Annotated in this window: 35 protein-coding genes and 8 pseudogenes; 26 read left to right on the top strand and 17 right to left on the bottom strand. The window is 57.6% G+C overall.

Annotation, left to right across the window (positions count from 1 at the left end):
• Positions 1 to 187: 187 nt before the first annotated feature.
• The gene (locus FHT97_RS29385; RefSeq protein ID WP_183865044.1) at positions 188 to 2,848 is read right to left on the bottom strand and encodes an autotransporter outer membrane beta-barrel domain-containing protein; all 2,661 of its coding nucleotides are present in this window, start codon (positions 2,846 to 2,848) and stop codon (positions 188 to 190) included.
• A gap of 505 nt (positions 2,849 to 3,353) precedes the next feature.
• Between FHT97_RS29385 and FHT97_RS29390 the strand changes: the two genes are divergently transcribed.
• From FHT97_RS29390 to FHT97_RS29400, 3 genes are all read left to right on the top strand, one after another.
• Positions 3,354 to 4,181 (top strand): hypothetical protein, encoded by an 828-nt coding sequence (locus FHT97_RS29390; RefSeq protein ID WP_246712844.1) that lies wholly within the window; start codon positions 3,354 to 3,356, stop codon positions 4,179 to 4,181.
• Between the two features lie 30 nt (positions 4,182 to 4,211).
• Positions 4,212 to 5,285 carry a linear amide C-N hydrolase gene (locus FHT97_RS29395; RefSeq protein ID WP_183865045.1) on the top strand — a complete coding sequence of 358 codons (1,074 nt, stop codon included), beginning with the start codon at positions 4,212 to 4,214 and terminating at the stop codon, positions 5,283 to 5,285.
• A gap of 569 nt (positions 5,286 to 5,854) precedes the next feature.
• The gene (locus tag FHT97_RS29400) at positions 5,855 to 6,301 is read left to right on the top strand and encodes an NUDIX hydrolase (RefSeq protein WP_183865046.1); all 447 of its coding nucleotides are present in this window, start codon (positions 5,855 to 5,857) and stop codon (positions 6,299 to 6,301) included.
• Positions 6,302 to 6,350: 49 nt separating this feature from the next.
• On the opposite strand, the gene FHT97_RS29405 is transcribed toward FHT97_RS29400, so the two are convergent.
• Complete coding sequence (locus tag FHT97_RS29405; protein WP_348649660.1) at positions 6,351 to 7,586, bottom strand: cation:proton antiporter; 1,236 nt, start codon at positions 7,584 to 7,586, stop codon at positions 6,351 to 6,353.
• Between the two features lie 251 nt (positions 7,587 to 7,837).
• A complete protein-coding gene (locus FHT97_RS29410) occupies positions 7,838 to 9,691 on the bottom strand; it encodes an AI-2E family transporter (protein WP_348649662.1) in 1,854 nt (617 codons plus the stop codon).
• A gap of 312 nt (positions 9,692 to 10,003) precedes the next feature.
• Here FHT97_RS29410 and FHT97_RS29415 point away from each other — a divergent pair, with 312 nt between their 5' ends.
• The 3 genes from FHT97_RS29415 (at position 10,004) to FHT97_RS31290 (ending at position 12,243) form a co-directional block, all read left to right on the top strand.
• Positions 10,004 to 10,498, top strand: a complete 495-nt coding sequence (locus tag FHT97_RS29415; RefSeq protein ID WP_259131787.1) for an MgtC/SapB family protein — start codon at positions 10,004 to 10,006, stop codon at positions 10,496 to 10,498.
• Between the two features lie 771 nt (positions 10,499 to 11,269).
• Complete coding sequence (locus FHT97_RS29420) at positions 11,270 to 11,644, top strand: hypothetical protein (protein ID WP_183865050.1); 375 nt, start codon at positions 11,270 to 11,272, stop codon at positions 11,642 to 11,644.
• Positions 11,645 to 11,652: 8 nt separating this feature from the next.
• Entirely contained in the window at positions 11,653 to 12,243 is a 591-nt protein-coding gene (locus tag FHT97_RS31290) for an ATP-binding protein (RefSeq protein WP_246712845.1), read from the top strand.
• On the opposite strand, the gene FHT97_RS29430 is transcribed toward FHT97_RS31290, so the two are convergent.
• Entirely contained in the window at positions 12,235 to 12,402 is a 168-nt protein-coding gene (locus tag FHT97_RS29430; RefSeq protein ID WP_183865052.1) for a hypothetical protein, read from the bottom strand. The genes FHT97_RS31290 and FHT97_RS29430 overlap by 9 nt on opposite strands.
• A 652-nt stretch (positions 12,403 to 13,054) precedes the next feature.
• Between FHT97_RS29430 and FHT97_RS29435 the strand changes: the two genes are divergently transcribed.
• The 3 genes from FHT97_RS29435 to FHT97_RS29445 all read left to right on the top strand — a co-directional run bounded on the left by FHT97_RS29435 (position 13,055) and on the right by FHT97_RS29445 (position 15,251).
• Positions 13,055 to 13,891, top strand: coding sequence for an alpha/beta hydrolase (locus FHT97_RS29435; protein ID WP_183759115.1), 837 nt, complete (start codon positions 13,055 to 13,057; stop codon positions 13,889 to 13,891).
• A gap of 97 nt (positions 13,892 to 13,988) precedes the next feature.
• Entirely contained in the window at positions 13,989 to 14,447 is a 459-nt protein-coding gene (locus FHT97_RS29440) for a Rid family hydrolase (protein ID WP_183759114.1), read from the top strand.
• Between the two features lie 75 nt (positions 14,448 to 14,522).
• Complete coding sequence (locus FHT97_RS29445; RefSeq protein ID WP_183865053.1) at positions 14,523 to 15,251, top strand: gamma-glutamylcyclotransferase; 729 nt, start codon at positions 14,523 to 14,525, stop codon at positions 15,249 to 15,251.
• Positions 15,252 to 15,291: 40 nt separating this feature from the next.
• Here FHT97_RS29445 and FHT97_RS29450 read toward each other — a convergent pair whose 3' ends face one another.
• Entirely contained in the window at positions 15,292 to 16,191 is a 900-nt protein-coding gene (locus FHT97_RS29450) for a LysR family transcriptional regulator (protein WP_183865054.1), read from the bottom strand.
• Positions 16,192 to 16,308: 117 nt separating this feature from the next.
• Between FHT97_RS29450 and FHT97_RS29455 the strand changes: the two genes are divergently transcribed.
• Positions 16,309 to 17,241, top strand: coding sequence for a VOC family protein (locus FHT97_RS29455; protein ID WP_183865055.1), 933 nt, complete (start codon positions 16,309 to 16,311; stop codon positions 17,239 to 17,241).
• Between the two features lie 59 nt (positions 17,242 to 17,300).
• Here the strand turns inward: FHT97_RS29455 and FHT97_RS29460 are convergent, their stop codons facing one another.
• Positions 17,301 to 17,861: a hypothetical protein gene (locus tag FHT97_RS29460; RefSeq protein ID WP_183865056.1), complete on the bottom strand. Its 561-nt coding sequence runs from the start codon at positions 17,859 to 17,861 to the stop codon at positions 17,301 to 17,303.
• 203 nt (positions 17,862 to 18,064) lie between these two features.
• Between FHT97_RS29460 and FHT97_RS29465 the strand changes: the two genes are divergently transcribed.
• The 6 genes from FHT97_RS29465 to FHT97_RS29490 all read left to right on the top strand — a co-directional run bounded on the left by FHT97_RS29465 (position 18,065) and on the right by FHT97_RS29490 (position 24,575).
• Positions 18,065 to 18,952, top strand: a complete 888-nt coding sequence (locus FHT97_RS29465; protein WP_246712846.1) for a helix-turn-helix domain-containing protein — start codon at positions 18,065 to 18,067, stop codon at positions 18,950 to 18,952.
• A gap of 386 nt (positions 18,953 to 19,338) precedes the next feature.
• Positions 19,339 to 20,028 carry a hydrolase gene (locus FHT97_RS29470; protein ID WP_183759109.1) on the top strand — a complete coding sequence of 230 codons (690 nt, stop codon included), beginning with the start codon at positions 19,339 to 19,341 and terminating at the stop codon, positions 20,026 to 20,028.
• A 66-nt stretch (positions 20,029 to 20,094) separates the two neighbouring features.
• Positions 20,095 to 20,382, top strand: coding sequence for a XapX domain-containing protein (locus tag FHT97_RS29475; protein WP_183865057.1), 288 nt, complete (start codon positions 20,095 to 20,097; stop codon positions 20,380 to 20,382).
• Positions 20,382 to 22,364, top strand: coding sequence for an amidohydrolase (locus FHT97_RS29480; RefSeq protein ID WP_183865058.1), 1,983 nt, complete (start codon positions 20,382 to 20,384; stop codon positions 22,362 to 22,364). Before FHT97_RS29475 ends, FHT97_RS29480 begins: the two co-directional genes overlap by 1 nt.
• Before the next feature lie 172 nt (positions 22,365 to 22,536).
• Complete coding sequence (locus tag FHT97_RS29485) at positions 22,537 to 22,980, top strand: DoxX family protein (protein ID WP_183865059.1); 444 nt, start codon at positions 22,537 to 22,539, stop codon at positions 22,978 to 22,980.
• Positions 22,977 to 24,575, top strand: a complete 1,599-nt coding sequence (locus tag FHT97_RS29490) for an MFS transporter (protein WP_183865060.1) — start codon at positions 22,977 to 22,979, stop codon at positions 24,573 to 24,575. Before FHT97_RS29485 ends, FHT97_RS29490 begins: the two co-directional genes overlap by 4 nt.
• Positions 24,576 to 24,914: 339 nt before the next feature.
• Here the strand turns inward: FHT97_RS29490 and FHT97_RS29495 are convergent.
• Positions 24,915 to 25,226 (bottom strand): annotated as a pseudogene (locus FHT97_RS29495) (helix-turn-helix domain-containing protein); the annotation flags it as partial.
• Between the two features lie 387 nt (positions 25,227 to 25,613).
• Here FHT97_RS29495 and FHT97_RS29500 point away from each other — a divergent pair.
• The 3 genes and pseudogenes from FHT97_RS29500 to FHT97_RS29510 all read left to right on the top strand — a co-directional run bounded on the left by FHT97_RS29500 (position 25,614) and on the right by FHT97_RS29510 (position 28,384).
• Positions 25,614 to 26,373: pseudogene (locus FHT97_RS29500) on the top strand (alpha/beta hydrolase).
• A gap of 104 nt (positions 26,374 to 26,477) precedes the next feature.
• A complete protein-coding gene (locus tag FHT97_RS29505; protein WP_183865061.1) occupies positions 26,478 to 26,867 on the top strand; it encodes a DUF305 domain-containing protein in 390 nt (129 codons plus the stop codon).
• Positions 26,868 to 26,941: 74 nt separating this feature from the next.
• Entirely contained in the window at positions 26,942 to 28,384 is a 1,443-nt protein-coding gene (locus tag FHT97_RS29510; protein ID WP_183865062.1) for a YncE family protein, read from the top strand.
• A gap of 255 nt (positions 28,385 to 28,639) precedes the next feature.
• Here the strand turns inward: FHT97_RS29510 and FHT97_RS30710 are convergent, their stop codons facing one another.
• The 5 genes from FHT97_RS30710 to folE all read right to left on the bottom strand — a co-directional run bounded on the left by FHT97_RS30710 (position 28,640) and on the right by folE (position 33,080).
• Positions 28,640 to 29,488: an FAD-binding domain-containing protein gene (locus tag FHT97_RS30710; RefSeq protein WP_210296817.1), complete on the bottom strand. Its 849-nt coding sequence runs from the start codon at positions 29,486 to 29,488 to the stop codon at positions 28,640 to 28,642.
• 403 nt (positions 29,489 to 29,891) lie between these two features.
• Positions 29,892 to 30,074, bottom strand: coding sequence for a DUF2256 domain-containing protein (locus tag FHT97_RS29520; RefSeq protein ID WP_210296826.1), 183 nt, complete (start codon positions 30,072 to 30,074; stop codon positions 29,892 to 29,894).
• Positions 30,075 to 30,119: 45 nt separating this feature from the next.
• On the bottom strand, positions 30,120 to 31,667 hold the full coding sequence (locus FHT97_RS29525; protein ID WP_183865064.1) for a cryptochrome/photolyase family protein: 1,548 nt from the start codon (positions 31,665 to 31,667) through the stop codon (positions 30,120 to 30,122).
• A gap of 33 nt (positions 31,668 to 31,700) precedes the next feature.
• Positions 31,701 to 32,471: a C factor gene (locus FHT97_RS29530; protein WP_348649661.1), complete on the bottom strand. Its 771-nt coding sequence runs from the start codon at positions 32,469 to 32,471 to the stop codon at positions 31,701 to 31,703.
• Positions 32,472 to 33,080, bottom strand: coding sequence for a GTP cyclohydrolase I FolE (gene folE, locus FHT97_RS29535; RefSeq protein WP_183759101.1), 609 nt, complete (start codon positions 33,078 to 33,080; stop codon positions 32,472 to 32,474). It abuts the gene before it with no gap.
• Positions 33,081 to 33,220: 140 nt separating this feature from the next.
• On the opposite strand from folE, the pseudogene FHT97_RS29540 reads away from it, so the two are divergent.
• Positions 33,221 to 33,829 (top strand): annotated as a pseudogene (locus tag FHT97_RS29540) (Urease operon accessory protein).
• 825 nt (positions 33,830 to 34,654) lie between these two features.
• Here the strand turns inward: FHT97_RS29540 and FHT97_RS29550 are convergent.
• Positions 34,655 to 34,828: pseudogene (locus tag FHT97_RS29550) on the bottom strand (hypothetical protein); the annotation flags it as partial.
• A gap of 162 nt (positions 34,829 to 34,990) precedes the next feature.
• On the opposite strand from FHT97_RS29550, the gene FHT97_RS29555 reads away from it, so the two are divergent.
• The 5 genes and pseudogenes from FHT97_RS29555 (at position 34,991) to FHT97_RS29575 (ending at position 37,951) form a co-directional block, all read left to right on the top strand.
• Complete coding sequence (locus FHT97_RS29555) at positions 34,991 to 35,356, top strand: DUF2147 domain-containing protein (protein ID WP_183865071.1); 366 nt, start codon at positions 34,991 to 34,993, stop codon at positions 35,354 to 35,356.
• A 28-nt stretch (positions 35,357 to 35,384) separates the two neighbouring features.
• Positions 35,385 to 35,803, top strand: a pseudogene (locus FHT97_RS29560) (DUF2177 family protein).
• Positions 35,804 to 36,016: 213 nt separating this feature from the next.
• Positions 36,017 to 36,592 (top strand): sigma-70 family RNA polymerase sigma factor, encoded by a 576-nt coding sequence (locus FHT97_RS29565; RefSeq protein ID WP_246712847.1) that lies wholly within the window; start codon positions 36,017 to 36,019, stop codon positions 36,590 to 36,592.
• Positions 36,589 to 37,242, top strand: a complete 654-nt coding sequence (locus FHT97_RS29570; protein WP_183865066.1) for a ChrR family anti-sigma-E factor — start codon at positions 36,589 to 36,591, stop codon at positions 37,240 to 37,242. The genes FHT97_RS29565 and FHT97_RS29570 overlap by 4 nt, the downstream gene beginning before the upstream one ends.
• A gap of 151 nt (positions 37,243 to 37,393) precedes the next feature.
• Complete coding sequence (locus FHT97_RS29575; RefSeq protein ID WP_183865067.1) at positions 37,394 to 37,951, top strand: fasciclin domain-containing protein; 558 nt, start codon at positions 37,394 to 37,396, stop codon at positions 37,949 to 37,951.
• Positions 37,952 to 37,994: 43 nt separating this feature from the next.
• On the opposite strand, the gene FHT97_RS29580 is transcribed toward FHT97_RS29575, so the two are convergent.
• Complete coding sequence (locus tag FHT97_RS29580; protein WP_183865068.1) at positions 37,995 to 38,195, bottom strand: hypothetical protein; 201 nt, start codon at positions 38,193 to 38,195, stop codon at positions 37,995 to 37,997.
• A gap of 181 nt (positions 38,196 to 38,376) precedes the next feature.
• On the bottom strand, positions 38,377 to 38,949 hold the full coding sequence (locus FHT97_RS29585; protein WP_183759125.1) for a response regulator: 573 nt from the start codon (positions 38,947 to 38,949) through the stop codon (positions 38,377 to 38,379).
• Between the two features lie 267 nt (positions 38,950 to 39,216).
• On the opposite strand from FHT97_RS29585, the pseudogene FHT97_RS29590 reads away from it, so the two are divergent.
• A pseudogene (locus FHT97_RS29590) lies at positions 39,217 to 39,549 on the top strand (VOC family protein); the annotation flags it as partial.
• 165 nt (positions 39,550 to 39,714) lie between these two features.
• Here the strand turns inward: FHT97_RS29590 and FHT97_RS29595 are convergent.
• Both FHT97_RS29595 and FHT97_RS29600 read right to left on the bottom strand, forming a co-directional pair.
• Positions 39,715 to 40,473, bottom strand: a pseudogene (locus FHT97_RS29595) (ISNCY family transposase); the annotation flags it as partial.
• Between the two features lie 359 nt (positions 40,474 to 40,832).
• Positions 40,833 to 42,204: pseudogene (locus tag FHT97_RS29600) on the bottom strand (ISNCY family transposase).
• Positions 42,205 to 42,377 lie beyond the last annotated feature (173 nt).

Raw genomic sequence — 42,377 nt, forward strand, 5'->3', positions numbered from 1 at the left:
TCGTAGCGGCGGCGTGTCATCATAGCTCCTAATTCGGAAGCCTTGAATCACGCCGAACGCAATACGCCAAGAGAATTTATGAGTTTACGGCCTAGCCTAGACTAGCTTGCCACTTTGCAAATTTCGTCGACTATAGTTCTAATATCGGGAATTATATTCTTGATATTGCTGATTGCTTTCCTTCCACTTACCACCGCACACGAAAACCCACCGTTCCCTTATAGGCGTAGCTGTCACTGAGGTTGGCTAGGCTGGTATTGATCGAGGCCTCGCCGTAGAGCGAGTATCTGTCGCTGTCCCAGTTGTAGCTAGCCCCCAGACCGATACCACCCCAGAAGCGGTCATTCCGGCTCGCAAAGCTCATATCGGAAACCTCGACTTTGGTGCCGTCCAGAAACTCGTAGTAAAGATTGGCGATGCCGTAGACATAGGATCGGTCGATCATACCTTTGTCATTCTGCCATGCGTTCTGGCGGTCGATGCTTACGCCAATTCGCCCTTGCAGACTATTGCCTTGGTCAAGACCCACTCGCGCTTCAAAGGTGTCGTGGAAACTGTCGAAATCGACATTCGAATAGACGAGTTGCGCCTGCGGGGTCACTGATAATTGCTGGTCCAGCACTAGATGCTGACCGCCTTCAAGGGAAAGCGCGTAGCCGAAACCGTTGTTGCCGTTGGTCAGCCCCAGGTTGGCGAGTGTGGAGTTCAGATCGCTGTCATACCAAGTTCCCTGTGCCTGGCCATCGACATACACGCCATTTTCGCCGTACCAAGTCAGCGTGCCGCCAATACCATAGCCGTCCGTCGATATTTCGCCATCGCCGTAGATGGAGTCCGTCTTGGCCTTGCCATGAAGGTAGTGCGCCGTCAGTGCGCCGATCAGCCTGCCATTGTCATTCTCGATGAAAAGCCCGTCGAGCCCGGCCTGAAAGCGAAAGCTGTTGATGTCATAATCCGCGCCGGAGGTGGAAAAGCGCGGGGAAAACCTGCTATGCGCGCCTTCGACGCGGCCCCAAATCCCGCTGTCCTCGATGAAAATGTTGCGTTCCTGCGGCGCGCCCTCCCGCGGAGGAACGACATTGCCTGCGTGACTCCAGTAACGATTGCCGACGCGCTGCTCGAGGGTCGGAAGACCGTTCAATCCAAGAAGCAATTGCGGATAGGCCTCGTAAACGGGAACGCCGGCTTGGTAGAGCGGTATCTCCTGCTCTATGTCCGGATCGGACGGGTTTAATACCGAGCGGAGATACCAGTCGCCATCGTTGGGCGTCGAAGCACCGCCTTTATAGAGTCTATAGGCATAAGCTCCCCCGACGACGGCGGGTTGCCCCTCAAATTCGTAGTCGCCAAGAAGAGCAAACGTGCCATCCGAAAAGCCGTCCACACTGATTATCTTGATGCCGTCACTGGTGAGAGCGCCTCCACCGTTGACGTTGACGACGTCCACCAGCGTACGGCCGGCCGTATTGCCAGTGACCAACAGCATGTCGGTCGGCGAGCTGTCGTCGCCCAGCGTTGTGTTGAGACGAAGCTCGCCGTCCAAGCCCGTATAGTTGCCGAGAATGGTCAGGCGGTCGCCAACTGAACTGCTTGCAGCAGCCAGATCGATCATACCGGAATTGTCCACATCGACTGCTGCCCCGGACACACTCGGTGCAATCGAATAACTTCCTCCACTCGCGGTCAGCGTACTGGTATGGTCGATCGTCAGTGTGCCGGTTTGAGTGGCCAAATCGCCTAGCGTCAGGTCTCCGCCCATGGTTAGTTGCGTGCTCGCCCGCAGATCAATACTTTCCCAGTTGACGAAGCGTTCGGGCTCCGAGGTCTGCACGTTGGTGAGCGTCAGCGTATCGGTGCCGAGTCCACCATCGGTTAGCGTCGTGGGCTGCAATATGGCCGGTTGCAAATTCTCCAGATTGGCGACGTCGTTGCCGTCATTCAAACGGATTGCACCGGCAATCGTGCCGCCGCCGCTCCAGTTCAGCGTATCAACGCCGGCGCCGGTTACGACATCGCCGGTAATCGCGCCGCCCGTCACTTCGATGAGGTTGGTCCCACCAGGAAGATTGATCGCCGTGCCGTTGCCGCCCAAGATGACGCCCGCATTGCGAACGGTGAAATTGCTGCCGGAACCTTGAATGCCGGTGGCCAGGGTGCTGGTGATAACTCCGGTCTCGGTATTCGTCACCTGCGTGCCGCCGAGCATGAAGATGCCATTGCCGCCGTCGCCGGACGCGGAAATCAGACCAGAATTAACGACGGTCTCGTTGACGCCAGCCAAAATGCCGTAGGCGTTCAATCCGCTGACTGAAACCGTGCCGGTGTTGGTGACAACCCCGAAGCCACCTAGGGAGCGGATACCGTGCGCCGTCTGTCCGGAGGTCTCCACCGTACCGTTGTTGGTGATCGTTCCGAAGAACTGCTTCGATAGCCCGAAACCATTCAGCGAAGTCGTGATAACTGCACCGTCGTTGACAATGGTTGCAGAGTCATTGAGTAGAATGCCGCTGCCAGGCGCGGTAATCACCGATCCCGTGCCATTCGTTACGTTGATATTACTCTGGCCGGTGGTCGCGACAACGCCGAAAGGGAATGGATTGGGCGCATTCGCGTCACAGCTAACCGTCTCACCAGCGGTCGGCTGACCATCCGCTGCGGTGGAACCGGTAATTGATATTCCGCGAGTAACGTTGAAACACGCCGCTTCGGCAAGGTCCGGAAAAATTGCTCCCACTATGGCGGCAAGTCCCAACAACGCGACTGGCAGCGAAACTAAACTTGGTCCCCTTCGCTCACCGATGCCATTCACGCAGCTATTAGGGGTATGCCACTGTTTCTGACCAGCCATTCCTGCGACTCCGACGAGACATGCAATCGAGGTACCTGTGCGGCGGAGTTGCGAACTCTTCGTGACGACTGCCGCAGTGATTAGTTTCAAGGAACTCGGTTATGTTTCCGTTCGAATAGGACTGCCAAATTGCCGCAGCAGTACGACCGCCTAGCAGCGCGTTAGGTGATTCTAAATCAGCGTTCTCTATTTCCAAGATTGTTTCGGACAGCTCAACTGTCAAGCGAGTTCACAGTCGAAATTACTAACGGCGAACGAACATTCCAGGACTGCGTCCGGCGCAGCACAGTTCCACCTTCGATGAGATCGCCAGCAGGCCCGATCCCCGTGGGCGGAACCAGTGCCGGACGAATGTCGCGGGCGGTCTGGACGGCGGAACCCCGGGAGGAAGAAGACTCCCGGACGATGTTCGGGACCCCTCTTGTCTGCGTCTGCTCCTCGTGCGTCCCTTGAATTTGCGCTTTCAGATAGTAAGGTGCGAGGCGTCCCGTAGCGGAGGCTAGGAATGCTTCGATTCTCGCCTTGCGTGCCGATGCGCTTGTTCGGCCTCGTGTTTTGCCTGTCGTCGATTGCCTTTTCCTCGAGCAGGGCTGCCGACTTCGATGCTGAGCGTATGGAGCCGGAGAGGGAATGGGCGGTCATCGTCAGCCCATATGCCTGGGCCGCCTCGCTGAATGGCAGTGGATCGCTCGCCGGCTTCGACACGGATGTGGACGTGCCATTCTCCGAGATTTTCGATCACCTCGATTTCGTCCTGATGGGAAATGTCGAGGTTACGAACGGAAAATGGGGCGTCTATTTCGATGGGCAGCACGTTCAGACAAGTCAGGATGAAGAGGCTTTCGCGCACGAGATCGGGCTTGATATCAAGACCACGACACTCTCTGCAGGCGCATTCTTCAAGGCCTACGAGATTGATCTGGGTGGGCAGACAGTCTTTGGAAAACCTCGAACGATCGCCTTCGAGCCAACCGCCGGGGTTCGTTGGACTGAGCTGAAGGCAGATGTTTCCGCTTTCGGCACCAGTACCACGAAGAGCGCCGACTGGACCGATCCATTTATCGGCCTTCGGATGAATGCGGATCTCACCGAGCGCTGGAATCTGTTTGCCGAGGCTGACATCGGCGGTTTCGATGTCGGATCGAAGGTCAGTGTCAATGCGCAGGCCTATCTCGGCTACCGGATGGAGATGTTCGGCAAGCCGACGATCCTGAGGGCTGGCTATCGTTTGCTGTATCAGGACTACGAAAACGACGATTTCACCGGCGTGAACAAATTTCGCTGGGATGTCAGCCAACACGGTCCTGTCGTCGGTTTCTCGATGCGCTTCTAGTTCAGTTCAACACAACGGATGGAGTAGCGGATGATCTTCGGCACCAACCCTCTGGCTCGTTCACTTGTTGCGCTCGCCGTCGGATCGATGTTGGTCCTTGGGCAGACAGCGGCTGAGGCATGCACGCGCCTGGTCTATCTCGGCCCGGATGGAAACATCATCACTGCCCGGTCGATGGACTGGAAGAGCGATGTCGCCACGAACCTTTGGGTGCTGCCGCGTGGCATTGACCGTAATGGCGAGGCTGGTCCGAACTCCATCAAGTGGACAGCGAAATACGGCAGCGTGGTTGCCACCGGATACGACGTATCCACGACCGATGGCGTCAACGAGGCGGGCCTCAATGTCAATCTGCTGTGGCTCGTGGAGTCCGAGTATCCGAAGTTCGACAAGGACAGCAAGCCGGGCCTGACGATCGCGGCGTGGGGGCAATATGTGCTCGACAACTTTGCGTCCGTGGACGAGGCGGTGGCAGCGCTTGAAAAGGAGCCCTTCACCGTTGTCACCGACAACGTCCCGGGCGAGAACCGCCTGACGACGCTGCACCTTTCGATGTCCGACAAGACTGGCGACAGTGCGATCGTGGAGTACATCAACGGTAGGCAAGTCATCCACCATGACCGAAAATATCAGGTGATGACGAACTCGCCGGTCTTTGACGAGCAACTCGCCCTGAATTCCTATTGGAAGCAGATCGGCGGGACGGTCATGCTGCCGGGCACAAACCGCGCCTCCGACCGGTTCGCGCGTGCGTCCTTCTACGTGAATGCCATTCCTAAGGACGAAGATCCGAACAGGGCCTTGGCGAGCGTCTTCAGCGTCATTCGAAACGCTTCCGTGCCTTACGGCTTGAACACGCCGGAAGAGCCGAACATCTCCTCGACACGCTGGCGGACGGTCGTAGATCACAAGCGTATGCTCTACTTCTTCGAGTCAGCGCTGACGCCCAATACGTTTTGGGTCGATCTCAAGGCAATCGACTTCTCCAAGGACAGCGGTAAGGTGATGAAGCTCGATCTGGGCGAGAACCAGGATCACACCTACGCCGGAGACGCGACGAAGGACTTCAAGGAGTCCGCGCCGTTCAAGTTCCTCGGACTTTAGATGTGGCAAGACTGGGCACGCCGGTCGTTATCGGCGTCAGAAGCATGAGAGGGAACGCATGAACCGAACGATTGGTTCGGACCCAGTGTCAACCCGGAGGACCAAAGACTTTGGAATTTACATTAGCGACCTAATCCCGCCCGCCGGCGGAGCGATGTCGCTCTCACCCCGTATGGCGTCATTCCTCATTTGCGGAAAGCCAAAAAGTTGCCTGCACGCGTGAACCAAAACGCTGCCGTGACAGGCAGGGAGGAGATCGGATTGGCGCTCACATAAAGGTCGAGCGTTGTTAACGTCCGGGTTTAGCTTGTTGAAAGTTAAAGGGAACGTTATTCCTAGAGATCGTCCGGCCAGCTCTGCAACGGGATCGTTCGCTATTGGGCATGGCGAGCGACAAACTAGATCCGGCGTGAGGAAGCCAGGGCATTGCCATTTAAAATCAATGGTTAGGTCGCGTGGGCACAAGCATCAGATTAACGTGTGGGCAAATAAGGGCCACACCGATCGAATTTTGGCTGGAACGCGGTGCGGTCCGTTGGGTTAGGGGCGATCCAGAATCGAGCCAGAAAATGAATATAAAGAGCGATAAATCGAAAGGTTATGTACGGGCCGAGCCGGTCAGACAATTCGGAGCGCTTTGCCTACGTACTATGTCAGATGGGCCCGAGGTCCTTCTCATTACCACAAGAGAGACTAAGCGTTGGATGATACCAAAGGGTTGGCCCATCCGCGGGCTGAGGCCTCATAAGGTCGCAGAGCGTGAGGCCTGGGAGGAGGCCGGTGTCATTGGAAAGGTAAGCAGAAAGCTCTTCGGACGGTTTCGATATTCCAAAATTCTTTGTAACGGTCTTGAGGTTGAGCCGGTCGTGGATGTTTACCTTCTGAAGGTCCGCCGCCGGAAGAAGCAATTTCCGGAGATGACCGAGCGAAACGTAGCGTGGATGAAGCCTAAGGAGGCGGCGCGGCGCGTTAAGAATCCAGAGTTGAAGAAGATACTCCTAGGGGTGGGGTCTTGATTCTGACGTCTTTCGCAGCTGTTTCGCAAATCCAAGCGCAGCGACTGGGTCATAAGCCATTTTCAACAGATGCAGCCATGGGTTTCAGGGGGTCTACGCCGCGACGCCGATCGATCCATCGCATAACTGGCGTGACGGTGATTCCGTGTACCACGATCGACATCAGGATAATAAGGAAGACAGTTGCCCACACCGTCTCGATGCCCTCGAATCTTGCAATACCCGACGCATAGGCCAGATAATATATGGATCCCAGTCCGCGGATACCGAACACGGAAATGATAATCTTCTCGGCTTGGGGATGTCGGCATCCAAGCAGGCTTATCCACCCAGCCAAAGGTCGAGCAATTGCGAGAACCAGCACGGCGACGAGGACAACCCACCGGTCGACCAGAAGGAACAACGTGCCTTCTGCCAGTGCCGCGCCAAAGAATACGAGGAGGAGCATCATCAGTAGGCGTTCGATCTGCTCTCCGAAATCGTGCAATTCCGAATGATAGTCGCTGTGCCGTTCAACAGCGCGAAGCGTGAGCGCGGTGACAAATACCGCAACGAAGCCGTAGCCATGAATGAGTTCGGTTGCGCCATAAGATATGAAAGTGAAACCTAGCGCGGCAAGCCCGTCTCCTGTCTTTGCGATCCGTCGCGACACCGGCAGCCTGAACGTGAAATAGCCTAGGATGCGACCGATCGCCCAGCCGACCGCGAGGCCCGCGACAAGTCTCCACAAGACATCAATCGCCAGCCATCGTCCGATCCACTCGAAATTGGATCCGGGGTTGGTCGCGAGTGCGATCGCCGCCATTACGAATGGAAAGCTAAGTCCATCGTTCAGGCCGGCCTCTGACGTCAAAGCGAAGCGAATCTCATCTTTCTGGCCGGTCTGTGGCGGTCCGACCTGCACGTCCGAAGCAAGAACCGGATCTGTCGGTGCGAGGGCAGCTCCCAGGAGGAGGGCCGAAGCTGGCTTCAACCCGAGAATATACCACCCGAGAACGGCAATAGCCGCAATTGAAAGAGGCATACCAATCCCGAGGAGCCGCCACGTTATGATCCAGCGCTTCCAGCCGATTGGCCGGTCGAGTTTCAGGCCGGCGCCCATCAGGGCGACGATGACCACCACCTCTGTCATATGCTCAGTGAGGCGAAGGTTTGCCAGCGGATTTGTCCGGGGAAGCATCGTAAGGTGCAACCACGCCAACGAAATGCCGATGATGATACAGCAAATGGGAAGGGAGAGTGGCATCCGCCGAAGGACGAGTGGCAGCCACGTCGTTAGGAGCACGACGCCTCCAAAAATAAAAATGGTCACGGCATAACTGTTCAACGACGCTGTGATCTTTTCCTGAGTGTCAACGAACTGCCCATCTAACGCGCAGCTATGTGGCCGCGTTCCGCGTCCATCGACCGGCACGACGCGCACCCGCCTATATGAACCTCGTCATCGTAATGCATGCCGCTGGCGAGCGGCAGGGGGCGTTCCCGGCGGTGCCTGTCCGGTTTACGGAGTACAAAAGTCGGACACTATTTCTAACCCTAGGCTTCAATGGATCTGCGTTGGGTCGGCCTCGCCAATCGCCTCACCGTTGCTTTCAATTCGACAGCGGCCGAACTTGACAAGGCTTCACGAATTGCCTCGCTTATCGAACTTGAAACAAAGTCGGCGTTGAGTTCTTCGGCTGCCACCTTTGGATACTGATCGCCATCGGCAGCCGGCAGTAGCACACCGACGCGGAGGCCGGGTTTGACGCGTTTTAACCGGCGAACCACTTGACGGGCATGGGATTTAGAGCGGCCGTTCAGAAAGGCCACGACGGCCGTGTCGGCGGATTCGATCGCCGAAAGGGCGGGCACTCCTCCGGGAGACGCGCCATCTGGCTCGGTGACGACGCCAGCTCCCTGGACAGCAAGGACCTGAGCGAGCATCGAAGCCGCGACCCGATCAAGTGCGCTGCGCCCGCCGACACATGCTACAGTTCTGCCTCGCCCGTCGGGAAGCTCCTTTATCTCGTCCGTCGGCGTGTGCTCGGACTCCTCATCACTTTCTTCGTCGTCGGCGATCTCTGCGAGATTTTCCACGAGAGTAAGGGCGGTGGAGGCGACGAGTGCAATCTGCCGCTCTGTCATTACACCACGCTGTCGGTCGGCTTCGCCAAGTATTAGGGCCGGCAACGCAACCGCCTCATAGTAGTCCACTAAATACTCCTCCATGAGAAACTCCTCAGCATTGTCGGTTGCCTCGTTCGGGTCACCGGCTAGAAGGCGTTGATAGAGCTTCTCGTGGGCTCTTAAGACCGGTTGGTTCCCAAGGAGAACGTCCAGAAAATCAAATTGCGGCACGTAGCGTCCGAGAACCATCAAGCAGACGGTGAGGGGAGTGGACAGCATCAGTCCTACTGGGCCCCAGAGCCACGACCAGAAGATGGCCGATACGATGATCGCTAGCGAAGACAAGCCGGTGTGACTACCATAGAGCCACGGCTCAACAATGTTATTGCTCGTCAATTCGGTTACGATGAAAAGTCCTGCCACCCACGCGACCAGCGACCATCCTGGTGCAATGGCCAGTGCCAGGAACAGCGGAAGGATCATGCCGATCAATGGGCCGATGTAAGGCACGAACCGGAGGACGAGTGTTAGTAAACCCCATAGGATCGCATTGGGGATACCCAGCAGCCACAGGCCGATCGTGATCGGAATGGCGTAAAGGGTATTCACAACCAATTGCATGAGGAGATATTTACCGACGCGCTTACCCGCCTCCTGAAGCGCTGCAGTGGTCTTGTGTAGATCACCCAAACCGACGAGCCTAATGAACCTGTCCCGAAGATCCTCTCGCTCCAGCAGCATGAAGATTACCAGGACGACGACGAGTCCGGCGGTGGCGAATGGGCCTATGAGCGGTATGATCAGGTTGCCCAACGTCTCGATAGGATTTGAGCGCGCTATAATCTCCACCGGCAGCGGCTGTCGCTGGTCGATTGCCGGGACGGGGGCTTCCTTCTGACTTTCCGCTGCATTAAACTTCAACTCCTCGCCGACGCGTTCAACCGCCCTCTGGACCTTTTGAAGCACACTATTGTCGGATCCTGTGTGGGCGAGGGCGTCTACCTTCGCCACAATGTTGCGTTGGTAGGTGGGAATGTTTTGCGCGAGGTTGGCAACCTGCGTGGCAACGACGAAACTGAAAACGGCGATGGACACGAAGGCGAAGGCGACAGCTAGCAGCACTGCAGCTATTTTGGGAATGCGCCGCGATCGAAAGAAACTCACGATCGGAGCGAGCATGAAGGTGAGCAAAAGTGCAAGTGCGAGGGGAACGAAGATCTCCTGGCCGACACGCAGGATGACAGCTACGCCAATGAGAATGAGAACGGTGCGGGCAGAGATGGTGGATGTTATCCCATTCTCCTCCGAGGGCGGCCTTGCTCCGTCGGCCTTTTCAACGCTTCCGACGATCACTTAAGCCTCCGTGGTTCGATGCGATCATGTCATCATCGATTGAAGATAACGCTGCTTCGAAGTTTATCGAGCGGCACTTGCTCGAAGAGAGGATGGGAACGGCTTGGCCCGGACAGCCGACAAGGGCTACCCATACTGGCCTCTTCGTCTCATGAGGTTCTTTCGTCCTTCGGCAGACCTACGTCTTGTCGGATATCCACCGTCGCCCATCTTTCACGGTTCACAACCATGGAGGAAGTGGTGCCTGACTGGTTTGACAATATCGGCGTTCAAGGCGACTTGCTGCGAAACCTTACCGCGTTGTTGGCTGCCTATATCCTTGCGCTACCGATTGCATGGGATCGGGAACGGAACGAGCGTAGTGCCGGCCTGCGTACCTTCCCGCTTGTCGCCATCGCAGCCTGTGGATTCATTCAGGCGGCCGAAACCGTGACCAAAGAAAATGCGGAAGCGACAGCCCGTATCATTGAAGGGATCATCAATGGGGTCGGATTTATCGGTGGTGGCGCGATACTGGTCGGAAAAGCTAGTATTCGCGGCACGGCAACGGCCGCAAGCCTATGGGCAACCGGTGCGATCGGTGCAGCAGTGGGATTGGGCGCCTACGAGACTGCCATCGTTCTCTCAATCGCGACTTTTGCGACCCTGCGGGTAATGGCGAACTTCAAGGTTGAGGCCCAAGTGAACGAAGTTAGCCCCAAGAGCCTGTCCGAGGATTTTCAGGCAAAGGAATAGTTTCCAAAGCGATGCTCCGCAGCTCGGCGGTGGTACGATAGGTGTCATGACGGCAAGCTCCATGAGTCTCAATTCGTAGGATCGAACCCAGTTCTGCGTTTCGTTTTCGAGGGATGCCATGAAGAGCGTCTCGAATGACGCTGGGATGCTGCTGTCCCGCGCGAGGTCACGCTTTCAACGATCTACACACCGATGGCGGCTATCAAATGCGATGGCCGCGCAATTCAGATCCCAACAGGCGAGGGACTTCGCATGCCTGCTCGATCTCGATCCCGATGTCGTTCGATGGAGAGCTGCGCCGCCGCCGCCGCGTGACGGGGACGACGAATACCAGCTCGACTCCTAGTGCTGACCGTCGCGGGCGGATCCTTCCTGATCGACGTCGGCCAGGAGGAGCCATCGCCGCCGGTCTGGCTATCCAGCGCGATCGAATCCATGGGGCCCCGTGGCGATGATCGAATTCGCCGACAGCTTTCGACTCCGGAATGCGCAGGATCTTCTCCGATACGGCCTCTACCGAGCGCCGCTCGGTGACACGATTCGCCTCGTGGCCGGCCTCGAGGAGATGGGATCGTTGACAGTCGCCGAGTGCATGTCGGGTGAGGGAAGGGCGACCTATGCCGACGGTGGCCTCGCTTGTCCTCCGAGGATTCTTGGAGATCGATCTGGATGAAGCCCTGATCAGCCCGGAAACGCGGGTGCGCCGGATACGGGATGACGTGACGCGCCATCGGGCGCCAGCCGACATCTTCTTCAATCCGGAATCACACAATGAAAAATATTTCTCGCGACGGGCACGATTTCTCGCTGCCCGAATTCCTCGCATACGCGTCCATCAGCGGCGCCATCCGACCGTTGAAGCGTGCCACTCGCTACGCCATCGGACTAATCGTTCCCGACTGGGATCGCAGGGTCACCTACATGCGGGCAGCGCTCGTGGTGATCGACCGGGAACTTGATTTCCGCTTCCGGGATCAGGTCAAGGCGTTCGATCACGAAAAGGCGGAATCCTCAACCGACTCCGTGTTGGACATGCTGCAGAACACGAAGACGATCATCCTCTTCAAGTCGGCAGAAGCGTCCCATCGGATCTCCGGCACGCTCTCGATGCAATCGTCCACGTTCCGTCTCCCGACAGTCGCCTGATGCGCGGCGTGGTTCGGTGGGCATACGGTATCGGTGTCACCGATCTGCAAGCGAAGGCGCTCGCGAGATCCAACTGGAAACGCCTGAAGCTTGCGATGACACGAGGCCGGCCGATCTCGCGCGCCTTCGCAATCATTGAAAAGATGGCGCGGGAGGAACCCTCGGCATCAAAGCAGACCAAGGATCCCGAAGCGCTCTCGCAGGTGCGCCTCGAAGACATGGAGGGGCTACGGCGAAGCGAAGGAGTGGGGGCTCGATCTTGCGCGAGAGCTCGCCGACTGGCGCGCGGGGACGATCTCCTGGGAAGACGTCGACAAGGGAATGCTGCTGTCGGGTCCGCCAGGGACGGGCAAGACAATGTTCGCCCGCGCGCTCGCCGCCTCATGCCATGTCAAGCTGATCGCCACTTCGTACGCCAAGCGGCAGGCGAAGGGATATCTCAACGACTTCCTGAAGGCCATGCAGAAGAGCTTCAAGGCAAGGATGCTGCGCCAGCGATCCTGTTCATCGACGAGGTCGACGCTTTCGGATCTAGGGATGGCGCTCAGGGTAGCAATGCGTCCTACGACATCAAGGCGATCAATGGCCTCCTAGAGTAACTCGACAGCATCGACGGCAGGGAGGGTGTTATCGTCGTCGCTGCCTGCAATCATCCCAAGATGGTCGATGCTGCGATCCTGCGGGCAGGATGGCTTGACCGTCACGTCGAGATCTCGCTTCCAGAACAGAGCGCGCGTGAGGCCATCTTCAGGATGCATCTGCACGACAGCCTTGGCGCCGAGGACTATTGAGACTTTGCGGCGGCGACTTCTGGCCTGTCCGGTGCCGAGAGGGGCGATGGGCTACCATCGTCGCTACCGGGACCCGTGCTGAGCTGCAGTGCGGACGGGTTGGCGAGTTCGCTCACAGTTCCTCGGGGGGCGGAGATGCCATAAGACCGTCCGAAGCAAGCAAAGTGCGCGATATCTTTATTCCGAACCTCCATATCGACACCGTCAAGGTCCAAAGCCGGAACTTCCACTAAAGCTGCTGGCGAAGGGGAGGGCGTTTTCCTTGAGCACTCAGGAACTGGGCTGATCGGACCGTCGCGTGACGAAATGTTGAGGAGCCATCGGGACCGTCGACCACCGTCACCATTTCAGATTCCGCAATAAAATCGAAACAACTGGCGCAATTGTGAGCGCCCTACGCTTGCGGCACTATCCGCCCGTCAGACGAACTCAGCGTCGCCTGATGCCTCAACGAAGAAGCCGCAGGTAGCCGAGAATGACGCAGACCTTTTCTTCCATGACGCGCAGGAGCGCACTCCTTTCCGCCGGTGCCGCCGTCGCAGCCATGGCGATTTCACCGTCTCTCAATCTTGCAGCCGAGGCTGCATCAGCATCCAGCTCAACCGAAGGAACCAAGACAATGGCATATTTAACCACCAAGGACGGCGCCGAAATATTCTACAAGGACTGGGGTCCGAAGGACGCGCAGCCGATCGTCTTCCACCACGGCTGGCCGCTGTCGTCGGACGACTGGGATGCCCAGATGCTGTTCTTCCTGTCGAAGGGTTATCGCGTCGTTGCGCACGATCGCCGTGGTCACGGACGTTCCGCTCAGGTTTCCGAGGGCCATGATATGGATCACTACGCCGCGGATGCCTTCGCCGTGGTCGAAGCGCTCGACCTTAAGAATGCCGTCCACATCGGTCACTCCACCGGCGGCGGTGAAGTCGCTCGCTACGTCGCCAAGCACGGCCAGCCAGCCGGCCGCGTCGCCAAGGCGGTTCTCGTTTCCGCCGTACCTCCACTGATGCTCAAGACTGAAGCGAATCCTGAAGGTCTGCCGATGGAAGTCTTCGACGGTTTCCGCTCGGCGCTTGCCGCCAACCGCGCGCAGTTCTTCCGTGATGTTCCGGCTGGTCCCTTCTACGGTTTCAATCGGGATGGCGCGACAGTCCAGGAAGGCGTGATCCAGAATTGGTGGCGCCAGGGCATGATGGGCGGCGCGAAGGCGCATTACGACGGCATCAAGGCGTTCTCTGAAACTGACCAGACGGAAGATCTGAAGGCAATCACGGTTCCAGCCCTCGTCCTGCATGGCGAAGACGACCAGATCGTGCCGATCGCAGACTCCGCACTGAAGTCTTCCAAGCTCCTGAAGAATGGCACGCTCAAGACCTATCCCGGCTTCTCGCACGGCATGCTGACCGTCAACGCCGATGTCCTGAATGCCGATCTCCTGGCCTTCGTGAAGGCCTGATCGGTCCGGCGGCGGGTGCGGCGTCCCACGCATCCGTCGCCTCCATGAACCGCGAGTGCCCACTCGGCGCGCCATCATTCGATCAAAGGAATCTACGATGACGAACAGCAACCCGTCCAAGAAAGTAGAGAACCATGGCGTCGCCTGGGAGCGCGCCTTCGGATACGTTCAAGCCGTGCAGGTCAAGGACACGATCTATGTCTCGGGCCAGTTGAGCCACGATGGCAACGGCAATCTTGTCGCTCCGGCGGAACTCGATGAGGATAAGCGGCCTGCGGACTTCTCGCAGATGGAGAGCCAGATCCGCCAGACCTACATCAACGCAAAGACTCTGCTCGCCAGATATGGTGCGACCCTCGACGATGTCATTGAAGAGACACTGTACGTGCTTGATGTTCCTAGCGCGTTTGCGGCTGGATCCAAGGTCCGCAAGGAAATGTACGGTACGGATGTACCTCAGTGCGCCAGCAACCTAATCGGGGTTTCGGCGCTGGCTTTCCCCGAACAGATCGTCGAAATCACTTTCCGGGCAATCATCAACCGTTCCGCTGATTGATCGGGCGGCAGCTACTCCATGAAGCGCCGGAGACGATGGGCCTCCGGCGGCAAACCCGTTGAAACGGTTCACACGATGCCAAAAACACCGGCCGCCAAGGCGCCCGCACCTGCTACCATGGAACTCACCCCCGACCTCGTCGCCACGACCATCAGAATTGTCGAAGACGAGGGACCGGAACCCAATTGGAACCCGATCTCGCCCGAGCAGCTCGACGACCTCGTCAGCAGGGTTGAGGAAGAGGCTGATGACGAGGAGATATGGGTGTTCGCGTACGGATCCTTGATGTGGAATCCGGGTTTCGAGGTGGCCGCCAGCGAAGAGGCGGTCGCTTACGGCTGGCACCGTGCGTTCTCGTTGAGGATTGAGCGGCTCAGGGCCACCTCCGACGCGCCCGGTCTCATGCTCGCGCTTCGGCCAGGAGGAAGCTGTTCGGGTCTTGTCCTCAAGCTTCCGTGCACTACCAAGAGGGAGAATCTGCGTACTCTTCTGGCGCGAGAGATTCGGTATGCCGAAGTGTGCGATATGGTGCGTTGGGTTGCGGTCAAGACACCGACGGGTGTGCGGCGCGCGCTCACGTTCTGGGCGAGCGGCAGGCAATCTCCGCTCACGGAGAAGATCCCGCTCGAAGAGGCGGCAGGGTTGATCGCCCAGGCATGTGGACCTGCCGGATCTTGCGCGGAGTACCTGCATCGGACGGTTTCAGATCTGGCGGATCGCAAAATCTATGATCGAAACCTGTGGCAGCTACAGCAAATAGTCGCAGCTAGGCTTAGAGCATTCCAACAGCATGATCGAAGCTGAAAGGCGTGTGCCAGATCATGGTGACGGGCATGTGCGTGCGTCAGTCCAACATGACCATCTTTGCCGCGACCTGATCCTCGAAGAACTTGGAGAATGACGCAATCCTTGGCGGGAGGGCTTGGTAGGGCGGGTAGAACAGCGTCAGCCACAGGTTCGGCGGCGCCCATCCCTTGAAGACGTGGACAAGGCGACCGCTACTGATGTGATCGGCGATGTTGAATCCTGGAAGCAGCGCGACACCCGCGCCGTCGGCGGCCATGTCCGCCAGAACCTCTCCGCTGTTGGCGCTGAAGGCTCGACCTGCCGAAATCGTGATGCTTGACCCGCCGTCGGACAGCACCCAGTTCTCACGCCGGCTTTCGCCGCTGTACGCGAGGCAGTCATCGGGCTTCAGTTCGTTTGGGTGCTGCATGTCGGCGAATCTGCTTCCGGGAGCGGCGACCAGGATGCGCGTCACCACCCGGATCTTCCTCCAGATCGTGAACTTGTCCGAAGGCTGCGACGAGATGCGGATCGCCAGATCGTAGTCGTCGTCGACGATGTTCACCAATCCATCGGACAGCGAGATCTCGAAGCTCATCTTCGGATAGCGCTCCTTGAATCCTGAAAGGATCGGCGGGAGCACGGTCTTGCCGAACCACGTTGGCGCACTGATCCGAAGCCGTCCCTCATCGGCCTTGTGCGCGTTCATCATCTCGCACCGCGCGTCTTCGAGCGTCTTCACCGCGGGCTGGATCTGCGCGGCAAAGATCGCGCCATCGGTCGTCAAAGAAACCTGCCTCGTGGTGCGCACAAAGAGCTGTACGCCGAGTTCTGCCTCGAGCGCGGCGATGGCACGCGTTACGGCTGCGGGTGTCATGTCCAGTTCGCGGGCTACCTGCGCGAAGTTCCGCTTCTCGGCGGCAAGGAGGAAAGTTCGAAGGGCTTTGTAGTCGTTCATATCATTGTTTCAAATTTAGCAATTCAATCACAATGAATATTGCAATTCCGCGCTGTGATCAACGGGTGTACATTCATATCAACACTTGAACACCAGCGCTGATTGAAAGGCACAGACATGATCCAGGACATCAGGGGACTTCACCACGTGACTTCGATGGCATCGGACGCGCGGCAGAACAATCGCTTCTTCACCGACACGCTGGGCCTGCGGCGCGTCAAGCAGACTGTCAACTTCGACGATCCGAGCGTCTACCACCTGTACTACGGTGACGAGAATGGTTCCGCAGGCACGGTGATGACCTACTTCCCATTCCCGAACATGATGCTTGGTCGTGCGGGCGTGGGTGAGGTCGGTGAGACGCAGTTCTCGGTTCCAAAGGGCTCGCTGAAGTTCTGGCAGGATCGCTTCGCGGCTCAAGGTGTCGACGGTCTGGAAACGGATACTGTCTTCGGTGCCAACCGTCTTCGCTTCATGGGCCCGGATGGCGACGGTCTTGCGCTAATCGAGACCGCCGACGACAACCGCTCGCCATGGCGGGCGGGTGGAATTCCCGACGATGCGGCCATCCGCGGTTTCGCCGGCGCTCGCTTCAGCCTGCACGATACGGCTGCGACGGAAGAGCTGCTCGGCTTCATGGGGTACCAGCGCGCCGAAAAGGACGGCGACGTGACTCGCTTCATCATTCCAAACGGAAACGGAGCGGACACGATTGATCTTGCATCCCTGCCGAAAACGCCCTTTGCGCGTCAGGGGGCGGGATCAGTTCACCACATTGCGTTTGCCGTCGACAACCGCGAGAAGCAGCTCGATGTGCGCAAAGCGCTGATGGACACGGGCTATCAAGTCACACCCGTCATCGACCGCGACTACTTCTGGGCCATCTACTTCCGCACGCCGGGCGGTATCCTGTTCGAGGTCGCCACCAACGAGCCTGGGTTCAACCGTGACGAGGACACCGCGCATCTCGGAGAAGTTCTCAAGCTCCCGAGCCGATACGAGGACTACCGGGATCAGATCCAGGCCAACCTCGTGCCGCTGGCAGCCTGACGCGCTCTTTCGTGCCATGAGGACCTCGAGCGCCGCCAACCACTGTGATTGCGGCGCGTTCAGTGCGTCCTGCTCGAACGGCCATAGCAATGGGCGATGTGGGCGTTCAGGGCAAGTGCGATATGTGCGACGAGCGACTGGTCCACCTCATACTCGCCAATCAGGGGAAGTAGTGCCGCGCCGATGTCCCGCACGGTCGGATCGTCGATGCCACGACAGACAGTCAGATCGTCGACAGGGGAGTCACCCGTCTGCTCCGCAAGCTCGGCCAGATGCTTGCGTGGGAGATGGATCACGAGTGCTTCGAAATGTCCGCGGACGGCGATCGCAGCGCCATTTTCCAGGTTGACGAGACAGATGGATCCTTCGGGATAGATCCTAAGCGGAGATGGCGGTCGGTCCTGCCAGATGTCCGAATGCTCGACATCGGTTAGATAGAGCACGATGAGAAACGCCTCGTCGGCCGGGATTACGACTGCAGGATCATGCTCGGCGTAGTCGCGAACGACGTGGGCCATCGTCATCTCGGTATCGCGGAAAGGTCTCGTCACGAGAGTGCGAGCATTGCCTGCCTGGAACCATTCGCCTATCTTGTCGGCGACCGCCGATGCTTCACTCACAATGAACTCGTATGAAAAGGGCCTGAAAGTCGGATGGATGTTCCGGGCCGCTGGTTAGCAATTTTCCGTTCAATCCACCGTTGTGGCGCGCCCGGTCACATTAGGATAGAGAAGTACCTCGATCTTTCCGGGAGGTGATGGGGAAAGAAACAGCTTAGGCGAACTGGAAGGTAGCGTGTTTGCTGAGGAAATCCACCACTCCCTTGGAAAATCCCGGCAACGAATCGACCGACAGCTTCGGCTGCCCGTTCGACAAGCTCTACAGGAACCAAACAATTCGCGGCGCGGGTCTCACCGTCTTGCGCAAGGGGTCACGTGACGCCTTCCTGCAGCAGGTCTCCACGCCCGCCAGCGACCGTGGATTTGCCGTCGGTGTCTCGACGCTTCCAGGCCATACCCGCCGCATTTTCCATGAGCACCACGCGACAACGCATGTCTTCGACCACGACTCTGTCTACATCCGCAGCCTGGGAGAGGACTACAAGGCCGATCTCGCAGCTCCCTTCGATTTCCTTCTCCTCGAGATTTCTCCCGACTCGCTTGCCCTGATCGCCGATGAAGCCGATCTCCCGACAGTATCGGCGCTGAACACTATCACTGCCCATCCGGATCCCGTTCTCGCCAACCTGGCACGCGCTCTGATACCTGCGCTCGAAAACCCGGAAAAGGCCAGCAGGCTGTTTGTCGATCAACTGACGGCAGCCATTGGAACACACGTCATCCAGCAATACGGCGAGCGTGCCGTCTCAAGCGGATCGAGATCGCGCAAACTCTCCCGCGCCCAGGAGAATGTCGCCAAGGCGCTCATCCTCGACAATCTTCACGGCAACGTCTCGATCGCGGAGCTCGCGGAAGCTTGCAGTCTTTCCCGCGGTTACTTCATCCACGCATTCCGCGAAACGACGGGCGTGACACCCTATCAATGGCTGCTGCGCGAGAGGATTACCCGGGCACGGACGCTGTTGCTTGAGACGGACGCCTCTCTCTCCGAAGTGGCGATTTCCTGCGGCTTCTCGGATCAGAGCCACTTTACTCGCGTGTTCGCGAATGTCGTTGGCACGACGCCCGGTATCTGGCGGCGAACCGCGTGACGCGCATGGAAGCGCTTGGCGCACGCCAAGATTTGCCTGTCTTTTGTTCTACGCATCTGACTATCTGACAAGACCTTCCTCCAATGTCGCGCGAAAATCCGTTGCATCGGGTGAGCGGCGGGCGCTTCCCGTGACCAAACGGGGAAGTGGACCTAGTGGGAATTGTTGCGAAATCCGTAATTCATTCACAATCAATATTGCAATTCCGTGCGGTTATCCGATGCGTTAGGTTTCTGTTCAGCAGCCAATGACAACGAGTGAGCGGAGCCACACCGATCCGCAAACACTTCAAGGATTGCAGAACGAGCGCCGTGCGCTCCGATCGACGCTGCTGCCCATTTCTGACACCGCAACAGGCGGTACAGCAACCGAAGAGGAATTGACCCATGTCGAAGCTCGAAGTCCTGACCCCCGCGAACACCCAGCTCATCTTCATCGACCAGCAGCCGCAGATGGCGTTCGGCGTCCAGTCGATTGATCGCCAGGTACTGAAGAACAATGTCGTCGGCCTCGCCAAGGCCGCCAAGATTTTCAACGTCCCCACCACGATCACCACGGTCGAGACGCAATCCTTCTCGGGCAACACCTTTCCGGAACTACTTGCCGTCTACCCGGAGAACGACATTCTCGAGCGCACCTCGATGAACTCCTGGGACGACCAGAACGTCCGTGACGCGCTGGCGAAGAACGCCGCCGAGGGCCGCAAGAAGATCGTCGTCTCCGGTCTGTGGACGGAAGTGTGCAACACAACCTTCGCACTCTCGGCCCTGCATGATGTTCCAGATTATGAGATCTACATGGTCGCGGATGCTTCCGGCGGCACGTCCTCCGACGCGCACAAATACGCGATGGACCGGATGGTTCAGGCAGGCGTGATCCCGGTCACTTGGCAGCAGGTCCTGCTCGAGTGGCAGCGCGACTGGGCTCGCAGGGAAACCTACGATGCTGTCACCACCCTCGTGAAGGAGCATTCCGGCGCATACGGCATGGGCATCGACTACGCCTACACGATGGTTCACGGCGCAGAGGAACGTGTCAAGCACGGCAAGCGCATCGGCCCGAACCCCGCCAAGTAAGGGCCTGATCAGGCCGCTCCGATAACCCCGTCGGAGCGGCCTTTCTCTAACCGTGGAGGGCATCCCGTGAAAATCTATCTTCTTTCTCTCGGTGCAGGTGTGCTTGTGGGCATCGTCTACAGCCTCCTGAACGTCCGTTCGCCGGCTCCGCCTGTCATTGCCTTGGTCGGACTTCTCGGCATTCTGGTCGGCGAGCAGATCCTCCCGCTCGCGAAGTCGCTTTGGACAAAGGAGCCAGCAGCCGTTTCATGGCTCCATCAGATCAAGCCGCACGTGTTCGGCCACCTGCCTAAGGGCGGCGATCTTATCGACCTCGCCCATCAGGCGGAGGCGAAAGCGGAGGAGCGGAGCTGATGACGACGCGTCGATCCTTTCTTGGAGGCGCGTCGAGCCTGGCGTTCTCGAACCTCTTCTCCCCCGCGAAAGCCGCCGATCCAAACCAGACCGGAGTAGACACCATGCATCCCGACCTGATCCTCCACAACGGTCGCGTGACGACCCTCGACCGGACCAATCCGAACGCCACGGCGATCGCCATCAAGGACGGCCTGTTTCTCGAAGTCGGATCCGACAGCGAGATTATGGCGCTGGCTGGTGCCAGCACGAAGATCGTCGACCTCAGGGGCAAGCGCGTCCTGCCGGGTCTGATCGACAACCACACCCACGTCGTGCGCGGCGGCCTGAACTACAACATGGAACTGCGCTGGGATGGCGTTCGATCGCTCGCCGATGCGATGGACATGCTGAAGCGCCAGGTGGCGATCACGCCCGCGCCGCAATGGGTTCGCGTCGTCGGGGGGTTCACTGAACATCAGTTCGCCGAAAAGCGCCTGCCGACGATAGAGGAGATCAATGCGATCGCTCCCGATACCCCCGTCTTCCTGTTGCATCTCTACGACCGGGCACTCCTGAATGGCGCGGCCCTGCGCGCCGTCGGCTACACCCGCGATACGGCGAACCCACCCGGCGGCGAAATCACGCGCGATGCCAACGGAAACCCGACGGGCATGCTGCTCGCGAAGCCGAATGCGGGCATTCTGTACTCGACGCTCGCCAAGGGGCCGAAGCTTCCTCTGGACTACCAGGTCAACTCGACCCGTCACTTCATGCGCGAACTGAACCGCCTCGGCGTGACAGGCGTGATCGATGCGGGCGGGGGCTTCCAGAACTATCCGGACGACTACGCGGTCATCCAGAAGCTCTCCGATGAGAACCAGATGACGGTGCGTCTGGCCTACAACCTCTTCACCCAGAAGCCCAAGGAAGAGAAACAGGACTTCCTGAACTGGACGCGGTCGGTCAAATACAAGCAGGGCAACGACTACTTCCGTCACAACGGTGCCGGTGAGATGCTGGTCTTCTCGGCTGCCGACTTCGAGGATTTCCGCCAGCCCCGTCCAGAGATGGCTCCGGAAATGGAAGGCGAGCTGGAAGAGGTCGTCCACGTACTGGCGGAAAACCGCTGGCCCTGGCGTCTCCACGCCACCTATGACGAGACCATCTCCCGCGCCCTCGATGTGTTCGAGAAGGTCAACAGGGACATTCCGCTCGAAGGACTGAACTGGTTCTTCGACCATGCCGAAACCATCTCGGATCGCTCGATCGACCGCATCGCCGCACTCGGCGGCGGCATCGCCACTCAGCACCGCATGGCCTATCAGGGCGAATATTTCGTTGAGCGCTACGGCCATGGAGTGGCGGAAGCCACGCCGCCGATTAAGCGCATGCTCGACAAGGGTGTGAATGTCTCGGCAGGGACGGATGCCACCCGCGTCGCTTCGTACAATCCGTGGGTCTCGCTCTCCTGGATGGTGACCGGCAAGACAGTCGGCGGAATGCAGCTCTACCCGCGTGCAAACTGCCTCGATCGCGAGACCGCGCTGCGCATGTGGACCGAAAAGGTCACATGGTTCTCGAACGAAGAAGGTAAGAAGGGCCGTATCGAGAAGGGCCAGTTTGCCGACCTCGTGGTGCCGAACAAGGACTTCTTCTCCTGCTCCGAGGACGAGATTTCGTTCCTCACCTCGGAACTGACCATGGTCGGCGGCAAGATCGTCTATGGCGCGGGCGACTTTAAGACGCTCGACGAGAACGACATCCCGCCAGCGATGCCCGACTGGTCTCCCGTACGCAAGTTCGGCGGTTACGCGGCGTGGGGCGAACCTGAAGGCGCAGGCGCTCGCTCATTGCGCCGCACGGCGATCTCCACATGCGGATGTGCCAGCAATTGCGGCGTGCATGGCCATGACCATGTTGGAGCTTGGACATCCAAGCTTCCGATCGCCGACCTCAAGGGATTCTTCGGCGCGCTCGGCTGCTCCTGCTGGGCGGTCTAAACTCAGCTTTGCGCTCGGGCGGCCACGCCGCCGCCCGAGCGACCCATCGGATAATTTCAAAAACAGCAATTAAATCGAAACGATTGCTGCAATTGTTGGTAAGATGTTAACCAGCCAATATCGCTCCATCAAACGCAGCCGCTCGAACAGATCGGCGAACGCAGGAGCAGATATGACCCACCAATCCCCTATGTCGAATCCAGTCCGGAGCAGTCTGGCACGCATCGTCGCCTCTCCGGTCACGCGAACCGTGTCGCTGCTTGCGCTCTGCGCCGCCTACATCCAGGGTCCGCTCACCAAGATCTTCGATTTCAACGGCGCACTGGCCGAAATGGACCACTTCGGTCTCCACCCAGCCGCCTTCTTCGCAGTCGCCGTCATCGTGTTCGAACTGGCGGCTTCAGCCATGGTGGTCTCGGGCGTTCTGCGTTGGGCAGGCGCCCTGGCGCTGGCTGGCTTCACACTTCTCGCGACCTTCATCGCCCTCCGCTTCTGGGAAATGGCTCCCGGCATGGACCGTATGATGGCGACCAACGCGTTCTTTGAACATGTTGGCCTCGCTGGCGCATTCCTCTTCGTCGCCGCATTCGACCTCACAAAGGGAGCAGGCAAATGAGCGCGGCAAAAGCATCCGGCGGAACCTTCGCGCCACTCGCACAGCCTGTATTTGCGGTTCTCTGGATCGCCACCGTCCTTGGCAATACCGGAAGCTTCATGCGCGACGTCGCAAGCTCCTGGCTGATGACGGATCTTTCGGCATCGCCGGCCGCGGTCGCCATGGTCCAGGCGGCCGGAACCCTGCCGATCTTCCTGCTTGCCATTCCTGCGGGCGTTCTCACCGACATCCTCGATAGCCGCAAGTTCCTGATCGCCGTCCAGCTCCTGCTGGCATCCGTCAGCATCTCGCTCATGATCCTGTCCCAGACGGGCATGCTGTCGGTCAGCGCGCTGATCGGTCTGACCTTCCTCGGCGGGATCGGTGCGGCGCTCATGGGTCCGACCTGGCAGGCCATCGTTCCGGAACTGGTGAAGCGCGAGGATGTCAAGAGCGCCGTGGCGCTGAACTCGCTTGGCATCAACATTGCCCGCTCCATCGGGCCTGCCGCGGGCGGCCTGCTTCTCGCAGCCTTTGGAGCGGGGATCACCTACGGCGCCGATGTCGCAAGCTACGCCGTGGTGATCGCAGCTCTGGTCTGGTGGCCACGGGCGAAGAATGCAAACGACGCGCTGCAGGAGAACTTCTTCGGTGCCTTCCGGGCCGGGCTTCGCTACACCCGCTCGAGCAAACCGCTCCACGTCGTCCTCCTGCGCGCCTCGATCTTCTTCGCCTTCGCCAGCGCCGTGTGGGCGCTCCTTCCGCTCGTGGCCCGGCAGTTGCTGGGTGGTGATGCCAGCTTCTACGGCATCCTGCTCGGTGCAGTCGGTGCAGGCGCGATTGGTGGCGCTTTGGTCATGCCGAAGCTGCGCGAACGCCTGAGTTCCGACGGCCTGCTTCTCGGTGCCGCGCTGATCACCGCTGCGGTTATGGGTGTCCTGTCACTCGCCCCGCCGAAGATCGTTGCCATCATCGTTCTTCTGTTCCTCGGTGCGGCATGGATCACTGCTCTGACAACGCTCAACGGCGCGGCCCAGGCTGTTCTTCCGAACTGGGTGCGTGGTCGCGGCCTCGCCGTCTACCTCACCGTCTTCAATGGTGCGATGACTGCCGGGAGCCTTGGTTGGGGCGCGGTCGGCGAGGCTGTCGGCATCCAATCGACCCTGCTCATCGGAGCCGCCGGACTGCTTGTGGCCGGGTTCATCATGCACCGCGTGAAGCTTCCTGCAGGCGATGCCGACATGGTGCCGTCCAATCACTGGCCTGAGCCGCTTGTTGCGGAACCCGTTGCCCATGACCGTGGTCCGGTTCTGATCCTGATCGAGTACAAGGTCGAGAAGCAGCACCGCAGCGCATTCCTGCACGCCATCGATCATCTTTCCAACGAACGCCGCCGCGATGGTGCCTATGGCTGGGGTGTCACCGAGGACTCGGCTGACCCGGAAAAGATCGTCGAATGGTTCATGGTGGAATCCTGGGCTGAACATCTTCGCCAGCACAAGCGGGTCTCCAACGCCGACGCCGACCTGCAGGGCAAGGTGCTGGCCTACCATGTCGGTCCCGAGAAACCTGTTGTCCGTCACTTCCTGACGATCAATCGGCCTGGTGCCGCATGATGAAGACTTGGGCAGGGCGGCGGCTTCGGCCGCCCAGCCCATTATGCCGCCACGCGCAATGAACTCGAAACAATTGATGAAATTGTTGAAGCTGGCATCTGGCGTCAAAGCTGGAGCGACGTCGCGGCACCTAACAGAAATACAGGTCAAGAAATGAAGTTTCCCTCCCTTCCTACCCTTCGGGTGATAACATTCCCCTTCGGCTTCTCACTGGCAATTGTTCTTTTACCGCTCGATACTCGCTAGCACTTGCACGGCGCAGTTGGGGATCAAAGCCGCACGATGCTTTCGGAAATCAACCTGCAAGGTGACGTCGCCGACGCATGCGACGAGGCTGCGCCCCTCCAACAACAGGCGCCCGGCGATCTGCTCCGGAGACCAGCGTGCCTCCAACTGGCTGATGATCTCCGTGCGTAAATTCGGGTGCCGCCGCAGCTTTCTCAGCCGGTGTCCCCGGTCCTTAGAGATATCGTGAGCTACCGTGCTGTAGTAGCCGTCGTAGTCCGGCAGTTCACGATGGCGAAACGTGTTGCGCTTGATCTCGGGGTAAATCGTCGAACGATGGCGGCCAAGCTGACGGGCCATTTCGTTGACAGGCACTTTTGCCACCACCAGCTGATGTAGGCGTCGTTGGTCGGCGAGAGCAAGCTGCGTATAGGGGCCAGAATGGCGAAAATACTGAAGCTGGCGACAGCGTGAAGGCGTCTATCAGCGAGAGACAAGCGACTGGCAACGTCGCCGATCTGTGGCAGATTTTCTGTATATGGCCGGTGCGCTCTGCATTTGATGGGGTTGTCGAAGACGGCCTCAACGGCTTAGTCGGTTCTTTGGTGCGCAACGCCACCATTGAGACGGATATTCCGGAAAGCCCTCTGGAGATTCACAAGGAACTTGTTACGGCCTTTTGTTCGAAATACGCTTCGCGACACAAGGTCCGCAATCGGCCTCGGCCGGTTGCACCGCTGTTCACTTCCCACAATGTAGATGATCCATTTGATACAGCGTGCGTACAAATGTCTGATCATAAGGAGGAAGGATATGGTAATCAAGGCACTTATCACACTCGCAGCTATCGCTATTGTTGGGGTGAACATCGCTCACTCACAAGAAAAACCGACAGTGGTCCTAGTACACGGTGCCTTCGCGGATTCGTCAAGCTGGAGTAAGGTGATCGCGAAGCTGGAGCAAGATGGATATCCAGTTGCTGCTGCATCTAATCCGCTGAGGAGTGTCACAGGTGACGGTGCGTACGTTCGCAAGATCGTCGACTCTTTGCCGGGAGACGTCATTCTTGTCGGACATTCTTACGGGGGTTCTGTCATCAATGAAGTAGCTGCGGGCAATGCAAAGGTGAGGTCTCTTGTCTTTGTCGCTGCTTTCGCACCAGATATAGGCGCGACTGCTCTTCGTTAACTAATCGATTTCCTGGTAGCACGTTTTTGCCGCCCACTCTAGCCGCGCCTATCAAACTCGATGGTAAGACAAGCGATTTTTACATCAAGCAAGACGCTCAACAGTTTGCTGCCGATGTGCCAAAAGCCGGCGCTGCCGTTATGGCGCAGCGCAACGGCCTGTGACAGACGTCGCTGTGTCAGAGGCATCTACAGTTGCGAGCTGGAAAAATATTCCTTCCAGGTTCGTTTACGGAGACGCCGACAAGAACATTCCGGCCGAAGCGCATGCTTGGATGGCGAAGAGGGCCGGATCCAAAGAGGCCGTAGTCATAAAGGGCGGTTCGCATGTGATTATGATATCGCACCCAGACACGGTCGTAGAGATCATCGAAAAGTCCGAATAGCCGAACCGATTATTTCTAACCGGCGAGGGCGGGAAGTTCACACAAAAAGCGATTAGGCTTCCTCGCTGGGACAATGGCGGCCTCACCGCAAAGGGAATCTCGATATGTCAAATTCAAAAGTATTCCTAGCAGCTACCGTGGTGTGGACATCGTGGTCTTTTGCAGGTGAGCACCACCATAAAAGGGAGCCCACTACTCAGGACTCAGTGGCGATCAACGGTTGGCTCGATGAAACGAATGCTGCGATGGAAAAGATGAGGGCGCAGATGGCCGTGCGTCATACGGGCGATGTGGATCGTGACTTCGTCGCAATGATGGCACCACATCATCAAGGCGCAATAGATATGGCTTTAGTGTATCTGCGGTTCGGGAAGAATGAACCGCTGAGGCGGTTAGCTCAAGAAATCATAGTTACTCAGGGACAAGAGATTGTCTCGATGAAGAGGGCGGTTGGAGACGTGCCGCCACCGGCTCCCCCGCTCGGAGCGAGGTGATTGAGTACGTTTCGCCATGAGCATTTTACCAGCTTGTGTGCAACTTTGGAAGCGACAGGGAGGTTTTTATGTGCATGAAGTCAACCATCATCGTATTCGCCGCGCTTACTCCAATTTGCTCTTGGGCCGGGCAAGTCCCATTTGCAGCTTCCGACCCTGACATTGCGGTCAGCAGTCGTGATCGGGCTTACGCTGCTGAACAATTTTCTAACACGGTATCGGTAGTTGACCCTTCTGCTAACAAGCTTCTTGGAGTGATCAAGCTGGGCGATCCGCAGCCCGGTAATCTTAGTCCGCTTTATAAAGGCCAAGTCCTGGTCCACGGGATGGGTTTCTCGCCTGATAAGAAGACCTTGGCCGTTGTCTCTATTGGCTCGAACTCCGTATCGTTCATCGACACCGCTACCAACGCGGTGAAGCACACAACTTACGTCGGTCGGTCTCCACATGAGGCATTCTTCACGCCTAACGGCGAAGAAGTCTGGGTGACCGTTCGAGGCGAGGATTATGTGTCCGTTATCGACGTCGCGAGTTTTAAAGAAAGGACACGCATCAAGGTGCCGCCGGGTCCCGGGATGCAGATATTCTCGCCGGACGGCAAGTACGGCTACATCTGTTCGTCTTTCAATCCCGAGACCGTTATAGTGACCGTTGCCAATTATCAAATCGTGGGACGCGTCAAGCAGGCAAGTCCGTTCTGCCCAAACATAGCTGCATCGCCAGATGGAAAGCAGGTCTGGTTTACTTTGAAGGATATTGGAAAGACCCAGGTGTTCAACGCGCAGCCACCTTTCAATTTGATCGAGACAATTGATACGGGGCCCATTACCAATCATGTCAACATTGTCGTGAATAAAAATGGCACATTCGCCTATGTCACGGTTGGAGGTGCCAACGAGGTGAAAGTATACCGCACTGACAATTTTGAGCTGGTAGCAACCATTCCGGTTGGCTTCCTACCCCACGGCATCTGGCCGTCTGGTGACGGAAGTCGCGTCTACGTTGGTCTGGAAAACGCAGATCAGTTCGCTGTGATAGACACCGCTGACAACAAGGTCATCGCGAACATCCCAATAGGACAAGCGCCTCAGGCTGTAATATACGTGCCGAACGCAGTCCCAGTCGGAAATGGGACGCAGAATCTGACAGCCCTTGGCAAAGCCGGCGAGGCTGCGCATCTAGAGCTTGTCTCAGTCGACGTAGGAAATAAAGCCAAAACAAGCGTCAGCCTTTTTGACCAGGGCCTTACTCAAGTCCTGCAGGCATCCGTGACCGGGCTTGACCCAAAGACACCCTACATTCTGGCGCTTTCTTCGGACCCTAACGGCGGAGGAACATTGCAGGCCTTAGCATCTTTTACGACAAATCCCGCAGGCGCGGCTATCGTCAATGCTGTTGGGCCCATCCGTCAGATCGTGGAACCTGACCTTGAGGACGAGAAACGCTTCCTGGTGATTGCGGCCTCAATTGATGGCCGCGCCGGACGCGTCCTGCAAGTCCAAGTGTCTGCCAAGTAGACAATTGAGGGTGTTCGACTCGATCGCCTTTCCTTTACCTAGCGTTGGATCAGCGCCGTTAGAAAAGCACAACTCTTATCGGGAATCGTCTAATGATGAGGATCATTCGTGCGTCCGCCGCTGGACTCGGTGCCCCACCGCCCGTGGTCGGCTCCCCATATTCACCTGAACACCCCACGATTAGGCGCTTGGCGTACGTAATCGTGAGCTTGTTGATCGCAATGATGGCAAACCTTGGCAATAGCATTCTACTGATCAAAAGTGGAGTGCGCTGTTTGAGGGCATGGAACCCTTTGCGCAAAAGGGCCATGCCTTTTGGTCCCAGCTTCGCAAGTGTTCTGCCAACAGCATTCCGCGGCCGGCAGCCGTTTGCCCCAGCATATCGAGCCTTCGAGCTGTTGGACCGATAGGCGAAAAGCCTGTAATCACCTGACCGCAACCCAGCGCTTTTGCAGTTCGAAACCCGTCCTCTTCCGGTGACCCCAGAACAGCGGCCTGCGGCCACGTGTTTGCTGCCCGTCTCAGCGCATCGTTCAGCGCCATACGATCCCGTTCATGTTCAGCTGTTAAAACCGCAATCGCCTTGATCGCAATTTCATGCATTTCAGGCAGTGTTTCGAGCGAGTGATCCTCGATGGTTATCAGCACCATGGCCGCTTGCGCTTTATCCGAGCGCGTAAAATCTCGAACCGGAGGGGGTGGTGGCACGATGATGCCGTCAGCTGGAATGACTGCCTTCCGCGCGATACCCTCGGGAGATAACCGGCCGTTGGTCATAGCGCGGATGCGGTCAGCATCGGCAAGATGGGCCTTGCCTTTCGTGTGCAGTCCCGCGACCCAGCGCCAGGACAAGGTGATGGACGCCGGGTTAACATCGACAAGATGGCTGAACATGAAGGCGGCGCCCAGCTCCCAGGGTAGACCAAGCGTAAACGTCCAGATCAAGGCGAATTGCATCCTCGCCCAGTTGTGAAGATAACCGATGTCTCTCAGTTCCACGACCCAGGCATCGAAGCAGTCAATTCCGCTGAGGCCCTCGCAGGCGGCGTCATGCATCTGGCACATACCATAATCATGATCGAGCGTGCGCTCTGTCCAGCTCATTCATGTAGCCCGTCCACACCGCCGGCCGCTGCTCCGGCCAGCCCTTCCAGTATGTCCGCCAGAAAATCTCACTGATGAATTTTTCAGCTTGGACGATCCCGTGCCGCGCCACGACTGCCGCGATCACCTCGGCTTCACAGACGACCCGACGCCGCAGTGCTGCCAACAGCCGCGAAACATGCACATGCTGCCCGGTGCCCCGATCGAAGTTCCGCAATCGAGCGTATTGCGAGCCCGCTGCAGGCAGGAATTCCTCCAGCCGTTGCAGCGCGTGATCGCGGCTTACGAAACTCTGTTTGCTCAGGTGGCGTTTCTTTCAAGGTTAGCATGTTTGTCTCAGATTTCGAACTAGAGCTGTTACGCTGCCGGGCGGGGCGCGGTTCAACCCTCAGGTGATTTGCGGCTAACACTCGCTTACCCCGGTACAGGAAGACAAACTCCTCAAATTTTGGCCGCGTTTCGAACGCCGGCAGCGATCCGAACAGAACTTCACATCGCCCCAGTTCTTTGCCCACTTTCGTCGCCAAGCGAAAGGCAACCCACAGGCGTAACAGATTTTTCTCCGCAGATCGGATTTTTTGACCATCTTCGTCACGTGGTGCCAGCCCTTCCTTTGCGCTTTCGGGAGAAATTAAACACGCTCTCGATTATCCAGCTTTTTTAGAAAAGCTGCAGCGCTCTGGCGGTAGGTGTGCCTTTTGTCCTCATCCATTCGCCGCCATGTGGACAAGACCTGTGAGAGGCGATGGTTCTTAGACAATCCCGCCGCATTACGATCCATGAAGTCCCAATAGAGCGAGTTGAAAGGACAGGCATCATCGCCGATCTTTTTGGCGACCTTGTATCGGCAGCCATTGCAGTAATCAGACATCCGGGAAATGTAGGCACCACTGGCCGCATATGGCTTGGACGCCATGAAGCCGCCATCGGCGAATTGGCTCATGCCGATGACGTTGGGTAACTCAACCCATTCGAAGGCGTCCGCATAAACCGAGAGATACCATTGATGCACTTCAAACGGATTGAGCCCCGCGAGCATCGAGAAATTGCCGACCACCATCAGGCGCTGGATATGATGGGCGTAGGCGTGGGTGATCGTCTTTGTGATCACATCCGAAACACAGGCCATGTCGGTATCGCCGGTCCAAAAAAACTCGGGAAGCGGTCTGTGCGCCTCGAAGACGTTGCTCTTTTCGTATCCCGGCATCTTCAACCAGTAGATACCACGGATAAACTCGCGCCATCCGATGATTTGCCGAATAAAACCTTCCACGGCGTTGAGTGGAGCGTCGCCCTCGATGTAGGCTCGTTCCGCCTGACGGCAAAGATTCAAAGGATCGAGCAGACCGATATTGATGTAAAACGATAAGAGCGCGTGATTGAGAAAGGGATCCTCACTCAGCATCGCATCCTGTGACTCACCGAAATTCGGCAGGAACTCTTTCATAAAAGTCCGCGCCGCCCCTTCGGCGTCGGCGCGCGTTACCGCAAATGAAAAATTTGCGGTCGACCCCATATTTTTCGGAAATGTCCGTTCGACAAGCCCAAGCACCTCCGTGGTCGTCTTATCGGGACGGTAGAGTGGATGCCGCGGCCGAAGAAGATCGGGCTTCGCCGGCTTGCGGTTTTCAGCGTCGAAGTTCCATCGGCCGCCTTCCGGGTCGGTTCCGCTCATTAGGAGTCGGGTCCGGCGCCGCATATCCCGGTAGAAATATTCCATCGTCAGGGATCGGCGGTCCCGTGCCCAATCTTGAAATTCGGCTTTCGAACAGAGGTAACGGCCATCTGTTCGTATTTCGACCGAGACACCGATGGTTTCGTGCCATTTTCCCATTTCCTCAAGGACTCGCCACTCGGAGCCCTCGGTGATGACAATACGTCGCGGTCGTAAAGTCTCAACAGCTCGTTTGAGTTCACCGGTGAAGGAACCGGAATTGTCGGGATCGTCGAGCTTTGTGTAACGGACATAGAAGCCTCGATCCTGGAGTTCTGCTGCGAAGTGGCGCATCGCAGAGAAAATCAGCGCGATTTTCAGTTTATGGTGATGGACATATGAGGCCTCCTCCATGACCTCGCACATAACGATGACGTCGTGCTTCGGGTCAGCATCATCGAAGCTGGACAGCGAGAGCGATAGCTGATCGCCAAGTACAAAGATCAGGTTGCGAGCACGTTTCAACGAAGCCTCTTGCAAGGTCTAATCAGGTTCTGGTCACCAGCGAAGCATTTGCGATGTCTGATGCCAAACGATTGAGCTCCCGTCATATGCGAAGAAGCCGCCGGTATTTGCGGGCTCTAGCGCGTCAAGCGCCTGAAGAACGGATCGCGCGGCGTCGTCTTGCTCCGACCTTTCGTGACCGGAGGAAAATCCATCCGACAGGGATGTGGCAACACTGCCTGGATGCATTGCGACGACCACCGATGCGGGATTTGCCCTGGACACTTCTATCGCGGCAGTGTGGACGATCTGGTTCAGCGCGGCCTTGGAGGATCGATAAGAAATCCAGCCGCCGAGCTGATTGTCGCCATCGACCCGACGCGCGCCGACAGGAATGCGAAGATCACCCGTTTCTTCCTGGCGAGCAACGGAACGAAGTACTTCAGTAACAATGCCGGTCCAATGGCATTGACGGCAAACTGGTTCATCATGGCGGTTTTGCGAAATCTGTCCGATCGACTTCTCCGGCTCGGCATCATCTATGGTGAGAGCTCCCGTCGCGCACACAATCAAATCGAACGACGTTGATTGAAACCGATCGGCTGCGCGATGGACGGATTCTTCGTCAGTGATGTCAAGCTGACCATCACGGCGCAAAACCTGAACCGTGTTTGAACAATTGGGATCGGCTTCCAAGCAATTGGCGATCGCATGGCCGATGCCGCCACTGGACCCGAGGGCCGAGTATCCGGGGTCTAACGATGTCACCAGCTTCCCCGCCATTGAACGTACTCCCTGCAAATCGGATGGTTCCAGCTCGGACAATCAGCCGCACACCAGCATCATGAAGCGCGACTGATCCTGCGCAGAGCCTTCAAACTGGCCCATGAATGTCGTAGTTATGGTTTTGGCACCCTGCTTTTGAATGCCGCGCATCGCCATGCACATGTGCTCCGCTTCAATCATGACGGCCACGCCTTTTGGTCGAAGGCTCTCGTCGAGGGCTTTTGCAATCTGCGACGTCATTGTTTCCTGCGTCTGCAGCCGACGGGCATAAAGGTCCACGACTCGTGCCATTTTTGAAAGTCCAAGGACGCCGCCATCAGGGAAATACGCGATATGGGCAACACCATGAAACGGCACCATGTGATGCTCGCAATGCGAATGGAATGTGATGTCCTTGACGACCACCATGTCGCCGTAACCGGCGACATCGGAAAAGATCCTCGCCAAAACGTCTTCCGGCGCTGTGTCATAGCCGGCGAAAAGTTCCCGATAAGCTTTGGCGACACGCGCCGGGGTATCGAGGAGACCTTCACGGGACGGGTCGTCGCCAGACCAGCGGATCAAGGTCCGCACGGCGGCCTCGGCTTCCTCCTGAGTTGGTATTTCCGCGGCCGCTAGAAAGTCGGTATCGTTGGCGGTTGCGTCCATTAGAAATGTCCTTCGTTATGACAACCCAGATGGTACGACGCCACCCATCGGTCGGATCAAATTTCCAGCGCATTAGGTTCCAATTTTTTGATCTGTTTCGCGATTGCCTCGTAAGCATGCAGTTACCGTGGAGCAGAGAGATGGCGCGAACAATCGTGATAGTTGGCAACGGTTCATTTTCGCGCGGTGAAGCGCGTGCAATTGACGGCAGTGATCTTGTCGTTCGCTTCAATGGCTGTCGCTCGGTCGGCGAGGGCGGCCGTCGAACGGATATCGTCGCGGTCTGCAATACTGGCCGTCCTGCTGCCGCAATGATTGGAAATGGGGAGTGGCGCAACAGCCCGGCCGAGAAAAGTGCTGCGGAGATCTGGTGTGTTCGCGAGACTTCAAGGTTTGCCGAACTCATGCCGGTCTTCGCGATACAATATCCCGAGCTCAACGATTTTTGTGACGATTATACTGAGAGCTTTGCAAGCTTCGCCACTAACACCGGCAAAAGCTTTGCGGTGATTCCACGCCGATATCATGATCTCCTGGATTTGGAGCTGCGAGGGCTCATGCCGGGCGCGTACATTGTGCCGAGCTCTGGGTTAATCACTATAGCCTAAGTGATCGGCGAGGTTGCAGCGTCTGGCGATCAGGTTTTACTCGCTGGCTTCTCGCATCAGGGATGGGATGGGCATCCGTTCGACGCCGAGCGCGGCTTCGTCGATCGGCTGATCGCGCAAGGGCAATTGCGAAGGCTGTGAAGCCTGACGTCTGCGGAGCGAACCGGCAGCAAATACGGTGACGCGAGGCAGCAGCAGAAATGGGAGGCGTAACTCGAATGGCGGAACGGCTGCGAGTTGGGGTTATAGGGGCGGGTATTGCGGGGCTGACTATTGTTAGGTCACTGCAGAAAATTGCAGACGTGATCGTCTTCGAAAAAAGCAGAGGCGTCGGCGGTCGGATGGCGACACGCAGGATTGACGACGTCTCGTTCGATCACGGCGCACAATAGTTCACAGTACGGGATCAGGATTTTCGCAGGGAAATAGAGCAGGCTTGCGGGGTGGGTTTGGTCAAGCCTTGGACAGGCGATGTGGTGTCGTTGACCGCAGGTGGTCCGGCGCGACACGTGGTTCCAAGCACGACAAGGTATGTTGCCGTTCCCTCTATGACCGCCTTGACGAAAGCGATGGCGAAGGGCCTCGATATCCGTCTTGACTGCCGGGTGGCAGAGATCGGCGGAGAGCCTGGTCGCTGGCTTATACACTCCGGCGAACTTGTGGAGGGGCCGTTCGACTGGATCGTTGCGACTGCGCCGGCGCCACAAAGTGCGGCGCTCTTGCCCGCCAGCTTTTCCCACCATGAAACCTTGCGGGAGGTTGGCATGCACGCATGTTTCACGCTGATGATAAAGCGAAATTCTCACCCTCCCGAGCTCTTCGCCGCCGCTCGTGTATCGGATCCAGTTATTGGATGGATAGCCTAACAACCACTCAAAACCGGCTCGTCCAGAGCCCGCTTCTCTTGTTGTTAATTCCAATGGCGTTTGGGCCGATGTCAACGTCGATATGCCTCTTAATGCCGTTCGATGGGCCGGGCCTATAGGTTGAGTAGCCCGCGACGCAGCCGTAGGTCAGATACATGGGTCTTCTGGCGGCCTCCAGCCAGGTGCCGCGGTAATGGTCTGGTTCGACCTTCACGCCATCGGGTTCGGCCTGTGCGAGGCACGTTGCCGACGCAATGACAGCAAGCGCGAGCATGAACGGCCGTACGCTACTGAGATGATTTTTCATTGAGACCTCCCTGGATCGTTAATTTGCACTTCAGTTTCTGATGTCTCTTTATCGGCGCCAAAGCCCCGCGTATCGTAGCCCGATAAAGGTCATCAGGCTCGCGACAGCGAACGGAAGGAACAGAGCGAAATCGTTTGCCTGGGCAATTCCCGTTTTTCTTGTTGGAGCGGCATCCCTGCTGAAGCCTCCGATATAAACGGCAACTGGGCGCGCGCAGGCGGAAATGCGCGTGTGCGTATTGCGTCGTGCGGCGCTGATATCTGCGCGGTCAACACTTGGATAAAGCCCGGCACGCCGAAGGAGAAGGTAGGTGACAAACTGGTTATGTCCATCACGGAAGACAGCGAGGGCAGCTACCCGGGCACCGCTTTCGACCCGCAACGCGACCTGATCTACAAGCTTACAGTCAAAGTCGATGGCGATAGGATGACCACGAAAGGCTGTGTCATCGCCGGTTTGATCTGCAAGGGCGTGGAATGGACGCGCATAAACTGAGCTCGAAAAATCCATCTGGGAGCCCCGTATGAAAACTTACCTGACCGCCTACACCGCAACGCTGATCGCCTTCGTCGCAATCGATTTTGTCTGGCTGAGCACCATGGCCGACCGTCTCTATCGACCGACGTTGGGCGAGATGCTTGGGCCGCAGTTCCGATTGGCGCCGGCAGTGGCTTTCTACCTGGTCTACGCCGCTGGGCTGACCTCCTCGCTGTCAGGACAGGGTACATCTCAGGATCGATAGCGACAGCAATCATCTACGGCGCTGCCGTCGGTTTCATGGCTTATGCCACCTATGACCAGACCAACCAGTCCACCCTGAGAAACTGGTCGACTGGCTTGACGGTCGCCGACCTTATCTGGGGAACGGTCTTGTCGGCGGCAGCATCAGGCGTTGGGTTTTGGGTCACGCAGCGGATCTTTGGCACTGTGGCGCGCCTTTGATGCTCGCACGCGACGTCGGCGCCGGGGTTATCCAAGCCCAAGCAGATAGTTCGAGGCAAATTTCTGAATTCATTTTTTGATCCAGCAGCGCGCTGATGCGTAGGTTACGCCATGAATATACAGATGCCGCTTCGAACCGGAGTACTTCGAGCCACATGCGCCGACGCGAAAGTGTGGCCGACGTCGTCGGGCGGGGCGCGAAAGGTCGGTAAATTGGAGGAAGAAACCGTTAGCTTAGATGCAGAACGGATCAGGGTGTTGATGGCCGCGGTGGTAGATTCGCGCGATATCGGCGCGTTCGAACTCCTCTATAGGCACTTTTATCCGCGCGTGCGCTCTTACATGGTGAAAATGACGAGAGGAAACCGGATACTGGCAGAGGAGTTGGCGCAGGAGACGATGATGCGCGTCTGGCACAAGGCTGCGCTTTTCGACCCGTCTAGGGCGCAGGCGTCGACCTGGATATTCACGATCGCCAGAAATCAGATGATAGACTCTGTTCGCAGAGCTATAAAGCCTGATTTCGATCCAAACGATCCGGCGTTCGTCCCGGATGAGTTTGAGGCCGCTGACGTGCTAATCGAGCGTCAGCAAAGCGCTGCAGCGCTACGCCGCGCAATGACAAATTTGAAGGGGAGATATGCCGAAGTGCTGCGCATGTCGTTTTTCGAAGGGCTCACCCATTCGACGATCGCAGAAAAACTAAACCTCCCAATTGGAACGGTGAAATCAAGGATACGACTTGCATGCGAGAAACTTCGTACAGCGCTTCAGGACGAAGCCAAATGATAAAACATCATCTGGACGGCGACATGCTCCAGCAATATGCGGCCGGGACCCTGGCTGAAGGCTGGAGCGTTGCTGTGGCGACCCATCTTGCCTTGTGCCCGGCATGCAGATCGGAGCTGTCGACCTTCGAAAGCGTTGGGGGGTATTTTATCGACAGTGAATCCGCTGATGATGCCGATGTCTCGCAAAGCTGGCAAAGTCTAAAAGCAAAAATCGATGCAGGCCAGATCGACAAGGTTGTGCCAATCAAAAATCGTTTCGCTTCGGATCGGACATATCCGGAACCTTTGAGGACCTATATCGACGCAGCGGGCGGTCTAAGGTGGCGCCGGCTCGGGCGCGGCGCTGCCCAAATGATGATACCGACCGGCGACGAGACAACGACAGTGCGACTGCTCAAGATTGCTGCCGGTCAGCCGGTCCCGGAGCATTCTCACCGGGGCGTGGAATTGACGCTGGTGCTTGACGGGAGCTTCAGCGACGAGGTTTCGACATTTGCGCGAGGCGATGTCGAGATGGCCGACGACAGCTTGATGCATCAGCCTAAGGCTGATGCTGGCAAAGATTGTATATGTCTTGCCGTGACCGAGGCGCCGCTACGCTTCAAGAGCAGGTTTTTGCGGTTGATACAGCCAATCCTCGGGATTTGACGGTCAGTATCATCGATCCAACAATCGCAGACCTGCTCACAGCCTCTTGTGCAGATCACTTTGCACGATCTTTCTTCGTTTTTGAACCGGAGCGGCGGTTATTCGTAGAACCTCTACCGAGCCAAGAGGCCGGCATTGAGAGGAGAAGATTATGAAGAAATTTCTGGTAGTTTCGGCAGTCGCGTTGGCCAGCATGATGACAGGCTGCTTGGCTGCATATGCCGCCAACCCTAAGGTCGGTGGAGCGGCGATGTTCGAGGACAAGAACATCGTCGAAAACGCCGCGAATTCGAAGGATCACACGACGCTCGTCGCTGCCGTCAAGGCTGCGGGCCTGGTTTCCACACTTGAAGGGAAAGGGCCGCTTACCGTGTTCGCTCCGACCAACGAAGCCTTTGAGGCGCTTCCGAAAGGAACCGTCGAGACTCTACTCAAGCCCGAAAACAAAGAAAAGCTCACCAAAATTCTGACTTGCCACGTGGTTGCCGCTGATGCGCTGGCCAGCACCGTCGCCAAGATGATCAAGGATGATGGCGGCGAACATGACATCAAGACGGTCGGCGGCTGTGTTTTGAAGGCTAAAGAGAACATGGGCAAGATCACGCTCACTGACGAGGCAGGAGGAACGGCGACGGTGACGATAGCTGACGTCAAGCAGTCGAACGGCGTGATCCACGTGATCGATAAAGTTCTGCTTCCCAAGATGTGATTGGGCTGCCGGGCCGATACACTCGGCGCGGCACTTTATATGTTCACGTTTGACTGAAGTCAGCATCCACATCCGGCCGGTTCGAACGCCAACCGAGTTTAGTGCACAGGTCTTCACCAGCGGAGACGCCACTGCGTGCACTCTCGAAGGGTCCTTTCAGTATCGTAGTTACTCCGCGGAAGACAACGATTACCGTCTTTGATACCGGATCGTAAAACACTGTCATGCCGTCTTCGTAGTCCATTGATAAATTCCTCCAATAAAGGGCCGGCGGAGGCCGGCCCTTGCGGATCCGATGCCGATCCGCGTCAGCTCCTGGGGTGTGGAGCCGGTTCCATCGCTTTAGGGCTCTGCATGGAACGGACTTATTACGGAGTGCTCGAACCGCGGATCAAAACAAAATCAACTGTGTTTATGTTGTATCATCAGCGCGGCTGGCCACGGGTCAACAGTCGCTGCAAAGTCCGCCGGTGCAATCTCAGCAACCTCGCTGTCATGGAAATGTTGTACCCGTTTTCAGCCAATACCCTGTTGATATGTTCCCATCGAACCTGTTCGGCAGGCGTTAGACAAGGGCCGCCACTTTGCTCTTCAGGCTGGCTTAGTCCGAGTATCTCCAAAATCTCGTCTGCGTCGGCGGGCTTGCTCAAGAACTCGGTCGCACCGAGTTTCACCGCCGAAACAACAGCGCTGACGTGGCCATAGCCAGTAAGGACTAGCGACTTGATGTTGGGCGAAACTTCCCTACAAAGCTTCACGAGTTCAAGACCGTTCTCGTCGCCGATGCGTAGATCAGTTATAAGTATATCAAGGTGGCCGAGCCTGATAACAGAGCCCGCGTTCTCAATCGTCGTGCAGATTTCGACATTCAGACCGCGATCTTCTAGGGCCTTGCCAAGTCGATGCGCGAAAGCGTTGTCGTCGTCTACCAAGAGCACGTTCAAGCGTTCCGTAGACTCACCATCTACTACATCGGGCTGGTCGGGTGTTCCTTCCATTGCCTCCTCCTAGGGACCCCTTGGGACTGCAGCGAACAAAGCTAGCCCCTTATCTACGGTGATTTTCTTGTTCAGATCAGATCTATATGCCTTGCGGAACTTCGTCAGGTTGCTCGCGGTCTTGCAGACCGCTCGTGAAGCGCTTGGGTCGGAGGGATCGGCGACCGTCAGGACGAGTGTCCAGTGCTGCGGCGCCTTGGAGACGCGCGCCCTTCTACGACAAGGCGACAGATCGTAAATTCAAACGGCGCACTGGAGAGTATAAACATGGCACTCAAGCGGATGGACAATATAGGAATCGTCGTAGAGAATCTCGAAGCGACGATTGATTTCTTTCACGATCTTGGTCTCGAACTCGAGGGGCGGGCCACGGTCGAAGGAGAGTGGGCTGGACGTATCACCGGATTGGGCGATCAGCGTATCGAGATCGCTATGATGCGCACGCCGGATGGTCATAGCCGGCTGGAGCTTTCCCGCTTCTTAAACCCATCGGTCGTCGAAGATCACCGCAACGCCCCAGTGAATGGCTTCGGCTACCTGCGCTCTATGTTTGTCGTGGATGATATTGATGACACGTGTCGCTTGCTAGGTAAAAGTCGAATTAACTGCAACTGCGAAGACGCCATAGATCGGCATGTGTGGGTCATGATCTCTTCGATAGCGCCGCTGAAGCGCACTTCCGTTCGACGACATCATCGAGATCTGGAATGATTGCGCCGAGCACCCTGAAACGCCACGGCTCATGTCTTCGGGAGATAGGGCGGGCCGTCCCTTGGCCTGTGGGGTATTGGCGCAGATGATGTCGATGTTAAGCTCATAAAGGGCTCGGCCGAACTGCGTCAGGCCGCTCGTCCGGTCTTTCTCCGAAGCATGGACTGGGCGGAAGACACCGTGCTTGTCGCTGTAGAATGCCAGAGGCTTGCCCCACTGCTGCAAATAGGCCTTCGTCGCATGGAAGTAGTCGAAGGTGTTCTCCGATCCGGCAAACCGCAGATGCAAGAGCTTGCCGATGGCGTCATCGATGTAGACGAGCAGGGCGCATTTGGGACCGCGGTTCTCGAACCACCAGTGATGCGAGCCGTCGATCTGGACGAGTTCGCCGAGACAATCCCGCCGGCCACGCGGCTGAAAAACCCGCTTCTTGCGTTCGCGCCGCGAGATCCAGATGCTGGCCTCGGTCATCCATTGACGTAACGTCTCCTTGGCCACCGAGATGTGATGCAGTTCGATCAGCTTCTCGCGGGCCAGCGTCGGGCCGAAATCCAGATAGCGTTCGCGGATCAGATCCAGCGCCGCATTGCGAAACTCCTCGCTGTGGCGCCGATTGCTCGGTCGTGATCGCTTCTTCGAAACTAGGCCGGTCGCGCCGGAGCGGTCATAGGCCTGCAGCAGCCGGTGCACCTGACTTCGGCTGAGGCCGAGCAGCTCGGCGACCTGAACGACGCTCAGGCGCTGATCACGGATCTTCTGAATAACTTCGAGGCGATGCAATTCTTTCTGCGACATGGTGATCATAAAGGACATGACGACTCCGACCGCTCATGGTCTCGACCAGACTGGAGGTCGTCATCCTTGCTCCCAACGTTGGCATTGACCAGCACGTCGAGAGGCGAGACTGTCGCATCTCTAACTGGCCCAACTGTCGCATTACTAAATAGCCCCTACATCCATTGTGGCGGCCAGGTTGAAATGTCCGCCGATTTGCAAAGTAGAAATGTCACCTTGGGCGGGTCTTCAGCCATTTAGAAATGCGACACTCACCATGTCCACTTGCACTGAGGCAAGCCCCCGACCGGACCGGCTGGGCCAGGTTGCAAGGGAAGGGAGGGGGCGGGTGGGACACACCCCTTCGGCTTTAGCTTTGAGACGATCCAATCGACCCGTCACTCGGCAGCTTGCTGCCGCAACAGAGCCTTCTCACGTCGCGCAATCACCGCCGGATCGTTCATGTAATCCGTGCGCCTTCCGGGCTTGCGACCCCTCGGCTTATAGCCATTTTTGTCACTGTTGCTCTTCACGACCGGCTGTTCCTGCTGGTCCTGACGCTCCTTGATATAGGCTAGGAGTTCACCCAGCCGCTTGTTCTCGGTAATCGCCGCATGCGTCACCCGCTGATCCTTGTCGAACACCGAGTAGGGCAGGCAATAGCCTTTCCAACGCACATCCAGCCGACCGTCCGCATAGGCATAGGTCTCGACATAGCGACCGACCAAACCACGCGTCACCTCTGTCTCCTCCAGCATGATCCGCTTGCGCTCGAACGAGAACGTCAGCTGCGATCCGACATAGCGCTGCTCACGCTTGCAGAGGATCTCCGTCAACCGATCAGGCGCCAGATTCATCGGCCGGTGCAGGTCGTCTGGGCGGGCAGGGATGATCGCAAATCGCGTATTGTAGTCCTCCACGAAGTCCGGCAAGAACGCATTGCCTGCCTCCATGGTATCAATGCCAGAAAGCCGCAGCTCCTTGACCAGGCGGTCCTGCAGCGTCCGGTTCATCCGCTCGACACGGCCCTTGGCCTGACTCGAATTTGCGCAAAGAATCTCAATATTTAGCTCGCAAAGCGCACGCCCGAACTGGGTCATGCCCTGGCCACCCTTGGCATCCTTCTTCGCCACCCGGAACACCGAATGCTTGTCCGAGTAAAAGGCAATCGGTGCGCCGTGACGTTTGAGATAGAGCGCCAGTGCCTCGAAGTAGGTGAAGGCGCTTTCGGAACACAAAGCGCAGCTGCATCAACCTCCCGGTCGCATCGTCGACGAACACCAGCAGCGAGCACGGCGGTCCGCGATCCTCGAACCATCGATGCTCTGACCCGTCGATCTGCACCAGCTCGCCATAGGCTTCGCGTCGTAGCCGCGGCTGATGAAACGTTCGGCGCTGCTTGCGCGACAGCCACAGTCCGGCATCCGCCATCCAGCTTCGAAGTGTCTCGCGCGACACACGCAAGCCATCGCGTTCGGCGAGCTTCTCGGCTGCCAAGGTCGGCCCAAAATCCGCATAGCGTTCGCCAACCAGCGTCACCGCGTAATCGCGAACACCGTCGCTGATCCGGTTGTTCGATGGCCGACCGATCGCCTTGTGTCTGATCGATGCCGCGCCGCCAGTCCGCATCCGCTCCAGCAGCCGATGCACCTGACGCTCGCTCAGGTCAAGCACATGCGCCGCTGACACCAGGGTCATCCGGCCGGCGATCACCTTCGACAAAATCTCGATCCGCTGCAGATCACGCTCGCTCATCGCAATCAGTCCCATCCGCAATCTCCGCCGTCATCAAACCCGGGGAGAGAGTGACATTTCTACTTTGCAGAAACAGGACATTCTAACTTTGCGGTGTGAGTTCATGCTGAACCGCGACTTTTGTGGCTCATCAAGCTAGCCGGCATGTCTGATCTGCGCGAGCAGTTTCTTTCGGAAGACTTCGGCCG

Origin of the sequence: Rhizobium sp. BK399, from assembly GCF_014194695.1 — a bacterium.
GTDB lineage: Bacteria > Pseudomonadota > Alphaproteobacteria > Rhizobiales > Rhizobiaceae > Rhizobium.

Bases quoted from the DNA above. Each gene is read 5' to 3' on its own strand.
- FHT97_RS29385 (WP_183865044.1), bottom strand. From the start codon at position 2,848: ATGGCTGGTCAGAAACAGTGGCATACCCCTAATAGCTGCGTGAATGGC.
- FHT97_RS29390 (WP_246712844.1), top strand. From the start codon at position 3,354: ATGCTTCGATTCTCGCCTTGCGTGCCGATGCGCTTGTTCGGCCTCGTG.
- FHT97_RS29395 (WP_183865045.1), top strand. From the start codon at position 4,212: ATGATCTTCGGCACCAACCCTCTGGCTCGTTCACTTGTTGCGCTCGCC.
- FHT97_RS29400 (WP_183865046.1), top strand. From the start codon at position 5,855: ATGAATATAAAGAGCGATAAATCGAAAGGTTATGTACGGGCCGAGCCG.
- FHT97_RS29420 (WP_183865050.1), top strand. From the start codon at position 11,270: ATGAAAAATATTTCTCGCGACGGGCACGATTTCTCGCTGCCCGAATTC.
- FHT97_RS29430 (WP_183865052.1), bottom strand. From the start codon at position 12,402: ATGCATCCTGAAGATGGCCTCACGCGCGCTCTGTTCTGGAAGCGAGAT.
- FHT97_RS29435 (WP_183759115.1), top strand. From the start codon at position 13,055: ATGGCATATTTAACCACCAAGGACGGCGCCGAAATATTCTACAAGGAC.
- FHT97_RS29440 (WP_183759114.1), top strand. From the start codon at position 13,989: ATGACGAACAGCAACCCGTCCAAGAAAGTAGAGAACCATGGCGTCGCC.
- FHT97_RS29445 (WP_183865053.1), top strand. From the start codon at position 14,523: ATGCCAAAAACACCGGCCGCCAAGGCGCCCGCACCTGCTACCATGGAA.
- FHT97_RS29450 (WP_183865054.1), bottom strand. From the start codon at position 16,191: ATGAACGACTACAAAGCCCTTCGAACTTTCCTCCTTGCCGCCGAGAAG.
- FHT97_RS29455 (WP_183865055.1), top strand. From the start codon at position 16,309: ATGATCCAGGACATCAGGGGACTTCACCACGTGACTTCGATGGCATCG.
- FHT97_RS29470 (WP_183759109.1), top strand. From the start codon at position 19,339: ATGTCGAAGCTCGAAGTCCTGACCCCCGCGAACACCCAGCTCATCTTC.
- FHT97_RS29480 (WP_183865058.1), top strand. From the start codon at position 20,382: ATGACGACGCGTCGATCCTTTCTTGGAGGCGCGTCGAGCCTGGCGTTC.
- FHT97_RS29485 (WP_183865059.1), top strand. From the start codon at position 22,537: ATGACCCACCAATCCCCTATGTCGAATCCAGTCCGGAGCAGTCTGGCA.
- FHT97_RS29490 (WP_183865060.1), top strand. From the start codon at position 22,977: ATGAGCGCGGCAAAAGCATCCGGCGGAACCTTCGCGCCACTCGCACAG.
- FHT97_RS29505 (WP_183865061.1), top strand. From the start codon at position 26,478: ATGTCAAATTCAAAAGTATTCCTAGCAGCTACCGTGGTGTGGACATCG.
- FHT97_RS29510 (WP_183865062.1), top strand. From the start codon at position 26,942: ATGAAGTCAACCATCATCGTATTCGCCGCGCTTACTCCAATTTGCTCT.
- FHT97_RS30710 (WP_210296817.1), bottom strand. From the start codon at position 29,488: ATGAGCTGGACAGAGCGCACGCTCGATCATGATTATGGTATGTGCCAG.
- FHT97_RS29520 (WP_210296826.1), bottom strand. From the start codon at position 30,074: ATGGTCAAAAAATCCGATCTGCGGAGAAAAATCTGTTACGCCTGTGGG.
- folE (WP_183759101.1), bottom strand. From the start codon at position 33,080: ATGGACGCAACCGCCAACGATACCGACTTTCTAGCGGCCGCGGAAATA.
- FHT97_RS29570 (WP_183865066.1), top strand. From the start codon at position 36,589: ATGATAAAACATCATCTGGACGGCGACATGCTCCAGCAATATGCGGCC.
- FHT97_RS29575 (WP_183865067.1), top strand. From the start codon at position 37,394: ATGAAGAAATTTCTGGTAGTTTCGGCAGTCGCGTTGGCCAGCATGATG.
- FHT97_RS29580 (WP_183865068.1), bottom strand. From the start codon at position 38,195: ATGGACTACGAAGACGGCATGACAGTGTTTTACGATCCGGTATCAAAG.
- FHT97_RS29585 (WP_183759125.1), bottom strand. From the start codon at position 38,949: ATGGAAGGAACACCCGACCAGCCCGATGTAGTAGATGGTGAGTCTACG.